The sequence below is a fragment of the Cetobacterium somerae genome (genome assembly GCF_022430525.1).
In the GTDB taxonomy this organism is placed as follows: Bacteria; Fusobacteriota; Fusobacteriia; order Fusobacteriales; family Fusobacteriaceae; genus Cetobacterium_A.
Genome location: NZ_CP092519.1, coordinates 1,672,472 through 1,730,142 on the forward strand (window position 1 = coordinate 1,672,472; position 57,671 = coordinate 1,730,142).

The following is a 57,671-nucleotide window of genomic DNA, read 5'->3' on the forward strand; positions in this document are numbered from 1 at the left end:
TTATATCTGTAGTTCTGAAGTAGAACTGTGGTCTGTATCCTGAGAAGAATGGAGTATGTCTTCCTCCCTCTTCCTTAGTTAATACGTATACCTCTGATTTGAATCCTGTATGTGGTAATATTGATCCTGGCTTACATAATACTTGTCCTCTTTCAACATCCTCTTTCTTGATTCCTCTTAATAATGCTCCGATGTTATCTCCTGCTTGACCTTGATCTAACAGCTTTCTGAACATCTCTACTCCTGTACAAGTTGATTTTGTAGTATCTTTGATTCCTACTATTTCAATCTCTTCTCCAACTTTTACAATTCCTCTTTCTACTCTTCCAGTTACAACTGTTCCTCTTCCTGTAATTGTGAATACATCCTCAATTGGCATTAGGAATGGTTGGTCTACTGCTCTTGCAGGTGTTGGAATGTAAGAATCTACAGCGTCCATTAGAGCTTTGATTTGGTTAACCCATTTCTCTTCTCCGTTCATTGCTCCTAAAGATGATCCCATTATTACTGGTAAATCGTCTCCTGGGAATCCGTACTCTGTTAATAACTCTCTTACTTCCATTTCAACTAACTCTAATAACTCTTCGTCGTCTACCATGTCAGCTTTGTTTAAGTATACTACGATGTATGGAACTCCAACCTGTCTTGATAATAGGATGTGCTCTCTTGTTTGTGGCATTGGACCATCTGCTGCTGATACAACTAAGATAGCTCCGTCCATTTGTGCTGCTCCAGTGATCATGTTCTTTACGTAATCCGCGTGACCTGGACAGTCAACGTGCGCGTAGTGTCTCTCTACTGTTTCGTACTCGATGTGAGCTGTATTGATTGTGATTCCTCTTTCTCTCTCTTCTGGTGCAGCGTCGATGTTAGCGAAATCTACTTTCTTAGCTAGTCCCATATCTGATAATACTTTTGATATTGCTGCTGTTGTTGTTGTTTTTCCGTGGTCAACGTGTCCGATTGTTCCAATGTTAACGTGCGGTTTGCTTCTTTCAAATTTTTCTTTAGCCATTTGAAATTTCCTCCTGTTTTTCTTTATATTTATTTTTTCTTTTCTTTTACAAAAAAAATCCGCTTAAAAAAAAATCCACACATATCCTTCAAACTGTTTCAGGTTAGTGTAGTATAAGTGGTGGTGAGAGAAGGATTCGAACCTTCGAAGGCAGAGCCGTCAGATTTACAGTCTGATCCCTTTGGCCGCTCGGGAACCTCACCATATCTTATTTAATTTTAATGGTACCCCGTAGGGGAATCGAACCCCTGTTTATAGAGTGAAAATCTATTGTCCTTACCACTGAACGAACGGGGCGTTTATGGTGCCGCTTATCGGAGTCGAACCAATCACCTACTGATTACAAGTCAGTTGCTCTACCAGATGAGCTAAAGCGGCATCCCTTCAGACATTTATAATTATACCCTATCATATAAAAAATGTCAACAATTTTTTTAAAAAAAAGAAGTAGAATAATTCTCTACTTCTAGTTTTATTTATGATATTATTTTTTCAATTGAATAAGTAGCTCTCTATATTGTTTAGCCATAACTTTTGTCATTGATTTTTTTATAAGTTGATACCATTTAAATTGAACAGTTTCCATACCTCTAACTGCATCTGCTACCATTTTCGTTAAGAACTCTTGCTCCTCATAAGATAATTTTAACTCCATTTTATCTTTTGAATCTGCTATCGATTTAACATAATCCAAAAACTGGCCAACATTTTGCATTCCACTATTCATTGCAAATTGTTTTTTTATCTCTTCTATAAATTTAGATAAAAACTTCTTTGTTCCTTTATCTAAAGATACTGAGTATTTTCTTTTCCCTTTACCTATTTTTTGAATTGAGTTCATCATACCCATCATTGATGACATTGCATTCATTTGCATAGGATTCATGTTATTTGCGTTTACCTTTTGTGCCTTCATTTTTTCCTCCAAAATTTTATATTTTTCCAATAACTTTCTCTATTGTTTCTTTTTTTATAGCTCCCTCTCTAAGAATTTTTGGAAGCGTTTTTGTTAAATCTAATATTGTTGACTCTATACCTAAAGGAGATTTTCCTCCATCAACTATAACCTCTACTCTTTCTTTGAATTTTTCATCTAATTCTTCAAAACTTCTAGGTGTTTTTTCTCCTGAGATATTAGCACTTGTTGTTGGTAAAACTCCTCCAACACTTTCTATTATATCTTGAGCTAACTTCAAAGCTGGTATCCTAACTCCCACTGTTTCTCCATTAGAAACCATTATACCTGGAACATTATCTTTCTTATTTAAAATAATTGTTAAAGCTCCTGGCCAAAATTCACCTGCTAGCTTTTCTATAATTATCTTTTTTTCCTCATCTATAATTGCGATTTTTTCAATGTATTCTACTTTACTAAGAAGTGCTATTAATGGAGAACTAAAATTTCTCTCTTTTGCCTCATAAATTTTTTGTAGGCCCTTTAGTGAGTCAATACTTGCACCTACTCCATATACTGTATCTGTAGGATAAATTATTATTCCATCATTATTTAATTTATTTTTTATAACTTCTAAATCAATATTGTTTTCTTTAAACACAATTCTTTTCATAATTAATCCTTTTCCTCACCTTTATCTATATAAATAATTCTAACATATTAAAAAAAAAAAAGCTAGTAGAATACTAGCTTTTCTATATGCTTTTACTTTTCAAATAACTCAGATACTGACTCATTGTTTACAATTCTTCTAACAGCTTCTGCAAGAATTTCATCAACAGAAACTACTTTTATTTTATCAATCTTTTTAGACTCTGGTAACGCTATTGAGTCTGTTATTATTACTTCTTTTAAACAAGAAGCTTGCAGTCTCTCAATAGCCGGATCTGAAAATACTCCATGTGTACAACACGCATAAGCTTCTAGAGCTCCTCTTGCCATAATAGCTTCTGCTCCATTTGTTATTGTTCCAGCAGTATCAATCATATCATCTATAAATATTGCTATTTTCCCTTCTACTTCTCCAATTAAATTCATAACCTCTGACATATTTGGTTTTGGTCTTCTTTTGTCAATAATTGCTATTTTACAATCTAGCCATTCAGCTAATTTTCTAGCTCTTTTTACTCCACCAATATCTGGAGATACAACAACAACCTTATCTCCTGACATTCCTCTAGCTATAAATGACTTTGCTAATAATGGTAAAGCTTGCATGTGATCCACTGGAATATCAAAGAAACCTTGAATCTGATCAGCATGTAAATCCATAGTTACAATTCTTGTAGCTCCTGCTGTTGTTAATAAATTTGCCACTAATTTCGATGTGATCGGTTCTCTTGGTCTTGATTTTCTATCTTGTCTAGCATATCCATAATAAGGAATAATAACATTTATTGATTTTGCTGAAGCTCTCTTTAAGGCGTCAATAAATATTAATAACTCCATTATGTTTTCATTTACAGGCTCAGATGTAGATTGAACAATAAATATATCTCTACCTCTTACTGTCTCTCCCACACAAACGTAAACCTCTCCATCTTTAAATCTAACAATTTCAACATCTCCTACTGAAGTTCCATATTTTTCAGCTATTTTTTTAGCTAACTCCATATTTGATGTTCCGGCAAAAATTTTTACCCCAGGTCTTTCCATTTTTTCTATTTCCTCCAATCAAATTTTATAACTTGTTTACTTCTTGATACTGCCAACGCATTTTCAGGTACATCCTTAGTTATTACTGACCCCGCTCCTACTAATGCATTTTCTCCTATAGTAATAGGAGCCACCAACATCGTATCACTTCCTATAAAAGCATTTTTTCCAATTGTGGTTTTGAATTTATTTTTACCATCATAATTACAAGTTATTGTTCCTGCACCTATGTTAGTTTTTTCTCCTACTGTAGCATCTCCTAAATATGTTAAATGTCCTGCTTTAACACCTTTTTCCAATACTGATTTTTTAACTTCTACAAAGTTTCCTATGTGAACTTCTTCTTTTAAATGTGATTTAGGTCTTAAATGTGCAAATGGACCTATTGTTACTTTGCATTCAACAATACTGTCCTCTAATACAGAGCTTTCTATTCTTACTTCATCACCTATTTGGCAATTAATAACTCTTGTATTTCCTAAAATTTCACAATTTTTTCCAATTTTAGTGCTACCTTGTAGTAGAACACCTGGATATACAACTGTATCTTGTCCAATCTCTACACTTTCTTCTATATAGGTATTATTTTTATCAATGAAAATAACACCATTTTCCATATGAGCTATATTTATTCTATCTCTCATTATTGAGTTAGCTTTTTCCAATTCAATTTTAGAGTTTATTCCTAATATTTCATCATTATCTTCTAATAAAAAAGCTTCAACTTTCTTGTTATCTTTAACATTTATTCCAATAACATCTGTTAAATAATATTCACCTTTTTCATTTTTATTATCAATTCTTTTTAATGCTGACAATAATTCTTGAGCTTCAAAGCAATAAACACCTGCATTTACCTCTTTTATAGCTTTTATTTCATCTGTTGCTTCTTTTTCTTCAACAATCCCTACAACTCTTCCATCTTCTTTTACAATTCTTCCATATCCAAACGGATTTTCATAAATAGATGTTAATATTGTTGTTGTCGCTTTTGAATTTTTATGATAGTCATATAATTTTTTTAAAGTTTCTTCTCTCAGTAAAGGAGTATCTCCACATAATATCATCACTGTTCCTTCAAAACTTTCAAGCTTATCTTTTGCTTGAATAACAGCATGTCCTGTTCCTAATTGCTCTTCTTGAACTACATACTCAATATTTGGAAGTACTTTTAAAACTTCTTCTTTTTTATGTCCTAATATTAATATATTTTCAGTTGAACCAATTTTACTACATGTATCTACAATTTTTTGTACCATTGGTACTCCACAAACTTTATGTAAAACTTTTGGCAGCTCTGATTTCATTCTTGTTCCTTTTCCAGCTGCTAAAATTAGTGTCTTTAAACTCATCATACCCTCCATTTTATTCAACTTTTACATTGTACCATAAGATTTAACATTTTTGCAAAATAATTTAATTATAATTTTATTGAAGTTTTTCGTAGGCTTCATTTATTTCTTTAAACTTTTTTTCGTGCATCTCTCTTATTTCAGGTTCAGCATTTGCATATCTATCTGGATGATGCTTTTTAGCCAATTCTCTATATGCTTTTTTTAACTCTTCTGGAGTTACACCTTCTTGAACCCCTAAAATTTTATAATATTTACTTTTATCTTCAAAAGTTCCAAAAGGATTGTTTTGATAACTACCTTGATAATTCCCTCCATATTGGTTACCTTGATTTCTAAACATATCTTCAAAATCTTTTTGAGTATATGTTCTATAGTAAAAATTTCCTTTCCTTGGATTTTTTTTATTCATAAAATATCTAATTACTAAAAATATTAGAATAACTGGAAAGAATTGTATTACTATAAATCCAAAAAAAGAAACTAGTAACATTATAAAAAAAAGTGCTGGTAAAGCTGAAATAGCTCTATTCATACCAAATAGTAGCGCTATTATTAAAAAAATAGCTACTGTTAAAACTAATGCTATTGATATCATTATTTTCTCCTTGATTCTTAACTGTATTATAAAATAAGGGAATAGATTTTCTATCCCCTATTTTTGAATTAACCTAAATTTTTTCTCTTAAATATTTAATTTTCTCTTTAATTTCTTTATCTCTCGGATCGATTTCATAAGCTGCAATATATTCATTTAAAGCTTTTTTATATCTTCCCAAAAACTCATACTCTCTAGCAAAATCTAAATGAGCACTATATATATCTAAATCCAAAAATATAGCAAAATCATAACTATTTATTGCTTCTACTATTTTCCCTGCTCTCGAGTAGGCATTTCCTAATAAAAAGTATACAAAAGCATCTCCAGGTTTATTATCTAAAAACATATTAAAATATTTTATACTCTTAGTATAATTACCTAATTCATAGTTTAAGTATCCTAAAAATCCTATTGTATCGCTATCCTTTTTCCCTAAAGCTCTAAGTTTTTCATAAATTTCTAGAGCACCTTCACAGTCTCTTTTATAAAAAAGAATTGTCCCTAATTTTTTTAAATTATCAATGTCATTTGCTTTTGTTAAAAGTTCAAATCTTATTTCTTGCTCTTGATTCAATAAATCTTCTTTACTTACGTCTATTCTCTTTAGTATTTTTTTTCTTAGCATTTTAATCCCCCTTAGGTTTTTTAAAACTACTCTCTTGAAAATTATATCATATTTTTCCTTTTTATTTAAGATTTTTTAAAATAAAAAAAAGAGCCTAAGCTCTTTTTGATATAATTATAATGCTGCTTTTGCAGTTTCTGCTAATTTAGCGAACTCAGCTGCATTGTTTAAAGCGATATCTGCTAAAACTTTTCTATCTAACTCGATTCCTGCTCTCTTTAATCCGTTCATTAAAGTTGAGTAAGTTAATCCGTTGATTCTTGCAGCAGCGTTTATTCTGATGATCCATAATTGTCTCATCTTTCTCTTTCTAACTTTTCTATCTCTTGTAGAGAAAGCTTCTGCTCTCATTACAGCTTGCTTAGCTTGCTTAAATACGTCACCTGACGCACCTCTAAATCCTTTAGCAGCTTTTAAAACTTTTTTATGTCTTCTTCTTCTAACTATTCCAGTCTTAACTCTCATTTACTTCTCCTCCTATAATTGGTCCTTTAACAATAATATTCCTAAGAATTATTATCTTCCTACTCCGTATGGTAATAATCCTTTTAAGTGCTTCTCTAATGTTGAAGTGATTACTGTATCCTTCTTTAATCTGTTCTTTCTTTTTCTTGTTTTCTTTGTTAAGATATGGCTCTTTCCTGGCTTTTTAACAACGAATTTCCCTGTTCCAGTAACTTTAATTCTCTTTTTAGCACCTCTATGAGTTTTCATTTTTGGCATTGTAATGTTCCTCCTCTCAAATCTTCACTATTTTTTTGGCGATAAGATTAAATACTTTTGCTTATCATTATATTTTTTATCAACATCTGCGATTTCTACAAATCTATCAGATATCTGATCTAGCATTCCAATTCCTTGATCAGCGTACATTCTTTCTCTTCCGTACTGAACAAGAGTTATCTTTACTTTGTTATCTTTTTCTAAAAACTTTTTAACTTGAGCTATTTTTGTATCCATATCGTGCTGATCTATTCTAGCTCTAAATTTTACCTCTTTAACAATAACTTGTTTTTGGTTCTTCTTAGCATCTTTAGCTTTTCTAGTCTGCTCATATTTGTACTTTCCATAATCCATTATTTTACATACTGGTGGCGTAGCATTTGGTGATATTTCAACTAAATCTAATTCTTTTTGTACAGCAATTTCTAATGCTTCCATCGCTGACATTATTCCTAACTGCTCTCCAGTTTCAGAGATAATTCTTAACTCTCTACCTCTTATCTTCTCATTAATTCTAACTTTGTCCGAAATAATAGACACCTCCTATTAACTATCAAATAAAAAAAACAGGACGTAAAATTCCTGTTTAACTCAAATAATTATTAGGGCTCGCCCTAAACAAAAATTTAATGTAACCTTTATGTAGGTCTTTGCCCCATAAGGTGAGAAACAGGAAGTCTCTTCTTAATAAATCTTTTTCATTGTCTTTAATTATTATAACACGATCTTACAAAAAGTCAACTGAATTTTTTATTGATTTTATTGAGGTCCTCTTATAATTAGAGGACCTTTTTAACTTTATTACTCTTCGCTTGAAGAAACTCCATACTTTTCAATTAACTCTTTGTTTTCATTTTTTTCTTTTTCTAATTGAACTTTTTTTATAGAAAGTTTTATTCTTTTCTTTTCAGAATCAATTTCAACAATCTCAGCTAAAACAACTTCTCCAAGCTTAAATGTATCTCTTAAATTCTTTATAAAATCTCTAGAAGCTAATTGAGTCGGAATAAATCCATCTACTCCCTCTTCTAATTTTACAAACATTCCGAAATCTTGAATATTTTTTATCTCTTTTTCCACTCTGTCTCCAACTTTATAATTCTCTAAAGCTGTTTCCCAAGGGCTCTTTGTTAGCTCCTTAATACTACCTTTTATCTTTTGATCCTCTAAGTTTAACTCAACTACTTTAAACTCTATCTTATCTCCCTTAGAATATCTTTTATTTCCTGACCATGTAAAGTCTGAATTATGAATAAATCCATCTACTCCCTCTTCAACTTGCACAAATATTCCAAATGGTTTAACCTCTACAACTGTACCAGTTAAAATTGTTCCCACTGCAAATTTATTTTCAGCATCTTCCCATGGATTAGAACTTAATTGCTTTATTCCTAACTTTAACTTTCTTTCTTTAGGTGATAAGTCTGTAATAACAACTTTAACTTCATCTCCTACTTTAACAAAGTTATTAACATTTACTTTTTTACTTGTCCAAGAAAAATCTGAACTATGAATTAATCCTTCAACACCCGGTAATAACTCTACAAAAGCTCCATAATTTACTATTCTTGTCACTTTACCAGTTACCTCTTGACCTATACTATTGTTTTCAGCAACTATATCCCAAGGATTTTTTGTTAAAGATTTTATAGATAACTTTACATTTCTTTTATCTCTTTCAATTTCTATAATTTTCGCTTCAATTACATCTCCTGCTTTATACAATTTGTGTAAATCTGAAGTTTTTTTCCAATCTACTTCTGAAATATGAATAAATCCTCTAGCTTCATCTAATTTTACTGTCAATCCAAAGTCTAACACTTCTAAAACAGTAGCTTTTACTACTTCTCCTAAAGTTAACTTATCAATTGCTTCTAATTCTTTCGCAACAACAATTTCTTTTCTTGATAAAAGAATTTTCTTTCCTTTTTTATCTTCTTTTACCTCTTTTACAGCAAGTGGTAATTCTTTTCCAATAAATGAATCTCCTTGATCTGCAGGAATTTCTGATAACGAGTTAGGTAAGAACCCTTGTTGATGATATACTTCAACAATATATCCACCTTTTACTCTTTTTAAAATTTTTCCAGTTATAATCTCATGATTTTGAAGTGCTTTTTCTAATTTTTCAGCTCCAATTTCCATATCAATTCTTTTTTTAGAACCAATTAAAACTAAAGAATCCTCTTCTTCAGCTTGAGACACTATTAGAACTTCAACTTCGTCTCCTACAGCATATCCTGTTAACTCTTCTGTTCTTACTCTTACAGCCTTTGGCTCTCCAGGTACTTCTAAATATGTAAAGTTTCTATCCATATTTACAATTGTTCCAGTCACTTTAGTTTTTATTTCTTCATCCTCTTTTACTGGCATGTACTCGTTTAATAATGCTTCAAAATCTTCGTAGTAATCAAAGTTAGACATTAAAGTTCCCCCTTATTTTATTTTCTATTTTTTTTATTATATCTTCTGGTGTTGATGCTCCAGCTGTTATACCTATTTTCATGCTTTCAGAAAATATAGACATATCTAATTCTTCATCATTTTGAACCAAATAACTATTTGGATTTTCAGCTTTTGCTACTTCCAGAAGTTTTTTGCTATTTGAGCTTTTTAAGTCACCAATTACAATTATTATATCGCAATTGTTTGCTAACTTTTTAGTAGCCTCTTGTCTTTCGCTAGTCGCTCCACATATCCTATCAAATATCTGAGCATTTGAATAGTATTTTTCTAAATATTCTTTTATCTCTAAAAATTTACTTTTATTTAGTGTTGTTTGAGTTAGTACCGAATATCTTTTACTCTTATCTAATGAACTTTCTTTTAATTCTTCTAAATTTTTTAAAACATTAACTTTTTTTCCAAAGGAAATAATCCCCTTAACTTCTGGGTGTTCTTTATCTCCTATAAAAATTATTTCATCCCCAAGATTTTCTCTTTCAATTAATATCTCTTTTATCTTATCTACAAAAATACATGTTGCATCATATATTTCCACTTCTTTTTTTTCTAATATATTTATAATTTGAGAAGTTGTTCCATGGGCTCTTATAACTATTGTATCCCCTTTTTTTAAAGGGTCTGTTCCTTCTAATATATCTTTTTCATCAACTATTATAAAACCTATATTCTCCATCTCTTTCACAACATCTTTATTGTGAACTACCATTCCGAGAATATATTTTTTAGATATATCTTTTCTAGATATCTTATAACAAGTTTCAACAGCTTTTTTGACACCGAAACAAAATCCCATTTTTTCAGCTCTTATTATCTCCACTTTTTATTTTTACTCCTCGTTAAATTTTTTTACTTCAATTAAGTCAATTAAATCAGCTATCATTTCTTCTTCGTCTTCTCCATCACACTCTAAAGTTAATACTCTTCCTTGTTCTGCTGCAAGAAGCATCAATCCCATAATACTTTTTCCATTTATAACCTCATCATCAAATATTACATTTATATCTGAATCATATTTACTTGCTGTTTGGACAAATAACGATGATGGTCTTGCGTGTAATCCAGCCTTATTTTTAATAGTTACTTCCACTTTTTTCATTTTTAATTTCTCCCTTCAATTATTTCTAAATACTCATTTAAGATATTCTTTACCTCTTGAGAATCTTTAGATTTTAATAATTTTATTTTAATTTCTTTCAATTCTGATATTTTTATTTTTCTAATTAAATTTCTTACTTTTGGAATATATGCTGGTGCCATACTTAAATCTCTTATTCCCAAACTTAGTAAAGCTATAACAGCTTGATTTTCACCAGCCATTTCTCCACATACTGAAACTTTTTTATTTTTTTTAATCCCTGCACTAGAAACCATATCAATCGCTCTTATCACTGCCGGGTCATAACAATCATAAAGTTTTTCAGCTATTGGACTATAACGATCTGTTGCAAGTATATATTGTGTCAAATCATTTGTTCCAATGGAAAAAAAATCTACATAATCAATAAAAACATCTGCTAGCATAACATTTGATGGTACCTCTACCATCATTCCAACTTCTATATTTTCTTTAAATTCTTTCCCTTCAAACGCAAGTTCTTTTTTACACTCTTCTACTAAATCTTTAGCTTCAATTATTTCTTTTAAATTTGTTATCATCGGATACATCATCTTTATATTATGATGTGTAGCAGCTCTTAAAATTCCTTTAATTTGATTTTTAAAAAGATTCTTATCTGCTAAAGTTAATCTCATTCCTCTACATCCTAAAGATGGATTTTCTTCATCAACCATTTTATAATAAGATAGTTTCTTATCTGCCCCAATATCCAAAGTTCTTATAACTATTGGTTTACTTGGTTGACTCTCTTCAAACTCTCTTGCTATATTTTCATATATTTTTTTTTGTTTTTCCTCATTTGGAAATTCAATAGCATCCATATATATAAGTTCTGTTCTTAGTAATCCAATACCATCAGGTCTTTTTCGACTGACTTGGGTTATATCCAACCTACCACCTATATTTAAATACAAATAAACTCTTTCTCCATCTAAAGTAATCGTTTCTTTATCAATAGATTCCTCTATCTCTTTCATCCTATTTCTATATCTATTTTTTTCTTCATCATATCTATTTAATGTTTTTACATCTGGATTAGTTACAACTTTACCTTCCATAGCTGTTGTATCTAAAATTATTTTATCTCCCCAATCTATAGAAAAAATATCATTTCCACCCATTAGTGTCGGTATTTCTAATGCCTTTGCTAATATTGCAGTATGAGAAGTCTCTCCCATATATTCCATTATTATTCCACTTAAATTTATTCCACTATAATAAATCTTTAAAAGTTCAGATGGTAGTAATTCTCTAATTACTAAAATTTTACCATTTAAATTCGAATCTATATCATCTTCATGTGTTAGATTCATTATTATTCTTTCGCTTATATCCTTTATATCTAATGCTCTTTGCTTATAAATTGGATCTGCTATTTTTTCAAACATCTCTATATATTTATTAGATACTTTCTTTACAACCGCTTCTGCATTATTCTCTTCTTTTTTTATACCTTTTTTTATATCACTTATAAATTGAGGATCATCTAACATCATTATATGTACTGTTAGAATTTGTAAGTCCTCCTTATTTATTTTACCCTCTAAATTTCCCTTAATTTGTTTTATATCATTTTTAGCTTTTTGTACACTTTCTAAAAATCGGCCTATTTCTTCTTCGACTTTTTCAGAAGAAATCTTATAATTTTCAATATCTAACTTTTTTTTTCTTTCTATATAGGGTTGACCTATAACTATTCCTGGGAAAATACTTTTACCTATAATAACTCCCATTTTACTCACCCCTTGACCATTAATTGATATAAAAAATTATACCGTATTTCTATTCATTTTTAAACTATTATTTGATTATAATTACTTTTTTAAAAAAAATAATTTTTTTCAAAAAAAGTATTGACATTTTTTTTTTTTTATATTATATTAATTGCAAGATTAGCACTCTACCATGATGAGTGCTAATAAAAAGTTAAAAAGGGTGATTTTATGGTTGTCAGTGATAGAGAAAAGCTCGTTCTTAGTGCCATTATAGATTTTTATCTTCTTTCAGGAGAAACAATCGGTTCTAGAACTCTTGTTAAAAAATATAATATAGATCTATCCTCTGCAACAATAAGAAATGTAATGTCTGATTTAGAGGATATGGGATTTATTTCAAAAACTCATACTTCTTCCGGAAGAATACCCACAGATAAAGGTTATAAATTTTATTTAGAAGAGCTTCTAAAAATTGAAAAACTTTCAAGAGAAGAACAAGCTAGAATAAATTCTGTTTATGATATTAAAATGAGAGAATTAGATTCTGTCTTGAAAAAAACTTCAATGCTTTTATCTAAATTAACTAATTATGTTGGAATTGTTATTGAACCTACGCATAAAAAGGAAAAAATAAAAAAAGTTGAACTAGTTCATATTGATGACTATATGGCTATGGCCGTTATCGTCATGGAAAATAAAAGTGTTCGAACTAAAAAAATTTTTTTCGAAGAGGTGTGTAGCCAGAGTGAGCTCTTAAAGTTATCACAACGAATTAATAACGAAATAAGAAATAGTTCTGTTGAATCACACGAAATTGAAAAAATTATTGATTTTGTTTATAGCGAAGTAGAAGGAAAGCTTTTTCTAGAAAATTCATCTGAAATATTTAGAGATAAACAAGTCAATGAAATTAGTGACGTTTTAGATATTTTTTCTAAAAGAGAAAAAATAAAAGAACTTTTCGAAGAGGCAATTAAATCTAGACCTTTTAAAGAGGGTGAAGTCAACGTTATTTTTGGCGAAGAATTAGCCGTAAAGGGATTAGAAGATTATAGCTTTGTATATTCTGTTTATAATATGGATAATTCTCCAGGTATAATTGGTGTTATGGGACCTAAACGAATGTCTTATTCGAAAACTATGGGTCTTATACAGCATGTTACAAAAGAGGTTAACAAAGTTATAAAAGAAATAAGTAATGAAGGAGATAGTGATGGCAGATAAAGAAATAAAAGAAGAAATAGTTGAAGAAATAATTAACGATACAGAAAATAAAAATGAAAATATAGAGACTATGTCTCAAGAAGATGAAATCAAAAAATTAAAGGGTGAAGTTGAAGATTGGAAAAATTCTTACTTAAGAAAACAAGCTGATTTCCAAAACTTTACAAAAAGAAAAGAGAAAGAATTTGATGATTTAAAAGCTTTTGCTTCTGAAAAGGTAGTAGTAAAAGTTTTAGATATAATTGATAATCTTGAAAGAGCTATCGCCGCTTCTTCTGAAACAAAAGATTTTGATTCTCTTGTTAAAGGTGTTGAATTAACTCTTTCTCAAATGAAAAGCACTGTCGCTAGTGAAGGTGTTGAAGCTATAGAAACTGAAAAAGCTACATTTGATCCTCATTTACATATGGCTGTTTCTGTTGAAGACTCAGCAGATTATGCTAATGACGAGATTATAGCAGAATTTCAAAAAGGTTATAAAATGAAGGGAAAAGTTATTAGACCCTCAATGGTTAAAGTTTGTAAAAAATAAAATTAAAAAATTCAGATATATTAGGAGGTTTTTTAAATGGCAAAAATTATAGGAATTGACTTAGGAACTACTAACTCATGTGTTGCAATAATGGAAGGGGGATCAACTACTGTTATCCCTAACGCTGAAGGAGCAAGAACAACTCCATCTGTTGTAAGTATTAAAGATAATGGTGAAATTATTGTTGGAGAGATTGCTAAAAGACAAGCTATCACAAATCCTACATCAACTATTCTATCAATCAAAACACATATGGGAAGCGATTATAAAGTTGATATTCACGGAAAACAATATACACCACAGGAAATTTCAGCTATGATATTAAAAAAATTAAAGTCTGATGCTGAAGCTTATTTAGGAGAAAAAGTTACTGAAGCTGTTATTACTGTTCCAGCTTACTTTACAGATGCTCAAAGACAAGCTACAAAAGATGCTGGTGTTATAGCTGGATTAGATGTTAAAAGAATTATAAACGAGCCTACTGCTGCCGCATTAGCTTACGGACTTGAAAAAGCTGGAAAAGAAGAGAAAGTTTTAGTATTTGACCTTGGAGGAGGAACATTTGACGTTTCTATCCTTGAAATTGCTGACGGAGTTATTGAAGTTATATCAACTTCAGGAAACAACCATTTAGGTGGAGATAACTTTGACGATGCTGTTATCAAATATTTAGTTGAAGAGTTTAAAAAAGAAAGTGGAATAGATTTAGCTAACGATAAAATGGCATACCAAAGACTTAAAGATGCTGCAGAAAAAGCTAAAAAAGAGTTATCTACATTAATGGAAGCTCATATTTCTCTACCATTCATAACAATGGATGCAACTGGACCAAAACACTTAGATATCAAATTAACTAGAGCTAAGTTCAATGATTTAACTAGAGATTTAGTTGAGGCTACTCAAGTACCTACAAAAGATGCATTAAAAGCTGCTGGATTAAATCCTTCAGATATCGATGAAATCTTATTAGTTGGAGGTTCTACAAGAATTCCTGCTGTTCAAGAGTGGGTTGAATCTTACTTTGGTAAAAAACCTAATAAAGGTATAAACCCAGATGAGGTTGTTGCTGAAGGAGCTGCTATTCAAGGTGGAGTATTAATGGGAGATGTTAAAGACGTATTACTTCTTGACGTTACTCCATTATCTTTAGGAATTGAAACTTTAGGTGGAGTATTTACAAAAATCATCGAAAGAAATACAACAATTCCTGTTAAAAAATCACAAGTATTCTCAACTGCTGTTGATAACCAACCAGCTGTTACAATTAATGTACTACAAGGTGAAAGAGCAAAAGCTGCTGATAACCACAAATTAGGAGAATTCAACTTAGAAGGAATTCCTGCTGCTCCAAGAGGAGTACCTCAAATTGAAGTTACATTTGATATTGATGCTAACGGAATTGTTCATGTTTCTGCAAAAGATTTAGGAACTGGAAAAGAAAGTACTGTAACTATCTCTGGTTCAACTAACCTTTCTGCTGATGAAATTGAAAGAATGAAAAAGGATGCTGAAGCTAACGAAGCTGAAGATAAAAAATTCAAAGAGTTAGTTGAAACAAGAAATAAAGCTGATATGTTAATTGCTTCTACTGAGAAATCTGTAAAAGATTATGCAGAAAAAGTTACTGAAGACGAGAAAAAAGCTATTGAAGCTGCTATCGAAGAACTTAAATCAGTTAAAGATGGAGAGGATAAAGAAGCTATAGATGCTGCAATTGAGAAATTATCTCAAGCTGCTCATAAGTTAGCTGAAGAAATCTACAAAGACGCTCAAGCTAAACAACAAGGTGGAGCTGCTCCAGAAAACAACGGAACTGATGACGTTGCTGACGCTGAGATAGTTGACTAATATTAGTAATTAATATATACTTTACTTAAGGGATAGAGATGACTCTATCCCTTATTTTAAGAAATGGAGGATTTTTGTAAATGGCTAAAAGAGACTTTTATGAAGTTTTAGGGGTTGCTAAGGGGGCATCTGATACTGAAATAAAAAAAGCATATAGAAAAGCTGCTATGAAGTATCACCCAGATAAATTTAGTGGTGCTAGTGATACTGAAAAAAAAGAAGCTGAGGATAAATTTAAAGAGGTTAATGAAGCATACCAAGTTCTTTCGGATGAAAATAAAAGAGCTCAATATGATAGATTTGGTCACGCTGCTTTTGAAAACGGTGGCGGTACTGGTGCCGGTGGCTTTGGTGGCTTCGGTGGTGGCTTTGAAGATTTAGGAGATATTTTCGGATCATTTTTTGGTGGAAGTGGTGGCTTCGGTGGTTTTGGTGGCTTCGGTGGTTCTCGTCAAAGAGGTCCAGAACCTGGTGAAGATTTAAGATATAATCTTGAACTAACTTTAGAGGAAGCAGCAAAAGGTGTAGAAAAAACATTAAAATATAAAAGAACTGGAACTTGTGAAACTTGTCATGGTACTGGAGCTCAAGATGGTTCTAAAATGACTAAATGTTCTAAATGTAATGGTACTGGAACTATAAACGTTACTCAAAGAACTGTTTTTGGAAATTTTCAAACAACACAAGAATGTGATGCTTGTCATGGTAAAGGCGAAGTTCCTGAAAAAAAATGTAAAAAATGTCATGGTACTGGAATTGATACAGAAACTGTTGAAAAAACAATTAAGATTCCTGCTGGTATTGATGATGGGCAAAAACTTAGACTTTCTGGAATGGGTAATGCTAGTACAGAAGGTGGTCCTAATGGTGATTTATATGTCTATATAACTGTTAAACATCACCCATTCTTCGAGAGAAATGGGGAGGATATAATTTGTAATGTACCAATTACTTTTGCTCAAGCAGCTCTTGGGGGAGATATCGAAATCCCTACACTAAATGGTAAGAAAACAATTAAGATTCCTGCTGGAACTCAGAATGATAAAATGTTCAGATTAAAAGGAGAAGGAATTAAAAATCCTAGAAGTCCTTACACTGGTGATCAAATTGTTAGAATTAAAATTGAAGTTCCTGTTAATTTAAATACTGACCAACAAGAGCTTTTAAAGAAATTCGACGAAAGTCTAAAAGATAAAAATCATAAAGATAATAAAAACTTCTTTGATAAACTAAAAGATTTCTTCGCTTAAAAATTATTGAAAAGTATACCACCTTGTGGTATACTTGTCTTAGAAAAATTATATTATCTAAGGGGGCTATAAGATGAACGAATTATTTGCTAAATATGGTGGAATGATACTTACTTTTGCTATTTGGGCGGCTGTATTCTATTTTCTACTTATTTTACCAAACAAAAAGAAGCAAAAGAAACATCAAGAAATGTTGGACTCATTAAAAGAGGGAGCTGAAGTTGTTACTAATGGTGGTATCAAAGGTACTATATCTAGTATTGGCCCTGAGTTCTTAACTATTAGAGTTGATAAAGGTGTTAACATCCAAGTGCTTAAGAATTCTATTTCAAGAGTTTTAAAATAAAAATATTTACAAAAGGATGGAATTGGTATACTTTTCCATCCTATTTTATTATTCTAGATCAATGGAGAAATTTATGAAAAAATACCTTATATTTTTTATCTTTTGTTTATTTTCATTAACTATATTTGCTAATAGCACAATAAAAAAAGTTAGACTTAATAATAATCCTCCACAATTAGTCTTTGATATTTCTAGCACTGTTAAACCTAAATATAATTCTAGTTATGATGAATATAATCGATTAATTTTTCTTGAAATTGAAAAAGTTAAAATGGGAACAAAACTAAATAGTTCAAGTCTTTCTGGTAAAAATATTGAAAAAATAGATATGATTGACTATGGTTCAAATGTTGGATTTTTTATAAAATTAAAAAAAGGATCAGGTCATAAAGTTTACTCTTTATCTAATCCACATAGAATTGTTATAGATTTAAAAGCTACTAACTCTTCTAAAAAAGAGTTTACTGTAGCTATTGATGCAGGACATGGTGGGAAAGATCCAGGAGCAATCGGATTTAATAAGTATAAAGAAAAAGAGATTGCTTTAGCTGTAGCAAAGAAATTACAAAGTAAACTCTCTAAAGATTTTAATGTTATCATGACTAGAAGTAACGATACTTTTATTAGTCTTTCTGAAAGAAGTCGAATTGCTAATCGAGGAAAGGCAGATATTTTTGTAAGTTTACATTTAAATGCATCTAAAAATTCATCAGCTCAAGGAATGGAAATATTTTATTTTTCAAAAAAATCATCTCCTTATGCTGAAAAAATTGCATCTTACGAAAATAGCTTTGGCGAAAAATATGGAGAAAAAACAACTAGTATAGCTCAAATTATGGGAGAACTTGCATATAACAAAAATATGGAAAAATCTATAACTATTGCTAGGCCATTAAATTCATCTCTTTCTAAAAGATTAGGTATGAGGGATAGAGGAATCTACGGAGCTAACTTTGCTGTTCTAAGAGGATTTAACGGCCCTGGTATCCTTGTTGAGCTTGGATTTATAACAAATAAATCTGACGTAACTAAGCTCTCTAGAGATGCAAATCAAAATATTATGGCAGATGAACTAGCAAATAAAATTAGATCATTTTTCTATTAGGAGGTTTTATGTCACATAAATTAAAAATTTTTTTAGTCATTTTAATAGCTCTTGCTATCACTACTGGAGTATATTCAAATAAAGTAAACAAAACAAGTGAAACAGTAACAAATATATCTACTCCTACTTTAGAGACTATTCAAAAGACAGAAATTACTACCCCAATTTTTTTCCCTAATTTAAAACAAGGAAAATTATCAAAAGAAGATATTATTTTAAATTCTAATCTATCTAATAAAGAAGATATTTTAAAAGATATCATATCTCAACTTTTAAAAAAGTTAGAAGAGAAAAACATCTTAAAAAAAGAAAATTTTAAATATGAAGTATACATAAAAAATAGAACTCTTTACTTAGATTTAGATTCTAAAATTTTATCTTCTGCAAAAACTCCACAGGAAGAATTACTTTTAATTTATTCTTTTGTAAATAGTTTATTAACTCCTGGTGGAGCAGATCATATAGTTTTACTTATTAATGGTTCGACTACTGAAAAAGTTAATTTTATTAATATAAGTAAAAGCTATAAACTAAACAGTAATATATAAAATTTTGGGGAGTTTCTATTTTCAGAAACTCCTTTTTAAAAATTTGGAGGAATATTATGAATATAGATTTTTTTAAAAAGGAATTAGACGGCATTCTTTCTAAAAAAAGATATGAACACTCTATAAGAGTTTTAGAAACAGCTCTATCTTTAGGAAAAATTTATAATGCCGATTTAAACAAAATAGCATTAGCTTCTCTTTTACATGATTATGCTAAGGAATTTACAAAAGAAGAACTCCTTAAAATATCTAATGATTATTTTAGAGATGAAACAAAAGATTACTTAACTAATGTTGAGATTTTACATAGTTATGTAGCTTCTTACATTGCAAAAGAAAAATTTAAAATTTATGACGATGAAATTTTAAATGCTATAAAATTTCATACAACTGGTCGAAAAAATATGAGTTTAATTGAAAAAATTGTTTATATAGCTGATGCTATTGAACCAAAGAGAAATTATCCTCATGTAGAAAAAATTAGAGATTTAGCTCTAGTAGACTTAAACAAAGCCATTCTACTAGAAGTTAATAAAAAAATAGAGTATCTTATAAAAGGAGATTACGTCATTCATGTAAACTCTATAGAGATGCGAAATTGGCTTTTAAAAATAAGCTAATAGGAGGATTTTATGAAAACAAGTACAAAATTAGATAAACAACTTGATAAATTAAAAAATATATTAAAAAATAGCAAAGCTTTAACTCTTGATGAAATAACTAAAGCTATGGGATGGTCTCCAAAATTTAAAAAAGAAAATAGAGAAATTCTTGAAATTTGGATTAATTCTGGAGAGATTATGAAAAATAAAAGAAACAAATATAATATTCCTGAAAATTTAGGTTTTATCAAAGGAAAATTTTCCAATATTAAAGGAAAGTTCGGTTTTGTTGATACTGATACTGAGGGATACTTTATCCCTAGAAGTAAATTTGGAACAGCTTTAGATGGAGATACTGTTTTAATAAATGTTACAACACCTGAAGGAAAAGGAAAAAAAGAAGGAGAAATTGTTGAAGTTCTTGTAAGAGAAAAAAACACAATTATAGGAATCTTTGAAAAAAAAGAAAATTTTGGTTTTGTAAGACCAACACAATCTTTTGGTAGAGATATATATATTCCTAAAAACTTTTTCAATAAAGCTAAGGATGGAGAATTAGTTGTTGTTGACGTAACTTTTTGGGGAAGCGATGAAAAAAAACCTGAAGGAAAAATTCTCGAATCAATTGGTAACCCTTTCGATACAGACAACATGATTAAAGCTTTAATTCTTAGAGAAGGGTTATCAGAAGAATTTCCAGATGATGTTATTGCAGAGGCTCGTCAAATCCCAACTGTAATATCTGAGGATGAAATAAAGAAAAGAAAAGATTTAAGACACCTTCCAATAATAACAATTGATGGTGACGATGCTAAAGACTTAGATGATGCTGTTTATGTTGAGAAATTAGATAATGGATATTATAAACTTATTGTAGCTATTGCTGATGTTTCTCACTATATCCCAACTGGATCTAAATTAGATAAAGAAGCTGAAAAAAGAGGAAATTCTGTTTATTTAGTTGACAGAGTTTTACCAATGTTCCCTAAAGAAATTTCAAATGGAATATGCTCTTTAAATCCACATGAAGATAAACTTACATTCTCTGTTGAACTTCTTATTGATCCTCATGGAAGAGCTATCGATGTTCAAACATATAAATCAGTTATTAAAACTGCTCACAGAATGACTTATGGAAATGTTAATAAAATTATTGCTAAGGATCCTGAAACTACTGAAAAATATAGTGATATCGCAGATATGCTATTTACTATGTTAGAACTTTCTAAGATTATAAGAGCTATCAAATATAACAGAGGTTCTATTGATTTTGATCTTCCTGAAGTTAAAGTTATTTTAGATGAAAATAAAAAAGTTAAATACTTAAAAAATATTGAAAGAGGAGAATCAGAAAGAATCATCGAAGACTTTATGATTATGGCTAATGAAGCTGTTGCAGAAAAACTTTTCTGGTTAGAAATACCTTCTGTTTACAGAGTTCATGAAACTCCTGACCCAGAAAGAGTAAAAACTTTAAGTGAAACTCTTTCTAGATTTGGATATAGACTTCACTCTTTTGAAGATATTCATCCTAAAAAATTCCAATCAATTATTGAAGATTCTGAAGCCAGAGGTATCAATATGATTGTACACAAAATGATTTTAATGTCTCTTAAACAAGCTAGATACGGTGTTGAAAACTTAGGACATTTTGGCCTATCATCTAATTATTATACACATTTTACATCTCCTATTAGAAGATACGCTGATTTACTAATACATAGAATTTTAAATATTGCTATACATGGTTATCCAACTAAAAAGCAATTTGGAACTCTTATAAACTATTTACCAGAGGTTACACAACATATCTCTCAAACAGAAAGAAAAGCTATGAAAGTAGAAGATGAAAGTATTAAAATTAAAATAGTTGAATATATGCTTGATAAAATTGGAGATGAATTTAAAGCTACTATAGTTGGATTTAACAATAAAAAAATATTCTTTGAAACAGAAGAACATGTAGAATGTTTCTGGGATGTAACTACAGCTAAAAACTTCTATGAATTTGATGAAAATAATTATGTTATGAAAGATTTAGATACAAATAGAGAGTTTCATTTGGGAGATAAAATGGATATTTTAATAGTTAGATCTGATTTACAAATGCTTGAAATAGAAGTTGTCCCAACTGAATTTTGTAATGAATATACAGGGAGAAGAAAAGAGGGGAGATTTTAATGATATTAGCTAATAACAAAAAAGCTTTTTTTGACTACTTTATTGAAGACAGATTTGAGGCTGGAATTGAACTAGTTGGTAGTGAGGTTAAATCTATAAAAGCTGGGAAAACCAGTATTAAAGAGTCTTTTATTAGAATAATAAACAATGAAATTTTTATCATGGGTATGACTGTTGTTCCATGGTCTTTTGGTAGTGTTTATAATCCCGATGAAAGAAGAGTTAGAAAATTGCTTTTACATAAAGGAGAGATTAAAAAATTACACGAAAAAGTTATGCAAAAAGGATATACAATAGTCCCACTAAATATACATTTATCTAAGGGATTTGTCAAAGTAGAAATTGCTTTAGCTAGAGGTAAGAAAAATTATGATAAACGTGACTCTTTAGCAAAAAAAGATCAACAAAGAAGTATTGAGAGAGAAGTAAAAGAAAGATATTAATAAAAAAAGCAGATAAATTATCTGCTTTTTTTGTTCTATTAAAATTTATAAATCAATCCTAATCCAAAGGCGTCTACATGCTTACTATATCTTATATTTTTAATATTTTTATCATTTATATAATCTACATATGAGTATGTTGCCATTAATTCAAGTTGAGAGCTATATTTGTATTTAACTCCTGCTGAATACATATTTGCATCTAAAACATAATCAGTGTCCGTGTATGTTTTTTCATTAGCTCCTGTATCTGTATACTGGTAACCTGTCATTAAAGTCCACTTTTCATTTAATTGATAATCTAAACCAACTGCTACCTCATATCCATTATCATAATGATCAAAGTTTCCTAAGTCATCGCTTGCTTCTTTTATGAAATAATAGTTTCCAGAAGCTAATAGCGTCAATTTATCTGTTGCTCTGTAAGAAGCTCCAATCGCTGCCATTGCTGGCAAGTTTCTTTTTCCACTTCCCTCTGACATCCATTGTTTAATTGAAGGATCTTTTATAATAGTATTATAAAATGCATTTCCTATAAGATTACTTCCTGTTGAATTTACAAATCCTTTTTTTAAATTATGTTCTTTATTATCAAAATCAAGAACCGTTTCGGTTTCATATCTCATTCCTAAATTAAATCTATCATTTGGATGATAGTTTAATCCAAATATTCCAGCCACTCCAAAAGCTGTTCTTTCTGAATCTATATCAAATTTGGCTTTTCCAGATCCTAATTTTCCTCCCAAATTATTATATTCAAAATTTCCTTCACCTTTAAATTTTCTTTCAGCATCAATTAATCTAAGCCCAACTGCTCCACTCCAAGCTTCATTAAATTTTCTAGCTATTCCACCTTGAAAAGCTACATAATATGATTTCCCATGGATTGTAGATCCGCCTACATATTTTGCTCCAATCACTTCAAACATTGGATTGCTAGTTATTATTTGTGGAAAAGTTGCTATTCCTCCACTATATGCTACACTTCCTCCACCTGCTATCGCTCCAGCGTGAAAGAAAAATGCTGTATCTCCTTTTTTCTTTACAATTTGTAAACTTGGAACTACTGGTGATGGTTTATCACTTTTAAATTTATAATCTCCATGTTCCATGCTATATTCTTTCAAATGTGTTTGATTATTTACTTGTATATAAGTTCCATCTTCTAACCATACCGTTCCAGCTGGATTATAGTATGCTCCCGATACTCCAATTTTTCCAACCATAGCTGGATGTGCTAAATACTCTGCATCTTGTTGTGAAAGATAGTCTATACTTCCCCCCATAGCATTAGCCGATAAAACTATCCCTAATAACATTAATTGTTGCTTAAACTTCATTATCCCTCTCCTTTGTCATTTCTAAAGCTTTTTCTATCAATACATTTCCCATTTCAATAACTTCCTTTTTAAAAGTTTCAAACTCTATATCAATATAAAATCCTGTGCATATTAAAGTTGCATATCCATGAGAAAAATACCATCCTTTTTTTATAACCCATTCTATTATATCTTCTGGAAATTGATTATACTCTCTCTTATTATTAAATCCACTATATATTAAATTTCTAAAATCATCCATAATCTGATCCATAAATTCTCTAGGTAAGCCTTCTCTTAAAAAAATTGTTCTAAATAATGCTTTTTCTTCTTTTGCAAAAAGACATATTCCTATCCCTATATTTAAAATTGATAAATCAGTATAATCACGCTTTGTATATTCAAAAAGTTTTGTTTTAGCTTTTTTAGCTAATTCATTTTTTAGTTCATCCATTGATTTAAAAGCTGAATATATAGCTATTGTCGATACCCCCAACTTTTTTGCTATATTTCTTGCTGTTACATCTTTTAAGCTTTCATTATTTAAAATTTCAAATGCACTATTCAAAATTTCTTCTCTAGTAAAATTAGGTTTTCTTCCCATTTTTTCTCCTATATGTTATGTTATTTTTTAAACATGTTTTATATTATATCTCACTATACATACAAATTCAACATTTTTATTGTATACCACTGTTATGAAATTATCGTTTTTTTACACAACAGCGTTATGAAATTATTTATATAAATAGAAAAAGAGGCTATTGAATAGCCTCTTTCTATGAGAAAATTATTAAAAATAAGTTATTATTAAGCTTTTATAACTTTATCATTTGACTCCATAAAAGTTAAATACTCTTCCTTAGTCATAACTGGTTTAAAATTATCTAAAATTTCTTTTGCTTTTTTTCCTTGAGCAAATAATAAATCAACAACTGTTAATGCCAAAGCTTTTGCTGGCATTAATATTGCAATTTCATCATCTACAGTTTTGAAATCTCTTGTATGAAGAGCTCCATTTATTCCACCAAACATTGGATGAAGAGTAGGCATTATATGAGATACATCTCCAAAATCAAAAGACCCTGTAAAATCCCCACCTTTAATCATATCATCTTTTAACCCTAAATACTCTAAGTTTCCTTCTAAAACATCTTCCATAGAATCATGTTTTAAAATTGGTAAATATCCTGGAATCTCAGTTATTTCTATTTCAGCACCAACTGCATAAGCACCTGCCGTTAAACCTCTATTTACTTTTTTATTAGCATCAATCATACCTTCAATTGTTCTAGCTCTTACATAAGCTTCCATTCTTACATCAGCTGGAACTGAATTTACAATATCTCCACCTTTTGTTATAATCGGATGGAATCTTACTCTATCACTATCTTTAAATGTTTCTCTTTGAGCATGCACATTATTTATTCCTAACATTGCTGCATTTAAAGCATTTATCCCTTCGTGCGGTGCCGAACCAGCATGAGCTTCTTTTCCTATAAACTTAACAGTTTTTCCTATAAATCCATTACTTACAGGCCCTGTTAAAACTTTTTTATCACCTAAATCCAAAGCATGGAACATAACTGCCATATCAACATCATCAAACGTTCCATTGTATATCATCTCTTGTTTTCCACCAAAGTATTTAATTTTTCCATCAGCTCTTAATTGAGTTCTGTATCCTAATTCAACAAACTCTTCTGCTGGAGTAGCCATAAAATCTACTTTTCCTCCAAGCTCACTTAATATTCCTGATTTTACTAATCCTGTAGCTGCTCCTAACATACCTGCAATTTGTATATGGTGTCCACATGCATGAACTGCTCCTAATTCATTAGAATCTAAATGATCACTACAAGAGATTGCATCTAGCTCACCTAATATTGCAACTTTAGGTCCTTCAGCATTCTCATTTGCTCTTGCTCTACAACCTGTATATGCAATTCCTTCTTCTACATCTAGTCCTAATTCATTTTTAAAATAGTTCGAAACAATTTCTGTTCCTTTAAACTCTTTATATCCAAATTCAGGATTATCATACATTGCTTGTCCTGCTTTTAATATTAACTCTCTATTTTCATCAATAGCTTTTATTACTCTCTCTTTAATTTCATTTATATTCATAGTTCTCTCCTTGAATCTATTTAAGTATTAATTAAATTGCTCCTTGTAATCTCAATACTCCTTGAGCTATTAAAGCACATGCAAAGAAAATTGTTGTAAATACAACTAATGCTATTATTACTATTTTCCAAGACATTGCCTTCAGTTGTTCAATTTTATCCCCTACAGATATTCCTGCAAAAGCAAGTAACGGTGTACATAATGGCATAAATTCAACTGTTCCTATCTCTGGTGCAAAGAATTTAGATATTGATAATGCTGGTATACTTACTATCATTCCAACTATAGTTGATAATGCATATGCAGGTAATGGAAATTTTGGAAAAGCATCCTTAACAGCAAAACATCCTAGTGCTAAAACAATTATTAAAAACATTCCTGGAATAGCTCCTATAAATTGTTTTTGTAATCCAATAGCTTGTCCTGCTAAAACCATAACTCCTGTCATTGACATTAATATAAAATACAATACATATTTTTTCATATCTAAACTACGCATTTTGCTTCACTTCCTTTTTTGAAAACTTTGGAGATAATTTCTTATAATACCATTCTGTAAATGGCAGTGATATAAATACAAGAATATTTACTCCCGTCAATCCTGATAACATATTACTTGTTGATGCATAAGCAAAAACTTGATCTGCATATTGTGGTCCTACAACTTCTGCTAAAGATGAAGCTGCTGCTGTCATCATACTTCCACTTCCAACTCCACATGCCATTCCTAATGCTAATGGGTGAATCCCTGTGTATATAGCTAATGATCCTAATACTCCAAAATAAATTGTTCCCACAATTGTTCCAGCTAAATAAACTCCAAGTACTCCACTTCCTTCTAAAGATGAAATACCATATTTTTCTCCTATTACTCCTAGAGAAGCTTCTCTACTTATACTTGATCCAGCTCCTATAGCCTCTCTTGTTAACCCTAACTTAAGTGCTAAAGGAACAGCCACTACTGGTGCTAGCACATGCCCAAATTCCTGTGCTAAAAATGCTGGACCAGCTTGAATAATTTTATCTAGATTAGGTCCTACAAATGTTCCTAATTTTATTCCAAGCATTAAAAGAATTAACATAACCATGTCACTGGCTATTTTCATCTCTTTTTCTCCAATAATCTCTCTTAATTTCTGAATTTTTTTTCCTAATAAATCCGGTGTTAATATCATTCCAATAACTACAGCAAATAACATCGGGAATAATGCTACTTTTCCCAATTGAATTTTTCCAACTTTTTCACAAGCTAGCGAAATAATTGTTACAACTAAAAATACATTAATTGTGTTTTTGTTCATAGTGCTCACTCTTCCTTAATATAATTTTTTACATACGCCCTCTTGTCTCAAATAGGACTTTAATTTACATTAGAAATAATACTATTTTTTTACTATTATGTCAAGGTTTTTTTCGAATTTTTTATTTCTTTTTAAATTGTATTGTTCTATTTAAGAACTGTTAACATAGATTATACAAAAAATATAAAAAGAGATGAATTTTTTCATCTCTTTAATATTTAAAAGTTAAATTTTATAACTCTTCTTGGACGACCTGCGCTTGTACAAACTTCATACTCTATTATTTCTGCATAACCACTTGAAATAATAGGCTTAATTATTCGATTCACACTTCTTTCAGTTATTTCTAAAATCTCAGAAAGTTCTTTACTTGTAAACTCTCTTTTCCCAAAAGTTTCATGTAACGCTCTCAATTTAGATAAATATTTTGGTGTTATTCCTATTTTTTTAGCTTCTTTTTCAAAATTTTCACTTATTTTGGTTGAATAATCAAATCTAGTTTTTTTATAAAGAGGTCCTCTTATTTTATTATCTGAAAATAGAAAAATTTCTCCCTTATCATTTACTAAACTTATATTCAAAGCTTTTTTAGCATTTATTGTGGCTCCTTGAATATTTTCTGCATATCCAATTCCAACTGCTACCTTAGCTCCTAAAGAATATATTTCATTTACTACTTTTAAAAAATTAATTTCATTTTCTTTAGTTTCTAATATTTTCTGAGTTGTAAAAAATATATATTCATCTTCTGAAAACTCTTGATAATTACCATGTATATTTTTAGAATATCTTAAAAATATTTCATTCAAACTCTTCTCAAAGACTATTCTATCTTTTTCACTCTCTTCTTTTTTATTCTTTTTAATAATTTTTATTATTTTTATCCCAATTCTATTTTTAGAATTTTCATTAATTTTTATATCTTTTAGTAATACTTTCATTTGATTACTAATTTCGTTTTTTGTTGACTGTAATCTATAAACTGGTTTTTTCTTACTTTTAAAATAATCATAAACATATCCAAAAGCTGTTAATATACAATGGACTTCACCTTTAGACAAATTTTTAATATGTTCATCTAAAAAATCTAATTCTGTTTTATCTTCTTTATATTCTTGAACATCAACTTTATCTAATGCTATTCCGAATTCATCAAGAGTATCCAACAAAACTTCTTTTTCGACTATATCAAAACCAATTTTTAAATCATTTATATTCGAATAATTTTCTCTTACTTCCCAGAGAGCTTTTAAAATACTACCAGCTTCTCTATTTGAATAAACCATCGGTACATTTAACCCCAATTTGCTCACTATTTCTGAATGAACACCTATTCCCGTAGAAAACACTCCATCTACTCTCCCCTTTAAATCTTTTAGATTTTCTACAGAGTCCCTCAATTGTTTTATTTCATAAGGTAAAAATACTATGTGAGAATATTGTGGTTCTAGAGTTTTTAAAATTTTTTTTACTGAGTCTGGATAACCAATAATAGCAATTTTCATTCTCTACTCTCCCTAAATAATTTTTTTTATTTCCCACAACATTTTTTATATTTTTTTCCCGACCCGCAAGTACAAGGATCATTTCTTCCTATTTTTTCCTCTTTTACGATTGTTCCCTGAAGAGGTAACCAACCATAATATAGCCATTCATTATTTACTTTTATAAATTTACTTTTTTCATGATGAACAACTTCTTGTCCGTTCTCTTTATATAAAGCTTTAAATTCAACAATTCCCTCTAAGTCAGACTCAGTTCCAGCTTCAGTAGAAACTATCTCTAATCCTAACCATTCTGAATTTAATGCCCATTTTCTCGTTTCTTCAATATCCATATCCCCTTTAGTTTCTGGATGATGAGTTTCCACTATAAATTCTATATCACCATTTTCAAAAGCGTTATATCTTGCTCTCATTAATTCTTCAGCAGTTTTAAAATTATTTATCATCTTCTTTAAACTCCTCTATTTTTTTTAAGTTTTCTAACTCTTTTTCTATTTTTTTTACTTTTTTATAAATTTCATTTATCCTGAACTCTAAAGAGTTTAAAATCCAAAATTGAAAATGACTAGCCTTTTGTGATTCGTAAAACATCCATATTAATTTTATCACACTAAATAAAATAGCTACTTGAACTGCTAGGGTTGAAGTTATTCTATTAAATACTCCACCAAAAATTAATAATGCTGCTATTATTACTATTAAAAGTGTATTTATAATTTTATTTTGCTTACTATTTGCTCCACCTATTTGACCTACAATATTTCTAATTCTTTCTTTTTCTTTTTGAAATTCCTGTAACTCTTCTCTTAATTGCTCTTCCCCTCTCAAATCTAACCCTCCTTTATGTTTATACTCCCCAATCTCTTGGATATCTAAACTCTCTTCCTATTGTTCTAGTAGATATCTTTGCTATTAAAGGAAGTTTTCTTTTATATTGAGACATTTTAATTTTCCAAATAACTTTATTAACAATATCTTCTGGATAACCATTTTTCACAATATCTTCTTTTTTCTCTCTTTTATCTACTAAATCATATAAAATTTCATCTGCTAATTTATATGAAAATCCTAGTTCACTCTCGTCAGTTTGACCTTCCCATAAGTCAGCACTTGGCTTTTTATCTATTAATGGTTGTGGTATTCCCATATGTTTTGATAATTCCCATACTTGAGTTTTATATAAATCTCCTATAGCATTAATAGCTGATGCTGCATCTCCAAATTGTGTACTATATCCTAATAACATCTCCGTTTTATTTGATGTTCCTAAAACTAAAGCTTTCTCTTTAGCAGAGTAATCAAATAAAATACACATTCTTTCTCTTGCCATTCTATTTCCTTTTCTTAATCCATCCATATCTGGATTCATTTGAAAATATGGTTCAACCATTGGAGTTATCTCTATTAACTTTGACTTTATTCCTAAATCTTCTACTACTAGTTTAGCATGCTCAACACTTTCCTTACTTGAAGATTTATAAGGCATAAGTATACCTAAAACATTTTCTGGTCCAAAAGCTTTTGCAGCTAAATATGCTACTAATGCAGAATCTATACCTCCTGATAATCCAAGAACAACTTTAGAAAATCCAACTTTATTAGCTTCCTCTTTTAAAAAATTAACTAATATCTGTTCAACCAAATTTAAATCTAAATCTAATTTGCAACTCATCTTTTTTCTCCTACTTATATAAGTTTTTAATCTCTTCCGCTATATCCATATCCAAGCCAAACTTACCTAATTTACAAGCTCTATAATCTCTTAAAAGTGTATATGTTGCCTGTTGAACATTTAAGTGTCCCCCTTTTTGTAACATATTCATTCTAAGAGCTATTGACTCTATTATTGCACCACTAACTTGATCAAAATCTTCATCTAAAAGTTTATATTTTTCTTTTAAAATATGCTTCTTTCCCATTTTTAACATCTTTTCTATTAATACACAAGCAACTTCATCTATTGGAAGTATTTCATCTCTAATAGCTCCAGTTATTGCTAAATTATATCCAACCTCTTGGTTTTCAAATTTTGGCCATAAAATTCCTGGAGTATCCAATAACTCTAATCCCTCTTTTATTCTAATCCATTGTTTTCCTCGAGTAAATCCAGGTTTATTTCCTACTCCAGCACTATTCTTTCCTACTATTCTATTGATTAATCTAGATTTTCCAACATTTGGTATTCCAGCTACCATTAATCTTGTATTAACTTTTCTTAATCCTTTTTTTAATAATCTTTCTTTTTTTTCTTTAGAAACTTTTTCTATAATTGTATAAAGAGTCTTCATATTAAAACCAGTTTCTGCTGATAATTCTAATACCTCATCTGCAAAATTATTTTCTTTAAAAAACTTTTTCCAGAAATTAATCTCTTCTTTTGTAACCAAATCTGATTTATTTATTACAATTACTCTTTTTTTATTTTTTGCAAAACCAGCTATATCAGGATTTTTACTTGATAAAGGAATTCTTGCATCTACAACTTCAAGAACAATATCTATCAATGGCATATTTTCCTTAATTAAATCTTTCGTTTTTTTCATATGCCCTGGATACCAGTTAATTTTTGTCATTGACATTATCTCTCACCTCTATTTTTCATTACCCTTTATTAAAAGAACTATTTCTCCTTTTACAGGATTTTTTGAAAGTTTCTCTATTAATTCAGTGGTTGTTCCTCTTAATATTTCTTCATAAATCTTTGTAATCTCTCTTACTATTACAACTTCTCTTATACCAATAAAAGTCTCTATATCTCTCAGTGTTTTTTCAATTCTATGAGGAGACTCAAATATTACAATAGTTCTCTCCTCAGTTGCTAAAGACTTTAAAAGAGTTTGTCTACCTTTTTTCTTCGGTAAAAACCCTTCAAAACAAAATCTTCTAGTTGAAATTCCAGCAACTGAAGCTGCTGCTGTCATTGCACTCGGTCCTGGAATTGGTATAACCTTTATTCCTCTTTTTAAAGCTTCATCAACTACTTCAAATCCAGGATCTGATATACAAGGAGTTCCTGCATCTGTTACTAGCGCAATTTTATTGCCATTTTCTAACATATTTGCAATATTTGAGACTTGATGCATTTTTGTATGCTCATCATATCTATAAACGATTTTTTCTATTCCTAAATGATTTAATAACTTTTTTGTTACTCTCGTATCTTCTGCAAAAACAAAATCTACCTCTTCAAAAGTTTTTATAGCTCTTAAAGTTATATCATCTAAATTTCCTATAGGTGTTGCTACTATATACAGCATTTTCTACCTCATTTCTTCCTATTTTTTCTCCAAAAGTTTATTCATCTCTTCAACTGCTTTATCTAGTTGAATATCTCCTTTTGAAATTATTTTTTTAGCTTCTTCTTCTCCTTTAACCTCTTTTATTATCTCATTTCTATTCTCTTTTGTTTCATCTTCATTTATATTTGTAACGAAACCATTAAAGAATAAGAAATCATCTTTTTCTTCTACTAAGATATCAGGCTCTATTCCTTTTCCATGAATAGATACTCCACTAGGAGTATAGTATTTAGCTATTGTTAATTTTATTCCATCTCCATCTGGTAAAGGTAATAATGTTTGAACACTTCCTTTTCCAAATGATTTCTCTCCTATTAAAATACCTCTTTTATAATCTTTTATAGCACCTGAAACAATTTCAGACGCCGAGGCACTTCCTTCATTTATTAAAACTATTAGAGGAAAATCACCAAAATATTTCCCTTCCCTATATGCTATCTCTTCATCTCCTGTTTTTCCTTTTGTACTAACTATTTTTCCCTCTGGAATAAACATTGAAGATATCTTTACTGCTTGACCTAAAGATCCTCCTGGGTTACTTCTTAAATCGAGAATAATACCTTTAGCGCCTTTTTTGATTAAACCTTCCAAGTCTTTACGTACGTCTTTATATACATCTTCACCAAATTGTGTTAATCTTAAATAACCAATATCTTTTCCAATCATTTTACTTTTTACATACTTTAACTGAATAATTGATCTTTTTAACTCAACATCTTTAGTTTCTTTTGCTTCCTCTCTATAAACTGTAAGTTTTACTGAAGTTCCTGGTTCTCCTTTTAACTTTTTAACACTTTGTTCACTTGTTAATTTATATGTACTTTCTCCATCAATTGCTATAATTTTATCTTTAGCTCTTATTCCAGCTAAATATGCTGGTGTATCTTCTATTGGTGAAACTACAATTAAAGGTTCATCTGCTTTTTTTTGAATTACCATTCCCACACCTGCATATTTACCTTCAATATCTTCTTTAAAACTTTCTAACTCCTCTTTTGTAAAATAATTAGAATGAGGATCATCTAGTGATTCCATCATTCCCTTTAATGCACCTTGCATAAGAGTTGTATTAGTTGGATCTTTTTCAGTTCCTACATGATTTTCTTTTATTATATTCATAATATCTGAAAGCTCTTTTAATTCTTTTATATTTGAAATAAATCCATTATCTACAGAATATGATGGAACTGTATTCACAATCATAATTCCAGATAAAAGTAGTGCTACTCCAGTATTTCTTAACAGTTTTATCATATGGCTCCTCCCAAGTTCTTTCCTAGCTTTACAACTGATTCTATGTTGATATGCGACTCTTCATCTCCTATTTCAAATATAGAAATATATTCAACATTTCCTTTTGTACCTGTTATTGGTGAAAAATCTAGTGCTTTTAACCTAAGTCCAGATTTTTTAGCTTCTTCTATAACCATTTCTATTGCCATTATGTGTTTCTTACTATCTTTTACTATTCCACCTTTTTCAATATTTTCTTTTCCTACTTCAAATTGTGGTTTTATTAATGCCATAAGTTTTGTATCATTTTTAAAAAATTTCACAAGATGTTCTATTACTTTTGTAATAGATATAAATGATACATCCATAACAATATAATCTACTTTTTCGTTATCTAATTCATCTAAAGTTAAATCTTTAATATGAGTATTTTCTAACGATTTTACTCTGTTATCTGTTCTTAATTTCCAATCCAATTGATTTGTTCCTACATCTACAGCATATACAAAAGATGCTCCATTTTGTAGTGAACAATCTGTAAATCCACCTGTTGAAGATCCTACATCAAGAACTCTTTTACCTTGTAAGTCTAGGTTAAAAACATTTATTGCTTTTTCAAGTTTTAATCCACCACGACTAACATACTTACAAGCATCACCTTTAACTCTTATTATAGGTTCTTCATCTATTTTTATAGATGTTCCAGGTTTATCTATTTTTTTATCATTTATTATAACTAACCCAGCCATAATTGCTCTTTTTGCTTTTTCTCTAGTTTCATAAAATCCTTTTTCAACTAGTAGAACATCTACTCTTTCTTTCATTAATTTCCTTCCTTTTCAAAAATCTTATCATCCTCTAAATAATTTAGTAATGGATTTTCTAAAATAAGATTTTCAAACCCTAATCTATCAACAGCTTTTATTAATTTTTCAGTTTCTCTAACTCTTTTGGTAAAAAAATCATCTCCTATAGGGATTTTCTTTTTACTTTTATAATAACCTAATAACTGCTTTGTATTTTTAAGTCTAAGTTCATGCTTTGCTCTTTTTAAACGATCTTTTATAACTCCAGTAGTACAGTTAAATTTTTTAGCTACCTCGTCAATATTTACACCTTCACTCATAAGCTTTAAAATTTTATCTGCACCAATTGGATTTATTCTATGATATTTAGCTGAATACATATCAGCTCTATGAACTATATGAGCTTCCTTTGTGTTTGGTTGGATTTTTCCCCATTTACCATGATGTGAGATTACAATATGAGTTATATTTTTCTTTATTTTATCTACAATTTTTAAATTTAAAATCTCTTCTATTTCTGATAAAACTCTTTCAGCTTCTTTGATAATATATTCAGGTTTCTTTATCATCATTTGAGAATGAGAAAGTTTTTCATCAGCTTTTCTTATACTTCCCTTACTCAAATCATGAATTATTACACCAACTACAATAGAGAAAAAGTCTACTTTTTCTCTTGCTTCTTTTAAATCTCTATAATCTCTTCTGATCTCTTCAAAAGATATTTTTAGTACATCATAAGTGTGAGTTGTTACTTTTACTCCTTGATCATCATGATGATCTAAATCTAAAACCATTTCATGGTTTAATAGAAGTTTTATAAACTTCAGTGCATTACTATTTTTCGCCATTAATGCTACCCTCAATTCTCTCTATTAGTTTTTTACCTCTTAGACCATAATCCTCTAACAGTACATTTCTTGACCCATGAGGTATTGCCACGCTATCTAAAGCTATTATATTTATATTAATTTTCATTTTTTTCTCATTTAAAAATCTCAATACTTCATTACCGAATCCACCTCTTTCATAACCATCTTCAAATGTGAATATATTTTCATATTTTGAAAATTCATTAAGAATAAAGTTTTCATCTAAAGGTCTTATAGATGAACAATTTACTATAGTTCCATCTAGTCCTTTTCTTAAAAGTTCTGCTTCTATATCAACAATTTCTTTTAACATTGCACCGGTTACTAAATAAAGATTTTTCTTTCCTTTTCTAACTTCTTTCCATATACCTAATTCAAATTTATCTCTTAAAATTCCATCCAACTCAAAAGCCTTTCCTCTTGGAAATCTAATAGCTAGAGGTCCATCTTTAAAATCCTTTGAAAATTCAAGTATCTCTTCTAATTCTGTTCCTGTTGTTGGAGCAAGTACTCGATAGTTTGGCATACTTAAAAACATATTTATATCATGTATACCTTGATGTGTTTTTCCATCTTCTCCAACTATTCCAGCTCTATCTATTATAAATTTGACTGGCAAATTTTGTAACCCTACATCATGTATCAATTGATCTAAAGCTCTTTGAAAAAATGTTGAATATATCGCTACATAAGGTTTTTTATTTGATATTGCTAGTCCTGCTGAAAATGTTACTCCATGTCCTTCTGCTATACCCACATCTATACATCTATCTTCAAATTTATTCTGAAACTCTCCTAATCCTGTTCCTTTTACCATTGCTGCTGAAATAGCGTAAATATTTTTATCAACTTCAGCTAATTCAACTAATTTTGATCCAAAAATATTAGAATATGTTCTTCCACCTGATTCAACCTCTCCTGTTTCTGGATTAAACGGAGATATTCCATGAAATTTCTCTTTATTTTCTTCAGCTAATTGATAACCTTTACCTTTTTCTGTTTTTACATGCATAAAAACAGGTCCTTCCATTTCTTTTGCTACTATTAAAGTTTTTATTAATTCCTCTAAATTATGGCCATCTATTACGCCTAAAAATTGATATCCTAAAACTTCTGATATGCTTGAAGGTAAAAAAAACTGTTTTACAGAGTGTTCTATTCTTTCTAACACACTTTTTACTTGATTTCCAACTTTTCCTTTACTTATAGCACTTCTTACATCTTTTCTTATATTCATATATGCATTACTAACCATTAATTTACCAAAAAATTTAGATAATGAACCTACATTTTTTCCTATAGACATTTCATTATCGTTCAATATAACTATCAAATTTTTAAGGTTTTCTCCAATATTATTTAATGCTTCTAAAGAATGTCCATTTGCTATTGATGCATCACCTATAACTACAATAACTTTATTTTCAGGATTTGCTTTAGCAATTCCTGCTCCAGCAGATAGAGCACTCCCTGCATGTCCTGCTATAAAAAAATCAAAATTACTTTCTTTTGGATCTGAAAAAGGACCTATTCCGCCCTTCGTTCGTAGTGTTTTAAATTTATCTTTTCTTCCTGTTAATAACTTATAAACATATGATTGATGTCCAACATCAAATAAAAGTTTATCTTTTGGTATATCAAAAACTTCAACTATTGATTGTGTTAATTCAACTACCCCTAAGTTTGGTGCTAAATGTCCACCATTTTTACTTGTAATTTCTACAAGAGTATCTCTAATTTCTTGGCTTTCCTTTTGTAACTTATTAATATATTCTTTATCTACCCTCATCTTTTTCCATCCTTAAGCTTGAATATAACCTTTAAACACAAAAGCTACAACCACTCCTAATATAGCCCCTACTAATACTTCTAACGGACTGTGTCCTAAAAGCTCTTTTAATTTCTCATCATGTAACTTTTCTCCAACTTTTGCTGCAAATCTATCTAATAGAGTATTTAAAAGTCCTGCATGTTTTCCTGCTGCTCTTCTAATTCCAGCAGCATCATACATTACTACTCCAGCTAAAACAAATGAAATAGCAAATATTGTGCTTTGTGTTCCATGAGCTAATCCTATAGCCGTACTTAATGATGCCATAGTTGAAGAGTGGGAACTTGGCATTCCTCCAGTTTCAAAAATTCTTTTTATATTTAGCTTTCTATCAATAAATATTGTAGTTATAACTTTATAAAACTGGGCTATAAACCAAGCTATAAATACTACATCTAGAATTCTATTTCCTAAAATTATTCCTTTTTCCATAGTTTCCCCACTCTCTTTTAATTTTTTATTTAACTGCTTTTAATTCTAGTGATATTGTTGGTTTATCTTGATTTTCTTTGTAGAATATTATTGTTCTTCCAATTATTCCTACAACTTCTGCTTCGATTATTTCAGCTATTTGGTAAGCTACTTCATTTTTATCCGCTTCCGAATTTTGAAGTATTTTTACTTTAATAAGTTCTCTTGGAATTAATGCCTCTAAAACTCCTTGTGCTAATGTTTCAGAGAATCCCTCTTTCCCTATTCTAAATATTGGCTCCAAATTGTGAGCTCTCTTTCTTAAAAATGCTCTTTTTTTACTTGTTAAACTCATTTTATCTCCTCTTTATCTTTAATTATATTTTTTATTATACATCCATAATTATTGGTAGAATAACTGGTGTTCTTTTAATTCTATTATAGAAGAACTTTCCTGCTACATCTCTAACGCTATTTTTTATTACTGTCCAATCTTTTATTGCACTATTTTCAAACTCTTTTAGTTTTACTTTTATCTGTTCATTAGCTTCGTTTAATATTTCATCAGAATCTCTTGAGTATACAAATCCTCTAGTAACGATATCAGGACCACTTAATACTTTTCCTGTTTCCTTATCTAAAGCAAATACTACAATTACTACTCCATCTTGTGATAGCTGTTGTCTATCTTTTAGAACTATATGTCCAATATCTCCAACACCAAGACCATCAACCAATGTAGCTCCTGCATTAACTTTTCCTTTTATCTTTGCACTAGTTTTTGTTACTTCTACTTTACTTCCATTAGTTGCTATTACTATATTACTTTTAGGAATTCCAGTTTCTATAGCCGTTTCCTTATGAGCTTTTAGCATTTTAAACTCTCCATGAACAGGCATAAAATGTTTAGGTTTTATTAAGTTTAGCATTAATTTTTGTTCTTCTTTACTTGCGTGTCCTGAAACGTGTATTCCAGCTATTTTTTTAAATACAACTTCTGCTTCATATTTTAAAAGACTATTTATGTTATTTGAAACAGCTCTCTCGTTTCCTGGAATTGGAGTTGCTGAGATTATAACAGTATCTCCCTCTTTTACTTTTGTATGTTTATGCATATTCTTAGCTATTCTTGATAGTGCTGCCATCGGCTCACCCTGAGTTCCTGTACATAGAATAACAACTTTGTTATCTCTCATTTTATCAACATCTGATAAATTTATCATAATATTTTCAGGAAGTTTTAAATAACCTAAAGTAGCTGCTATATCAAAAACTTTAATTAAACTTCTTCCATCTATCGCAATTTTTCTTCCATGTTCATGAGCTATATTTACAATCTGTTGAAGTCTATGTACGTGAGATGCAAATGCAGCTATTATAATTCTTCCTTTTGCTTTTGCAAATTCAACTTTAAAAGCTTCTCCTACACTTCTTTCAGATGGAGTAAATCCATCTATTTCTGAGTTTGTTGAATCTGAAAGTAATAAATCTACTCCCTCTTCACCAATTTGAGCAAGCCTTAAAAAATCTACGCCATCTCCATCAACTGGTGTTAAATCAATTTTAAAATCTCCTGTATACATTACTCTTCCTGCTGGAGTTGTAACAACAACCGCATAAGCATCTGCTATCGAATGTGTAACACCTACAAATTCAATCTCAAAATATTTTCCGACTCTTATTTTATCTCTTCCCTTTACCTCTCTCATTTTAGGAAGAATTTTTGAAACTTCTCCACTTTCAAATTTAGCCTTTATTAATGCTAATGTTAACTTTCCTCCATGAAGAGGTACATTTTTATCTATTTTCTGATATAAATAAGGAACTGATCCAATATGATCTTCATGACCATGAGTTATAAATAACCCCTTTATTTTATCTTTATTACTTTCAATATAGCTAAAATCTGGGATAACTAAATCTATTCCTAATAATCCATCATCTGGAAAAGTAACTCCAGAATCAATAATAATAATTTCATCTCTATATTGAACTAAAGTCATATTTTTTCCAATTTCATCTAATCCACCTAAAGGAATAACATACATTTTTTCCTCTTTTTCAGTTTTTAAAATCGGCTTTTTAACCTCTTCTTCAGTTTCAACTTTTTTTACTGGAACTCTTTTTTTAGGTGTTTGAGGTCTTTGTTGCTGAGTTGTTTTAACCTCAACAGTTTTCACATCATTAATTTTTTTAGTTTCATTTAAAACCTCAGTGTTTGGAGTCTTTTCTCCTTGCTTTGGTTTATTATAATATTTTCTTCGTCTTGTTTTTTTCTTTGTTGCTTCTTTCTCCTTTTCAACAATATTTTCTAAATTCATTTCATCTCCTCATTGTAATATTCCAAATATTTGTCCACAAATTTTTTAGCAACTCCTCCAGCAACACGACCTCCTCCTCCAGCTCCTTCTAACAGAACTGTAAAGACAATCTTAGGTTGCTTGTCTGCTGGAAAATATCCTGCAACAAGAGCATGAGTCTCATCAAATCTCGAATTTTGAGATGATCCACTTTTTGCTCCTATAACCAATCCAGGGGTTCTTAATGCTTTTGTTGTTCCATTATCCTTTTCAACGGTATTTATTAATGCTTTATTTAAAACATCATAATACCAACTTGGATAATTTGTTTCATACAAAACCTCCGGTTTTATTTCTACTTTTTCATTACCATTTTCCATATAATCTACAACATGAGGCACATAAGCTTTTCCTCTATTTGCAAGCCCCATATATGATACTGCAACTTGCATAGGTGTAGCCAAAAGATATCCTTGCCCTATTGATAAAATTATCGTATCTCCTTTAAACCAACCTTGTTTAAATCTTTTCTTTTTCCATTTTTCACTTGGTAATATTCCTGCTCTCTCACCAAAAACATCTATTTTAGATAACTTTCCATACCCAAAACTTCCTGCCACATCAATAATCGGTTCATGCCCAAATTGATCAGCATATTTATAATAATATGGATTTACAGATTCCACTATAGATTTTTCAAAATCAACTGTTCCATGTCCACCTTTTTTCCAAGCTCTCCAACTCCATTTTCCAATACTATAAACACCATTATCAAAGATTTTTGTTTTTGGATCTAGCCCATTATTAAAAAATGCAAATGCAGAAAATGGTTTAAATACAGATCCAGGTGGGTATTCTCCAGATATACTTTTATTTGTTAAAGGTTTTCTTGGATCGTTTGTTATTTGATTCCAATCTTCTTGAGAAATTTTAGAACTAAATGTTGTCAGTGAATATGTTGGGTAGCTTACTAATGTTAACACTTTTCCAGTTTGAGCTTCTATTGCTACTAAAGCTCCTGATAAGTTCTCCTCTTGAAAAACTTGTTCCATATACTTTTGCAATCTCATATCTAGAGATAAGTGTAAATTATATCCTGGGTCTGGATCTTTACTTTTCTCAATTTTTTGTGCTTTGTTTAAAGCATTAACCTCAATATAATCATATCCTGGTTTTCCTTTCATTTGAGAATCGTAAATTTTTTCAATTCCAGTTTTTCCAACAATATCTCTTGGAGAATATCCATCCTCCTTCAAACTTTCATACTCTTTTTCTGTTATTTTTTTTACATATCCAATTGTATGTGCTGCTAATGAGTCGTATATATATTTTCTTTTAGAGTAACTTTGAACTTCTAAATATGGATAATCTCCAATTTTTTCCATTAATTTGTGAGCTAGATCTAAATCTAAATCTTCCACTAAAATATTTTCTTTAGTATATGGTACTATTTCTCCATACTTTATCCTCTTTTGTAAATATTCTTCACTGTAACCAGTTACTTCACTCATCTCTTTTAATTGGTCATTACTTACTACTCTTTGATTCAAATATACTAACCTGTATCCTAATGTATTAGTAACTATTAATTCTCCATTAGAATCGTATATATTTCCTCTTTCTGCATCAATTTTTCTTAATTTAACTCTATTTTTTTGAGCTAAATAATTATATTTATCTTTTTGTAAAATCTGTAAGTATGCCATTCTACTTCCTAATAATACAAATACTAAAAAAATAAATACTTTATATATTTCCCCTCTAAATTCGAAACTTTTCCCTAACTTTATTCCAAGATCTTTTTTCACTTAGTTGCTCTCCTCATATATAATAAATTAATTATAAAATAAAATACTGAAAGAAATAAAATATTAACTATTACAAATGGACTTTTTATAAAAAATTTCCATACTATTATTTGTAAAAGTGAAAGTATATAAAGATTTCCAATATTATAATCAAAATTTATAAAATATAGGTGGTAAAAAATTATATTTATTCCTATGAACAAAAAAGCAAATGCAGGTTCTCTCGAATGAAGAGCTAATATAATTGCCAATAATGGAAATAAAAATGCTATTTTTTTATCTTTTCTATAAGATAAATAAGCCAAATATGGCATTATTAAAAATCCTTTTGATGTTGTTTGAGGAATGTTATCCAATATAAAAATAAATAAAATTGAGATAAAATCTAGCATTTCCACTCCTTTTAATTCTAATCTATTAAAATATTTATCTTATTGCTTAAACTGTTATTTTCTAACATATTACTAATATTTAATTTTTTTGCAATTTTTAATGCTGTATAATAATCTTCACCATTATACTCTATTACAGATTTATCTAACTTTTTAGAATCTTCTTTTAATATAACATTCTTATATCCAGAACTTTCTAACTCTTTTAAAGCTGATTTAGCTTCTGCACTAGTACCTTTAATTTCAATTTTAAAATCAATATCCTTTTCTTTTCCAAGTATTAGAACAACACTTGCTAACGTTGGTATATCACTATCTTCTTTTATTTTAAAGTATTTTTCATTGACATTAGCCAATATATTTTCAACATTTTCTTTACTAATTTCATTAATTTTAATCAAGCTATAGTTTGTATTTTTTTCATAGTTAGCTGCCGTATAAGTTAAAGCTAATTTATTCTTTAAATTCTCTCCGGTTTTTCTAGCATAACCTCCAACTCCATTTGCATTTAATATATCCACAACTAAATTTGTTGAACCTTTTAGTTCTCCACCATATAAATCAGCAAATAAAGATTGTGTTCCTGAAGTTAAAATATATTTTTTATCATCTATCACCATTTCAGGTATATTTCTTGCATTTTTTACATTTAAAGCTATCTCACTATATTTTATAACCTTATAATTTTGAACTTTTTCAGGTAAAAAATTATTTATTGAGTCTATAACCATTTTATAGTTTTTAGAATCCACTAATTTTTTTATTGTTGTTTCCTTATCTACTTGAACATCAAAGGGTATTTTCACTGCTAGCTTATCTTCGTATACTACAATAATATTATTTTTACCTATTATTGCATATCTTTCCCAATTCTCTAAATTTTTATTAGTCTTATTTAAATTATATGTTAAAAATACACCTAATATACCTATAACTATTATCGCTAATAGTAAGCCTCCTAGAGCTTTTCCTGCTTTTCTTGTTGTCTTCTTTTGTCTACTAAACCCTTTTTCCCTTCTCATTTCCAATTAGTAACTCCTTTTCTAAATTTGAAATTTCTACTTTTACTAATTCATTAACGCCAGCTGTTGCTTCTGAAGTTTTTACTCTTAAATAGTTTTGACTATATCCATATGAACATCCATCTTCTTTTATCTCTTCAACTAAAACTTCTAAATCTTTTCCTATATATTTTTCTCTTCTCTCTTTTCCCATCTCTTTTCTTAAAGTTTCTAAAACTTCTGCTCTTTTCTTTTTTACATTTCCATCAATTTTATCTGTAAATGTATTTGCTAAAGTTTTTTCTCTATCTGAGTATTGGAAAACATGTAAATCTGAAAATCCTATATTCTTTATTACTTTATACGTGTTATTAAACATCTCATCTGTTTCTCCTGGGAATCCCACGATAACATCTGCTGTATATTCCATATTTTCAACATTTTCTCTAAGCTTTAATAATCTTTCTTGAATAAGTTCTGCACCATAATTTCTTCTCATTCTTTCTAAAACTGTGTTATCACAAGATTGTAATGATATATGTAAATGCGGCATTAATTTATCACTATTTTCTCTCATAATCTCTATAAACCTATCAGATATCTTATCTGGATACATAGAACCTATTCTAACTCTTTCAACACCTTCTAACTTAACTACTGTTTCTAAAAGCGTTTCTAAATTAACATCAGAATCTAAATCTTCACCATAAGCACCTAAGTTTATTCCGATGATAATAAACTCTTTAAATCCCTCTTTTGTCAATACCTCTATCTCTTTGCAGATACTTTCTAAAGAACGAGATCTACTTTTCCCTCTACCAAATGGTATCTTACAATATGAACAAAAATTATTACATCCATCTTGTATTTTTATATATGCTCTTGACATCTCTCTTAAAGTAGCAAACTCATATTCTTCATAAGCTCTCTCTTCAAAAATATTTTCTGTTAATACCTTTGATTTTTTATTTTCAATGTCTTGAATGAAATCTACTAAACCACTTTTATTACTATTTCCAACAACAAAATCAATCTCTTCAATTTCTAATAATTCCTTTGAGTTTGTTTGAGCATAACAACCTGTAACAATAACAATTGATTCAGGATTCATTTTCTTAGCTCTTCTTAATACATTTCTTGTTTTTTTATCAGCTATACTTGTTACCGTACATGAATTAACAATATAAATATCCGATTTATTTTCAAAATTTTCTTCTTCGTATCCTATTTTAATTAATTGATTCTTTATACTTTCACTTTCATATTGATTAACTTTACATCCTAGTGTATAGAAAGCTACTTTTTTATTATCAAAATTCATTTACTAATATTCCTCCTACTATAATTGAGGCAGTTTCAGCTCTTAATATTCTCTTCCCCAAAGATACAGGCATAACACCTTTCTCAGTTAAGAACTCAATCTCCTCCTTATCAAATCCCCCCTCTGGACCAATTATATACAAAACTTTCTTAGGTTTATTTTCAAATCTATTTAAAGTGTTTCTCAGCGAATTTTTATCCTCACACTCATATGGAACAAACATTAAATCATACTCTTCATAATTTAATTCTGTTAACTTTTTTGGTTCTCCAATTTCCACTAGCTTAACTGCTTGACACTGTTTTGTAGCCTCTTTTACTATCAAATCCCATTTATCTTTTTTCTCAGTAATTTTAGCCACACCTCTTTTTGTTAATAGTGGTGTTATTTTACTTATTCCAATCTCTGTTAATTTTTGAATTGTTAAATCCATTTTATCATTTTTTAAAATTCCTATAGCTGCTTCTATATAAACTTCAGAAGAAAATCTATCTCCATTTCTTTCTAAAATTTTAGCTTCAATTATTTTTTTCTCTATACTTAAAACTTCACATATATACTCATATTCGCCATCTACAGCTCTTATTATTTCTCCAACTTTTATTCTAAAAGCATTTTTTAAATGATTTATATCATTTTTATCAACTATTTCTATTATTTCATTTGCTATATTGTCTTTAGATATTATAACACTTATCACTATAAACTCCTATATCATATCCTTATTTTTTATCAATTCTGCTAAAGTTGTATCCTCTAAAATTTTGGTCATAGCTATATCTAACTTACTCCAAATACAAGTTGTTGAGCACTCATCGTCTACACAAGAACAATTTTTACTTTTATTATTCTCATTACAATCAATAACTTTAACTTCATCATCTAATATTTTATACAATTCATGTAATGTTATATCCTCTGGCTCCATTGAAAGTTTATATCCTCCATTTGGTCCTCTCTTACCTTGAATTATATTTTCATTTTTTAATTTAAATAAAATTTGTTCTAAATATTGAACTGAAATATCTTCTGATTCTGATATCTCTTTTATTCGAGCTAAATTCCCTTTTTGAGAAGCTTCAGCTATATATACTAACGCTTTTACACCATATCTAACTTTTGTACTTATTTTCATCCTCTTACTCCTTTATCTCAAAATGATTATAAGCCTTTTCTGTAACCATTCTACCACGACTAGTTCTTTTAATATAACCAATTTTAACTAAATAGGGTTCATACACTTCTTCAATTGTTCTTCTGTCTTCTCCCAACATTAAGGCTAACGTTTCAACGCCTACCGGACCACCACCATAATTTTCTATTATAGCTTTTATAATATCTCTGTCTAATTCGTCTAATCCTTGCTTATCTACCCCTAAAATGCTCAGCGCCTTTATTGCACTATTTAAATCAACAACTCCATTTCCTTTAATTTCACAATAATCTCTAACTCTTTTTAATAATCTATTTGCAATTCTAGGAGTTCCTCTACTTCTTAGTGCAATCTCTTTTGCTCCGTCCTCTTCAACCTTAACCCCTAAAATAGCTCCACCTCTTTTTACTATTCCTTCAAGTTCATCTTCTTTATAATAATCCATTCTATGAACCACACCAAATCTGTCTCTAAGAGGTGAACTTAAAAGTCCAGCTCTTGTTGTAGCTCCAATCAATGTAAATGGCGGTAACTCTATTCTTATTGATCTTGCTGAAGGTCCCTTTCCAATAATAATATCTAACTCTCCATCTTCCATAGCTGGATATAAAATCTCCTCTACCGACGTATTCAATCTATGAATTTCATCAATAAATAATATATCATTCTCTTCTAATGATGTTAAAATAGCTGCTAAATCTCCAGCTTTATCTAATATTGGGCCTGAAGTTATTTTTAAGTTAACTCCCATCTCTGTAGCTATTACTCCTGCTAAAGTTGTTTTTCCTAATCCCGGTGGTCCATATAAAAGAATATGGTCTATACATCCACCTCTTTTTTTTGCAGCTTCTATAAAAATACTCATTTTTTCTTTTAGTGATTCTTGACCGATATATTCAGCTAATCTTTTTGGTCTAAGATTTTTTTGAACTTCTCCTTCAAATTCCAACTCTTCATTAGAAACTATCCTATCCATTTTTTCTCCTTAAATAAAAACTGTTATTACAAATTGTACAACTCCAATAAGTCCACCTAAAATAGCTCCAATTATTTCTATATGTTTCAATTCTTTCTTTGCTAAAGAAAAAGTTATTCTCTCTAGCTCTTCCAAAGAAAATCCATCTACTTTTTCAACTATAATCTCTTTAAAATCAACATTTTTTTCTAAAGTTTCAAATAACATTCCAATTATTTGATCTTTATTTTCCATTATCGATCCTTTTATAGCATCTTTTATTTTATTTAAAGCTGATTCATTTAAAAACATAGCTATCATTGGAAATCTCGTTGTTATCTCTGATGCTAACTTTTTTTCTAATATACTATCAATTACTCTTTCCATTTCAACGTCTAAATTTGCATTTTCTAATTTTTTTGTTATATCATCTAATGATATTAGTTCATTTTGAATTGTATCTGCTAAAGTTATTCCTATTTCATGTCTTCTTTTAGGAATTAAACCTTGGATTTTAAAAAACCCTAAATTTATCTCTTTATATGGTCTAAATAACATCTTTATTGCAATATAGTTTGTAACCCATCCAATCATTGATCCAATAACAATTAAAAGTAACGCTTTTACTAACATCTTCTCACCTTTTCAATTCCTTATCAGTTTTATAAATTATTATTTATTATACCATTTTATACCTATATATCCAATACATTTTTTGGGCTTTTACTTCTAAAAAAATCACTAACCTTGATTTTTTTCTTGTATTATTTTTTATTTGTGTTATAATACTTCAAATAATTATGAGGAGGAAAGTAATGAAACAAAAAATAGTTTTTAATACAAATGCATATTACTACTATTATTTAACCTAGGATTGGTATTTTTGTTTCATGAAAAAATACGAATCCATTTTGCGTTACTTTAATAGTAGTGAGTGGATTTGTTACATAGAACTGGTAAATTACAGCCTGTGGATAAAATCCACAGGCTTTTTTGTTTTTTTAAAAAATTTTTAGGAGGAGTTTATTATGTTTATTTTAGAAAGTATCGTTAATTTTTTAAATTCAATTCTTTGGGGAAAAAATATACTAGTTGTTTTACTTATTTTTTCAGGTGTTTTCTTTACAGTAAAAACCAATTTTGTTCAACTTCGTTTTTTAAAGCATATGGTCAAGCTTTTAACGGATAAATCAAATAGTGATTCTGAAAATCTTTCACCTTTTCAAGCCTTTTGTATAAGTACTGCAACTAGAGTTGGAGCTGGTAATTTAGCGGGTGTTGTCAGTGCAATTTCTATTGGTGGTGCAGGTTCAATTTTCTGGATGTGGGTTGTTGCTTTTTTAGGTTCTGCTACAGCATTTGTAGAAACTACTTTAGCTATGATATTTAGAGAAAAAGATAAAACTGGTCATTTTTATGGTGGTCCTTGCTTTTTTTTAAAAAATGGTCTTGGTAAAAAAAGTTGGGGTATTGCTTTTGTAATAACTGGTATTATTTGTTGGGCAGGAGTTTTACAAGTTGTTTCAAACTCTGTTACCGAATCATTTAATGTAGCTTTTAATATTAGTCCAATGGTTATTTCTGCTCTTTTAACACTATTAGCAGCTATTGTAATCTTTGGAAAAACAGATAAAACAGCTAAAGTTTTAGATAAAGTAGTTCCTATTATGGCTGTAATGTACCTTGTTATTGTCTTTTTTATAATCATTAAAAACTTCGCTCTTTTACCTCAAGTTTTTTCTCAAATATTCTCAGAAGCTTTTGGAATTAGACAAGGAGTTGGAGGAACTATTGGAGCTATTATTATGCAAGGAGTTAAAAGAGGGTTGTTTTCTAACGAGGCTGGAACAGGTAGTGCCCCTTGTGCTGCGGCTAGTGCTACAGTTTCTCATCCAGTTCAGCAAGGATTAATTCAAAGCTTAGGAGTTTTCGTAGATACTTTTATAATCTGTACAGCTACAGCTTTAGTTATGCTACTTACTAAAGCCTCTGTTATAGATGGATTAAATGGTATGGAGTTATTACAAAAATCATTCAATTACCATCTGGGTTCAACTTTCGGTGAAATATTTGTAGCTATAATACTTTTTCTTTTCTGTTTCTCTACTCTTTTAGGAATCTGCTTCTACGGAAAAGTTAATGTTAAATTTTTAACTGATAAAGAGTTTGGACAAATACTTTTTAAAATCTTTGCTCTTTCAATGATCTTTATAGGAGGAATACAACAAAATTTCTTTATGTGGAATCTTGCTGATCTTGGTTTAGCTCTTATGACTATTATTAATTTATCTGGTGTATTCCCTCTATCAAAATTTGCATTTGATTCATTAAAGGATTACCAGTCTAGATTTAATCCTATAAAGGCATAATAAAAAAGGAGAAAAACATTGTTTTTCTCCTTTTTTTATTTTATTTAGCGTACTCTACAGCTCTAGTTTCTCTTAATATTGTTACTTTTATTTGTCCTGGATACTGCATAGTCTCTTCTATTCTCTTAGCTATGTCTCTAGCCATTTTTGTAGCTGCATCATCTGATACAATTTCTGGATTTATTATAATTCTTATCTCTCTACCAGCTTGAATTGCATAAGAAGATTCCACTCCATCAAATGAAGTTGCTATCTCTTCTAATCCTTCTAATCTTTTTAGATATGTTGATAATGTTTCTCTTCTTGCTCCTGGTCTTGAAGCTGATATTGCATCTGATGCTTGAACTAAAATAGCCTCTACACTTTCAAATTCAACTTCGTTATGATGAGCCATAACAGCATTTATAACTGCTGGTTTTTCACCAAATTTTTTCAAGAACTCTCCTCCAATTATTGCATGAGAAGCTTCTATATCATGATCTAAAACTTTTCCTACGTCATGTAGAAGTCCAGCTCTTTTTGCTAACTTAGTATCTGCACCTAACTCAGCTGCTAGATTTGCAGCTAATTTAGCTACCTCTATCGAGTGAGTTAAAACATTTTGACCATAACTTGTTCTATATTTCAACTTACCTAATGTTTTAATAATTTCCATATGCATTCCTGGAATTCCTAACTCTAAAAGAGCCTGTTCTCCAGCTTCGATAATATCTTTATCAATTTCTTTTCTAGATTTATTAACAACCTCTTCTATCTTACCTGGATGAATTCTTCCATCATTTATAAGTTTTTCAATTGCTCTTCTAGCAACTTCTCTTTTTACACCATCAAAACTTGATAAAACAACAGCTTCTGGAGTATCATCTATTATTATATCTACACCTGTTAAAGCCTCTATCGTTCTTATGTTTCTTCCTTCTCTACCTATAATTCTACCTTTCATTTCATCATTTGGTAAATTTACAACTGATACAGTAGCATCTGCAACGAATTCTGAAGAAGCCTTTCCTATTGCTGTTGATAGAATTCTTTTTGACAATCTATCTTTTTCATCTTCTAATTTATTCTCATATTCTCTTATTGCTAAAGCAGTCTCATGAACTAAATCATCTTTTAATTTAGAAATTAACATCTCTTTAGCTTCATTTCTTGTCATTTCTGAAATTCTTTCTAAAGTTTCCTCTTGAACCTTTTTTAAGTCTTCTATTTCAGTTTTCTTATTTTCTAAGTGTTGGTTAATCTCTTCTAACTCTACAGCTCTGCTTTCAACTTTTTCTATTTTAGACTCTAAAGTTTCCTCTTTTTTAGCTAATCTTCCCTCTTTTTGTAACAACTCATTTTTCGCTATCTTTATCTCTTTTTCAGCTTCCTCTTTCATTTGGTAAACTGTTTCTTTCGCTTTTATTTCTATCTCTTTACTTTTTGCTAAAGATTCTTTTTCTGCTCTTTCTAATATTTCTTTAGCTTTTATTTTAGCTTTTAACTTTTCATCTTCTAAGTTATTAAGCTCCTCTATCTTCTTATCTATAGTAGATTTTTTATACATAATACTAAATATTATTGCAAACCCAACTATAGCTAATCCAACTCCTAACATTAAGTTCATAGTCTCTCCTTTTTGTAAATATTATCTAAAACTAGCTATTGCTTCCTCTTCTGTTGCATAAATATCAAATAACTCATCTAATCCAATCATTTCAAATATAGTTTTTATATGATCATTTAATCCCACTAATTTTATATCTCCACCTAAATCTCTTACAACTCTTAACTTTCCTCTTAATATACCCATAGCTAAGCTGTTTATATGAACTAAATCACTAAAATCTATTACAAATTTATTTATATCAAGCTCTATTTGCTTTGCTATTCTCTCTTTTAATTTTGGTGCTACTAATGCATCTAATTCTCCACATACCTTTATTACTCTTACATCATCCACTGTTTTTTCAATTATTTCAAAATTTGTAGTCATGTTAAATTTCCTCCTTAACTCTCTTTTCAACTTTTATTTTTGTTCCATTAATCTTCTTTTCTACTTTAAAATTATCTGCCATAGCTTTTGCTAAAAAAAGCCCCATTCCGCCTTCATCTTTACTAATTTTAGACTCATCAAATCCAACTCCATTATCCTCAACTACTAAATGAATAATATCATTATTTTTTTGAAGCTCTATAATTATATCACCAGATTTATATTCATAGCCATGTTCTATAACATTTGTTGCTAGTTCATCAACAATAGATAAAATTTTCATTATATCCTTCTGTTCAACCTTTTGATGTTCTAAATATGTTTTAGTCATTGCTCTAATGATAGAAAGATTTTTTAAAGAGGATGGAACATACAGCTTTATTTCATTCTGCATTTTTTCACCTTCTCTCTGTAAATTTGGTTATTTTCCAATCACCATTTAAATATTTATACTCTACATTAAAGTAAAGAACTTCTTCACCAAGCCTAATTCCTATAGTATTTTCTCCCAAATTTCTAGTAATTTTTGGTTTTGTAAAGTACAACTTTACTTTAGACAAGTCATATTCTGAAAGTTTATTTATAGCATATCTCTCTCTAAATGAGACATCTAAGCTTTCTTTTAATCTTGTCACATTGTTCACCTGTAAATCTTTTTGAATAAGCTCTAATTTAGATACTAACTTTTCGTCAACATTTGATAAATTTTCATTATATCCTTTATCTAAATTTGAACAAGAAGCAGTCAAAATCATTAAAAATATAACATAAATCTTCTTTATCATCCAACACTTCCTTTTAAAGCTTTTCTGTACAATAATACCATACGAATACTTTTTTATCAAGACTATTATTTTCGGTAATTTTATGAAATAGTAGAGTAATTAAACCTTTATAAGGCATTAAACCTTTGTAAAATATCTGAAAAAATTTCATCTTGGGTCATTTTATCTAAATCGTACCAAATATACTCATGATCATTTTTAAACCATGTAAATTGTCTTTTAGCATAATTTCTTGAATTTTTCTTTATTAACTCTTTAGCATCTTCTAAAGTTATCTCTTCATTTATATACGAAATTAACTCTGAATAACCTATGATATTTATTTTTTTTAATATATCTCCATACTTTTTATAAAGATATTTCACCTCTTCCAAAAGTCCATTTTCCATCATTATCTCTACTCTTAAATTTATTCTATCATATAGATGTTCTCTATCTCTTTCTAAAGCAACTTTTAAAAATTTAAAATTATTTCCTTTTATATTCTTTTTAGATAAAATCGAAAATTTCTCTCCAGTTTGATAGAAAACTTCTACTGCTCTTTCAACTCTTCTTTTGTTATTAGGATGAATACTCTCAGCACTTTCTGGATCAATTTCTTTTAAAATTTCAAAAAGTTTATCTCCATCTTCATTCATTAATTTCTCTCTTATAGCTAAATCACTTTCTGGTAAAGCAGATAGTCCTCTTACTACTGAATCTATATAAAGTCCAGTTCCTCCTACTAATAGAATATTTTTTTCTTCATTAGAATTTAATATTTCATCAACTTTTCTCTGATAATCACCAACACTATATTTTTTTACAGGTTCAACAACATCAATCATGTGATGTATAATCCCTTGCATCTCATTCTCTTCTATTTTAGCTGTTCCTATATTCATCTCTTCATACACTTGTGCAGAATCTGCCGAGATAATTTCAGCATTTAAAGCTTTTGCTAATTTTATTGATAATTCTGTTTTTCCTACTCCTGTAGGTCCGGCTATAACTATCCCTTTCAATTTTTCACCTCTAAAATTTTTAAATAGATAAAAAAGCTGAACCTAATGGCTCAGCTTAATAAACAATTCTTCATTACTCAACGAAATCAAATTCTGTATCAGCAATTCTTACTGTATCTCCATCTTCAACACCAGCATCTTTTAAAGCGTCTTCTAGTCCTAAATTTCTAAGCATATGTAAGAATGTAACAACCGATTCATCATCATGAGTTATGATATATTTAGCTAGCACGCCATCAACAATTGATCCGTCAACAACAAATACTCCATCTTCATCTTGTGTTACAACAAATGGTTCTTTTCTAGTTTTATTAGCTTTCAATACATCGATAATGTCAGCCTCTTCCTCTAGTTCTTCTCTCTCTGTTTCTTGTAAAACATGCCAAGTTCTATTTAAAACCTCTTTTAATCCATCACCTAAAATAACAGATACTGGGAACACTTCATTTCCTTGTGCTTCCACATGAGATTTAAACTCTTCATATTTATCCATATCCCAAATTAAATCCATTTTATTTGCCAAAACAATTTGTTTCTTATTTGCTAATTTTTCACTAAACTTTACTAACTCATTATTTATTCTCTCATAATCTTCAATTGGATCTCTTCCTTCAATTCCAGCCACATCTACTATATGATATATCATTTTACATCTTTCTATATGCTTTAAGAATTTATCTCCTAATCCTACTCCTTCATGAGCCCCTTCAATTAGTCCTGGTATATCTGCCACAACAAATGATCTACCTTCACCAAGTCTAACCACTCCTAATTTAGGCTCTAAAGTAGTAAAGTGATAGTTTCCAACTTTAGATTTAGCTGCTGATATTTTATTTATTAAACTTGATTTTCCAACAGAAGGGTATCCTACTAACGCAACATCTGCTAAAAGCTTTAATTCTAACTTAACTCTTAACTCTACACCCTCTTTTCCTTTTCCAGCCATTGTTGGTGTTCTTCTAACTGAGTTTTTGAAGTTTGTATTTCCTAAACCTCCTCTACCTCCTCTTAAAAGAACTCTTTCTTCACCAGGTATACTCATATCTAAAAGTAATTTTCCTGTTTCCATGTCTCTTACTTGAGTTCCAATTGGAACTTTTATTACTAAATTTTCTCCAAATTTTCCAAACATGTTTTTCTTTGCACCATTTTCACCATTTTCTGCTTGGAATAATTTTTTGTATTTGAAGTCTATTAGTGTATTTATATTAGAGTCAGCTACGAAAACTACGTCTCCTCCTCTACCTCCATCTCCACCATCTGGACCTCCAAATTGTATGCATTTTTCTCTTCTAAAAGTAGCGGCTCCATCTCCACCGTTACCTGCTTTTACCGTTATAATTACCTCATCTATAAACACAGTTATCTCCTCCAAATATATTCAATCTATAATATTAAATTCTAATTCATTTCAATGCGTTAATTGTTATATTCTACACCTTTTTCTAATATTTTGCAATTAAATTTACTATGTTTTTATTTAATATTTCTCATGTTTTGTGCTAAAATTAAATTATACACATTATTTTAATTTAGGAGGATTTTATGAATAGTTTTGGTTCTCTTTTTAGAGTACACATTTATGGAGAATCTCACGGTTCTGGTATCGGAGTTTTAATTGATGGTGTTCCATCTGGAATAAAGCTTACTCTTGAAGATTTTACTAAAGATCTTTCTAAAAGAAAATCTGGAAAAATAGGTACTACTCCTAGGAAAGAGGATGATATTCCTAATATTATTTCAGGAGTTTTTAATGATTTTACAACTGGAGCTCCTATTAATATTTTTTTTGAGAATAAAAACACTGATTCTAAAGTTTATACTGACTTTAAATCGCACCCTAGACCTGGTCATGCTGACTTTTCTGCTACTAAAAAATATTCAGGTTTTAATGATATTCGCGGTGGTGGTCATTTTTCAGGTAGATTAACGCTTGCTCTTGTTGCCGCTGGGGTCATTGCAAAAAAAATATTAAATGATTTTATTTTTTTTAGTGAAATTGAATCGATTGGTATTTTAAATAAGTTAGAGTTTGATAAAAAACTAGAAAATTACTTGCTTGAAACTACACATTCTGGTGATTCTTTAGGAGGAATAATCTCTTTAACTATTAAAAATGTTCCTATCGGTTTGGGAGAACCTTTTTTTGATTCTGTAGAATCTGTTCTTTCATCTATAATTTTTTCAATTCCAGGGATTAAAGGAGTTGAATTTGGTGCTGGATTTAAAGGAACGGAATTTTTAGGTAGTAAATTTAATGACTGTTTTATTGATAAAAGTGGAAAAACTTCGTCTAACAATAACGGAGGTATTAATGGTGGAATTACAAATGGAAACGATATATTTTTAAAAGTTGCTGTTAAGCCAACCTCTAGCATTTTCAAATCTCAAGAAACCTTTAATTTTAAAGATAACAATATTCAATCTTTAAAAATTAATGGAAGGCATGATGTCGCATTTCTTCTTAGAGTTCCTATTGTTTTAGAAAATGCTGTGGCTATTGCCCTTGCGGATTTATATTTACAAAATAAAAAAATATTTTTTTAATTTAGGAGGATAAAATGTCAAAAAGAGCTAATTATATTGATTGGGATGAATACTTCATGGGAGTTGCAATTCTCTCTGCTAAACGTAGTAAAGATCCTGGAACACAAGTTGGAGCATGTATTGTAACTCCTGATAAAAGAATTGTAGGTGTTGGATACAATGGCCTTCCCGCAGGATGTTCTGATGATGAATTTCCTTGGGATAGAGACGGGGATTTTTTAAATAGTAAATACGCATATGTTTGTCATGCTGAATTAAATGCTATTTTAAATAGTACTAAAACTTTAAAAGGATGTACTATTTATGTTGATCTTTTCCCATGTAACGAATGTGCTAAAAGTATTATCCAAAGCGGAATAAGTGAAATAGTTTATCTTTCAGATAAGTATGATAATACGGATTCTAATATAGCATCTAAAAAGCTTTTAAATGCTGCCAATATAAAATTAAGACAATTAGATCCTAAGTTTGATGAACTTGTTTTAAACTTTAGAAAGAACGGATAGGAGGTATCTATATGAATAATACACTTACTAGATTAGAAGAATGGGTTAACTCTATGACTCACTACTTTGGCGCTGTTTTAGCACTTATTGGAACTGGAGCTCTTTTAGTTCACTCTTTAAAAACAGGTAATATTGGTTATGTCATTGGATCTATGGTATTTTGTTTCTCACTTGTTTTACTTTACACTATGTCAGGAACTTACCATATACTTTATGTTGGAAAAATTAAAAAACTTTTTAAAATACTTGACCACTCAGCTATTTATATTTTAATTTCTGGGTCATATACTCCATATCTTCTAGGAGTTTTTGATGGGACAACAAAATGGGTTCTTTTCTTTGTCCAATGGGGAATGACTCTTTTAGGAATTCTTTTTAAAGTTTTCTTTGTAGGTAGATTCAATTTTGTTTCTACTTTAATTTACCTTTTCATGGGATGGATGGTTATGTTTGTATTTAAAGATTTACAAATGCTTGCTTCACCACTATCTTTAAAATTACTAATTTGGGGTGGTGTTAGCTATTCTGTTGGAACTATTTTCTATCTAATGAAAAATAAAAAATTTGCTCATGGTATTTGGCACCTTTTTGTTTTAGCAGGTAGTGTTTTTAATTATTTTTCAGTATATTTCTTAATATAATATTTTTACAGGGGGAGTATTTTGCAAGATTTAAGTTTAAAGTTTGAAAAACAGAGTACCTTAACCACCATTTTAAAATTTAGTATTCCATCTTCATTTGGTGCTATTATAGGTATGCTTTGTGTTTTAACTGACAGGTATTTCATCGGTCAGGTAGCAGGAAGAGAGGGCATGGCAGCTATTGCCCTCGTTTTTCCTTACGCTATGATTATAAATAGTTTTAATTTTGCCTTTTCTGGAATAGCTATTATAATTGGAGTTAAGTTAGGATCTAAAGATAGGGAAGGTGCTGAAAAAGTTTTATGCACTGGATTTTTATGGATTTTTATTATAGGTATTCTTTTAACTATTTTTCTTTTTCTTTTTAATATTCCAATTTTAAAAATTTTGGGAGCTAGTTCTTCTAACATTAAATCAGCTATAGAATATACAAATTTTCTAATTCCAATTGCAACTTTTCAAATTATTTTAGGACAAAGTACTCTTGTTAGAGGAATTGGAGACTCTGTTACAGCAATGGCCGTAAATATTTTTACAGGTGTTTTCAATGTTATTTTAGATTATCTTTTTATTATTAAATTTGATATGGGAATTGGTGGAGCTGCATTGGCTACTTTAATTGCTACAGCTTTAAGTGCTTTTTATATTCTTTTTTATTTTTTCAAATCAGATATTATTACCTTTTCTAAAAAGTATTTTTCTCTTGATTTAAAAATCTTAAAAGAAATCTTTAAAATAGGGAGTCCTCGTTTTTACAATCAACTTTTACAATCCTCAGTTATTACTGTTACTAATAGACAAGCAGGAGTTTATGGAGGAGATATTGCTACTGCTGCAATCGGAATTATCTCAATTTGTAGAAGTGTTATGAATACAAGTTTACAAGGTTTTAACCAAGGAACGGCAGCTATAATCTCATATACGTTCGGATCTAAAAACTACGAACGTGTAAAAGAAGTTCTAAAGATACAACTTTATACAGTTATTAGTGTTTCAACTATTTTAGTTCTTCTTATGCTTTTTAACACTGAAAAGATAGTTTCGTTTTTTATAAAAAATGATCCTCCTCTAGTTGAATTTACAGTTTCAGCTATGAGATTAAATCTTTTTTTAATGCCTTTTACTGCAATGTTTTTAGCATGTAATAACTTTTTTCAATCTATTAAAGATAGTATTATTGCCACACGATTTTTTATGTTAAGAATTGTTATTTTAAATATTCCTCTTGTTTATATTTTAGGATATTTTTTCAAAGAGATTGGTGTTTGGCTAGCATTTCCAATATCTGATACAATAGTAGCCATAGTTATGTTTTTCCTAACAATAAAAAAAATGAGAAAGATCTCGTTAGATAATTGAGTTTAAGAAAAATTTGTGTTATAATAATCTATAATTTAATAATTGGGGATGCAAAGGTTTCGACAGGGTTGTGAGGTTATAGGTAGCAGGCCAGGTTGATCGCTGTGAGAGATCAACTCATCGTTTAGATGGAAACAGAAATTACGCTTTAGCTGCATAATGTCAGCTCACCTCTGAACATTCTCTTCTGTAGGAGCGTTCAATCAAGGTGTCACTTAAATACAGATTACCCTAAACAATTTCTCTAAGTTATAGGGGACATTTTAGAGGATAGCTTTAGTTAGCCCTGTTTGCGGGAGTAATTATTGCGAATTCAAATAGCAAACTAAGCTTGTAGAAGCTTATGGCGCTTGCAATTTTGGACACGGGTTCGATTCCCGTCATCTCCACCAATGAATCCACCAACTAAAATTTAGTTGTTGAAATAGTAAGACCGTATTGAAAAATTCAATACGGTCTTTTTATTTTAATATCTAAAATGTTATTTCATCAGGATCAGGACCTATTCTCTCCTCTTTATTTAATGAATCAATATATTTCATATCATCTT

Annotated in this window: 62 protein-coding genes, 3 tRNA genes and 1 other RNA gene (2 of these 66 running past the window's edge); 16 read left to right on the top strand and 50 right to left on the bottom strand. The window is 29.6% G+C overall.

Features of this window, described 5'->3' with window-relative positions; all coding sequences use genetic code 11:
- From tuf to ptsP, 17 genes are all read right to left on the bottom strand, one after another.
- On the bottom strand, nucleotides 1-1,015 hold the 5' portion of the coding sequence (tuf, locus tag MKD34_RS07750) for an elongation factor Tu (protein WP_040406695.1). 170 nt of this gene lie to the left of the window's left edge; only the first 1,015 of its 1,185 coding nucleotides appear in the window; it begins with the start codon at nucleotides 1,013-1,015; its stop codon lies off the left edge, out of view.
- Nucleotides 1,016-1,133: 118 nt separating this feature from the next.
- A tRNA-Tyr gene (locus MKD34_RS07755) sits at nucleotides 1,134-1,218 on the bottom strand.
- Between the two features lie 19 nt (nucleotides 1,219-1,237).
- Nucleotides 1,238-1,312, bottom strand: a tRNA-Glu gene (locus MKD34_RS07760).
- A gap of 5 nt (nucleotides 1,313-1,317) precedes the next feature.
- Nucleotides 1,318-1,393, bottom strand: a tRNA-Thr gene (locus MKD34_RS07765).
- Nucleotides 1,394-1,499: 106 nt separating this feature from the next.
- Entirely contained in the window at nucleotides 1,500-1,931 is a 432-nt protein-coding gene (locus tag MKD34_RS07770; protein ID WP_240218951.1) for a hypothetical protein, read from the bottom strand.
- Between the two features lie 16 nt (nucleotides 1,932-1,947).
- Nucleotides 1,948-2,583, bottom strand: a complete 636-nt coding sequence (locus tag MKD34_RS07775) for an L-threonylcarbamoyladenylate synthase (protein WP_240218952.1) — start codon at nucleotides 2,581-2,583, stop codon at nucleotides 1,948-1,950.
- A gap of 92 nt (nucleotides 2,584-2,675) precedes the next feature.
- Nucleotides 2,676-3,626 carry a ribose-phosphate diphosphokinase gene (locus MKD34_RS07780; RefSeq protein ID WP_240218953.1) on the bottom strand — a complete coding sequence of 317 codons (951 nt, stop codon included), beginning with the start codon at nucleotides 3,624-3,626 and terminating at the stop codon, nucleotides 2,676-2,678.
- A 5-nt stretch (nucleotides 3,627-3,631) separates the two neighbouring features.
- Complete coding sequence (glmU, locus tag MKD34_RS07785; RefSeq protein WP_240218954.1) at nucleotides 3,632-4,978, bottom strand: bifunctional UDP-N-acetylglucosamine diphosphorylase/glucosamine-1-phosphate N-acetyltransferase GlmU; 1,347 nt, start codon at nucleotides 4,976-4,978, stop codon at nucleotides 3,632-3,634.
- Nucleotides 4,979-5,054: 76 nt separating this feature from the next.
- Nucleotides 5,055-5,576 carry a DnaJ domain-containing protein gene (locus MKD34_RS14090; RefSeq protein WP_274722693.1) on the bottom strand — a complete coding sequence of 174 codons (522 nt, stop codon included), beginning with the start codon at nucleotides 5,574-5,576 and terminating at the stop codon, nucleotides 5,055-5,057.
- Nucleotides 5,577-5,649: 73 nt separating this feature from the next.
- Nucleotides 5,650-6,204 carry a tetratricopeptide repeat protein gene (locus tag MKD34_RS07795; RefSeq protein ID WP_240218955.1) on the bottom strand — a complete coding sequence of 185 codons (555 nt, stop codon included), beginning with the start codon at nucleotides 6,202-6,204 and terminating at the stop codon, nucleotides 5,650-5,652.
- Nucleotides 6,205-6,318: 114 nt separating this feature from the next.
- A complete protein-coding gene (rplT, locus tag MKD34_RS07800) occupies nucleotides 6,319-6,669 on the bottom strand; it encodes a 50S ribosomal protein L20 (protein WP_023050246.1) in 351 nt (116 codons plus the stop codon).
- Between the two features lie 51 nt (nucleotides 6,670-6,720).
- Nucleotides 6,721-6,927, bottom strand: a complete 207-nt coding sequence (rpmI, locus tag MKD34_RS07805) for a 50S ribosomal protein L35 (RefSeq protein WP_023050247.1) — start codon at nucleotides 6,925-6,927, stop codon at nucleotides 6,721-6,723.
- A gap of 27 nt (nucleotides 6,928-6,954) precedes the next feature.
- Nucleotides 6,955-7,467: a translation initiation factor IF-3 gene (gene infC, locus MKD34_RS07810; RefSeq protein ID WP_240218956.1), complete on the bottom strand. Its 513-nt coding sequence runs from the start codon at nucleotides 7,465-7,467 to the stop codon at nucleotides 6,955-6,957.
- Nucleotides 7,468-7,728: 261 nt separating this feature from the next.
- Nucleotides 7,729-9,351, bottom strand: a complete 1,623-nt coding sequence (locus tag MKD34_RS07815; RefSeq protein WP_240218957.1) for a S1 RNA-binding domain-containing protein — start codon at nucleotides 9,349-9,351, stop codon at nucleotides 7,729-7,731.
- A complete protein-coding gene (ispH, locus tag MKD34_RS07820; RefSeq protein WP_240218958.1) occupies nucleotides 9,344-10,210 on the bottom strand; it encodes a 4-hydroxy-3-methylbut-2-enyl diphosphate reductase in 867 nt (288 codons plus the stop codon). Before ispH ends, MKD34_RS07815 begins: the two co-directional genes overlap by 8 nt.
- A gap of 9 nt (nucleotides 10,211-10,219) precedes the next feature.
- The gene (locus tag MKD34_RS07825) at nucleotides 10,220-10,489 is read right to left on the bottom strand and encodes an HPr family phosphocarrier protein (RefSeq protein ID WP_023050251.1); all 270 of its coding nucleotides are present in this window, start codon (nucleotides 10,487-10,489) and stop codon (nucleotides 10,220-10,222) included.
- A gap of 2 nt (nucleotides 10,490-10,491) precedes the next feature.
- Nucleotides 10,492-12,243 carry a phosphoenolpyruvate--protein phosphotransferase gene (ptsP, locus tag MKD34_RS07830; protein WP_240218959.1) on the bottom strand — a complete coding sequence of 584 codons (1,752 nt, stop codon included), beginning with the start codon at nucleotides 12,241-12,243 and terminating at the stop codon, nucleotides 10,492-10,494.
- 210 nt (nucleotides 12,244-12,453) lie between these two features.
- On the opposite strand from ptsP, the gene hrcA reads away from it, so the two are divergent.
- From hrcA to smpB, 10 genes are all read left to right on the top strand, one after another.
- Nucleotides 12,454-13,449 (top strand): heat-inducible transcriptional repressor HrcA, encoded by a 996-nt coding sequence (gene hrcA / locus MKD34_RS07835; protein WP_240218960.1) that lies wholly within the window; start codon nucleotides 12,454-12,456, stop codon nucleotides 13,447-13,449.
- Nucleotides 13,439-13,981: a nucleotide exchange factor GrpE gene (gene grpE / locus MKD34_RS07840; RefSeq protein WP_240218961.1), complete on the top strand. Its 543-nt coding sequence runs from the start codon at nucleotides 13,439-13,441 to the stop codon at nucleotides 13,979-13,981. The genes hrcA and grpE overlap by 11 nt, the downstream gene beginning before the upstream one ends.
- Nucleotides 13,982-14,017: 36 nt before the next feature.
- The gene (dnaK, locus tag MKD34_RS07845; protein ID WP_023050255.1) at nucleotides 14,018-15,829 is read left to right on the top strand and encodes a molecular chaperone DnaK; all 1,812 of its coding nucleotides are present in this window, start codon (nucleotides 14,018-14,020) and stop codon (nucleotides 15,827-15,829) included.
- 80 nt (nucleotides 15,830-15,909) lie between these two features.
- Nucleotides 15,910-17,079 carry a molecular chaperone DnaJ gene (gene dnaJ, locus MKD34_RS07850; protein WP_240218962.1) on the top strand — a complete coding sequence of 390 codons (1,170 nt, stop codon included), beginning with the start codon at nucleotides 15,910-15,912 and terminating at the stop codon, nucleotides 17,077-17,079.
- A 73-nt stretch (nucleotides 17,080-17,152) separates the two neighbouring features.
- Nucleotides 17,153-17,425 (top strand): preprotein translocase subunit YajC, encoded by a 273-nt coding sequence (gene yajC / locus MKD34_RS07855; RefSeq protein ID WP_023050257.1) that lies wholly within the window; start codon nucleotides 17,153-17,155, stop codon nucleotides 17,423-17,425.
- A 73-nt stretch (nucleotides 17,426-17,498) separates the two neighbouring features.
- The gene (locus MKD34_RS07860; RefSeq protein ID WP_240218963.1) at nucleotides 17,499-18,530 is read left to right on the top strand and encodes an N-acetylmuramoyl-L-alanine amidase family protein; all 1,032 of its coding nucleotides are present in this window, start codon (nucleotides 17,499-17,501) and stop codon (nucleotides 18,528-18,530) included.
- Nucleotides 18,531-18,538: 8 nt separating this feature from the next.
- Nucleotides 18,539-19,078, top strand: coding sequence for a GerMN domain-containing protein (locus MKD34_RS07865; RefSeq protein WP_240218964.1), 540 nt, complete (start codon nucleotides 18,539-18,541; stop codon nucleotides 19,076-19,078).
- 56 nt (nucleotides 19,079-19,134) lie between these two features.
- Entirely contained in the window at nucleotides 19,135-19,698 is a 564-nt protein-coding gene (gene yqeK, locus MKD34_RS07870) for a bis(5'-nucleosyl)-tetraphosphatase (symmetrical) YqeK (protein ID WP_240218965.1), read from the top strand.
- A 12-nt stretch (nucleotides 19,699-19,710) separates the two neighbouring features.
- Complete coding sequence (rnr, locus tag MKD34_RS07875; RefSeq protein WP_240218966.1) at nucleotides 19,711-21,861, top strand: ribonuclease R; 2,151 nt, start codon at nucleotides 19,711-19,713, stop codon at nucleotides 21,859-21,861.
- On the top strand, nucleotides 21,861-22,304 hold the full coding sequence (gene smpB / locus MKD34_RS07880; RefSeq protein ID WP_240218967.1) for an SsrA-binding protein SmpB: 444 nt from the start codon (nucleotides 21,861-21,863) through the stop codon (nucleotides 22,302-22,304). Before rnr ends, smpB begins: the two co-directional genes overlap by 1 nt.
- A 38-nt stretch (nucleotides 22,305-22,342) precedes the next feature.
- On the opposite strand, the gene MKD34_RS07885 is transcribed toward smpB, so the two are convergent.
- The 26 genes from MKD34_RS07885 to MKD34_RS08010 all read right to left on the bottom strand — a co-directional run bounded on the left by MKD34_RS07885 (nucleotide 22,343) and on the right by MKD34_RS08010 (nucleotide 46,568).
- The gene (locus MKD34_RS07885) at nucleotides 22,343-23,644 is read right to left on the bottom strand and encodes an OmpP1/FadL family transporter (RefSeq protein ID WP_240218968.1); all 1,302 of its coding nucleotides are present in this window, start codon (nucleotides 23,642-23,644) and stop codon (nucleotides 22,343-22,345) included.
- A complete protein-coding gene (locus MKD34_RS07890; protein WP_240218969.1) occupies nucleotides 23,634-24,227 on the bottom strand; it encodes a TetR/AcrR family transcriptional regulator in 594 nt (197 codons plus the stop codon). The genes MKD34_RS07885 and MKD34_RS07890 overlap by 11 nt, the downstream gene beginning before the upstream one ends.
- A 206-nt stretch (nucleotides 24,228-24,433) precedes the next feature.
- The gene (locus MKD34_RS07895; protein ID WP_240218970.1) at nucleotides 24,434-25,750 is read right to left on the bottom strand and encodes an amidohydrolase; all 1,317 of its coding nucleotides are present in this window, start codon (nucleotides 25,748-25,750) and stop codon (nucleotides 24,434-24,436) included.
- Between the two features lie 31 nt (nucleotides 25,751-25,781).
- Nucleotides 25,782-26,249 carry a hypothetical protein gene (locus tag MKD34_RS07900; RefSeq protein WP_023050266.1) on the bottom strand — a complete coding sequence of 156 codons (468 nt, stop codon included), beginning with the start codon at nucleotides 26,247-26,249 and terminating at the stop codon, nucleotides 25,782-25,784.
- Complete coding sequence (locus MKD34_RS07905; RefSeq protein ID WP_023050267.1) at nucleotides 26,242-27,051, bottom strand: DUF3100 domain-containing protein; 810 nt, start codon at nucleotides 27,049-27,051, stop codon at nucleotides 26,242-26,244. The genes MKD34_RS07900 and MKD34_RS07905 overlap by 8 nt, the downstream gene beginning before the upstream one ends.
- Nucleotides 27,052-27,269: 218 nt before the next feature.
- Entirely contained in the window at nucleotides 27,270-28,556 is a 1,287-nt protein-coding gene (locus MKD34_RS07910; RefSeq protein ID WP_240218971.1) for a hypothetical protein, read from the bottom strand.
- A gap of 26 nt (nucleotides 28,557-28,582) precedes the next feature.
- Nucleotides 28,583-29,002 (bottom strand): YchJ family protein, encoded by a 420-nt coding sequence (locus tag MKD34_RS07915; RefSeq protein WP_240218972.1) that lies wholly within the window; start codon nucleotides 29,000-29,002, stop codon nucleotides 28,583-28,585.
- On the bottom strand, nucleotides 28,992-29,384 hold the full coding sequence (locus MKD34_RS07920; RefSeq protein WP_240218973.1) for a hypothetical protein: 393 nt from the start codon (nucleotides 29,382-29,384) through the stop codon (nucleotides 28,992-28,994). The genes MKD34_RS07915 and MKD34_RS07920 overlap by 11 nt, the downstream gene beginning before the upstream one ends.
- Nucleotides 29,385-29,403: 19 nt before the next feature.
- Entirely contained in the window at nucleotides 29,404-30,228 is an 825-nt protein-coding gene (locus tag MKD34_RS07925; RefSeq protein WP_240218974.1) for an NAD+ synthase, read from the bottom strand.
- Between the two features lie 10 nt (nucleotides 30,229-30,238).
- Entirely contained in the window at nucleotides 30,239-31,135 is an 897-nt protein-coding gene (gene ylqF, locus MKD34_RS07930) for a ribosome biogenesis GTPase YlqF (protein ID WP_240218975.1), read from the bottom strand.
- Between the two features lie 12 nt (nucleotides 31,136-31,147).
- On the bottom strand, nucleotides 31,148-31,813 hold the full coding sequence (gene rsmI / locus MKD34_RS07935) for a 16S rRNA (cytidine(1402)-2'-O)-methyltransferase (RefSeq protein ID WP_240218976.1): 666 nt from the start codon (nucleotides 31,811-31,813) through the stop codon (nucleotides 31,148-31,150).
- Between the two features lie 18 nt (nucleotides 31,814-31,831).
- Nucleotides 31,832-33,109, bottom strand: a complete 1,278-nt coding sequence (locus MKD34_RS07940) for a S41 family peptidase (protein WP_240218977.1) — start codon at nucleotides 33,107-33,109, stop codon at nucleotides 31,832-31,834.
- Nucleotides 33,106-33,912 (bottom strand): TlyA family RNA methyltransferase, encoded by an 807-nt coding sequence (locus MKD34_RS07945; RefSeq protein ID WP_240218978.1) that lies wholly within the window; start codon nucleotides 33,910-33,912, stop codon nucleotides 33,106-33,108. Before MKD34_RS07945 ends, MKD34_RS07940 begins: the two co-directional genes overlap by 4 nt.
- The gene (locus MKD34_RS07950) at nucleotides 33,912-34,742 is read right to left on the bottom strand and encodes an HD domain-containing protein (RefSeq protein WP_240218979.1); all 831 of its coding nucleotides are present in this window, start codon (nucleotides 34,740-34,742) and stop codon (nucleotides 33,912-33,914) included. Before MKD34_RS07950 ends, MKD34_RS07945 begins: the two co-directional genes overlap by 1 nt.
- A complete protein-coding gene (dxs, locus tag MKD34_RS07955) occupies nucleotides 34,729-36,552 on the bottom strand; it encodes a 1-deoxy-D-xylulose-5-phosphate synthase (protein WP_240218980.1) in 1,824 nt (607 codons plus the stop codon). Before dxs ends, MKD34_RS07950 begins: the two co-directional genes overlap by 14 nt.
- A 12-nt stretch (nucleotides 36,553-36,564) precedes the next feature.
- The gene (locus tag MKD34_RS07960) at nucleotides 36,565-37,026 is read right to left on the bottom strand and encodes a divergent PAP2 family protein (protein WP_240218981.1); all 462 of its coding nucleotides are present in this window, start codon (nucleotides 37,024-37,026) and stop codon (nucleotides 36,565-36,567) included.
- A gap of 25 nt (nucleotides 37,027-37,051) precedes the next feature.
- Nucleotides 37,052-37,360 carry a ribosome assembly RNA-binding protein YhbY gene (gene yhbY / locus MKD34_RS07965; RefSeq protein ID WP_240218982.1) on the bottom strand — a complete coding sequence of 103 codons (309 nt, stop codon included), beginning with the start codon at nucleotides 37,358-37,360 and terminating at the stop codon, nucleotides 37,052-37,054.
- 34 nt (nucleotides 37,361-37,394) lie between these two features.
- Entirely contained in the window at nucleotides 37,395-39,326 is a 1,932-nt protein-coding gene (locus MKD34_RS07970) for a ribonuclease J (protein WP_240218983.1), read from the bottom strand.
- Nucleotides 39,323-41,113, bottom strand: coding sequence for a penicillin-binding protein 2 (gene mrdA / locus MKD34_RS07975; RefSeq protein WP_240218984.1), 1,791 nt, complete (start codon nucleotides 41,111-41,113; stop codon nucleotides 39,323-39,325). The genes MKD34_RS07970 and mrdA overlap by 4 nt, the downstream gene beginning before the upstream one ends.
- The gene (locus MKD34_RS07980; protein ID WP_240218985.1) at nucleotides 41,110-41,505 is read right to left on the bottom strand and encodes a hypothetical protein; all 396 of its coding nucleotides are present in this window, start codon (nucleotides 41,503-41,505) and stop codon (nucleotides 41,110-41,112) included. Before MKD34_RS07980 ends, mrdA begins: the two co-directional genes overlap by 4 nt.
- Nucleotides 41,506-41,522: 17 nt before the next feature.
- The gene (locus MKD34_RS07985; RefSeq protein WP_240220101.1) at nucleotides 41,523-42,527 is read right to left on the bottom strand and encodes a LytR family transcriptional regulator; all 1,005 of its coding nucleotides are present in this window, start codon (nucleotides 42,525-42,527) and stop codon (nucleotides 41,523-41,525) included.
- On the bottom strand, nucleotides 42,505-43,827 hold the full coding sequence (gene mtaB / locus MKD34_RS07990) for a tRNA (N(6)-L-threonylcarbamoyladenosine(37)-C(2))-methylthiotransferase MtaB (protein ID WP_240218986.1): 1,323 nt from the start codon (nucleotides 43,825-43,827) through the stop codon (nucleotides 42,505-42,507). The genes MKD34_RS07985 and mtaB overlap by 23 nt, the downstream gene beginning before the upstream one ends.
- On the bottom strand, nucleotides 43,817-44,527 hold the full coding sequence (locus tag MKD34_RS07995; protein WP_240218987.1) for an RsmE family RNA methyltransferase: 711 nt from the start codon (nucleotides 44,525-44,527) through the stop codon (nucleotides 43,817-43,819). Before MKD34_RS07995 ends, mtaB begins: the two co-directional genes overlap by 11 nt.
- Nucleotides 44,528-44,536: 9 nt before the next feature.
- Nucleotides 44,537-44,962: an RrF2 family transcriptional regulator gene (locus tag MKD34_RS08000; protein WP_240218988.1), complete on the bottom strand. Its 426-nt coding sequence runs from the start codon at nucleotides 44,960-44,962 to the stop codon at nucleotides 44,537-44,539.
- A 4-nt stretch (nucleotides 44,963-44,966) separates the two neighbouring features.
- Nucleotides 44,967-45,956 (bottom strand): Holliday junction branch migration DNA helicase RuvB, encoded by a 990-nt coding sequence (gene ruvB / locus MKD34_RS08005; protein ID WP_240218989.1) that lies wholly within the window; start codon nucleotides 45,954-45,956, stop codon nucleotides 44,967-44,969.
- Between the two features lie 9 nt (nucleotides 45,957-45,965).
- The gene (locus tag MKD34_RS08010; RefSeq protein ID WP_023050288.1) at nucleotides 45,966-46,568 is read right to left on the bottom strand and encodes a DUF445 domain-containing protein; all 603 of its coding nucleotides are present in this window, start codon (nucleotides 46,566-46,568) and stop codon (nucleotides 45,966-45,968) included.
- A gap of 395 nt (nucleotides 46,569-46,963) precedes the next feature.
- Between MKD34_RS08010 and MKD34_RS08015 the strand changes: the two genes are divergently transcribed.
- Nucleotides 46,964-48,304, top strand: a complete 1,341-nt coding sequence (locus MKD34_RS08015) for an alanine/glycine:cation symporter family protein (RefSeq protein ID WP_240218991.1) — start codon at nucleotides 46,964-46,966, stop codon at nucleotides 48,302-48,304.
- 40 nt (nucleotides 48,305-48,344) lie between these two features.
- On the opposite strand, the gene rny is transcribed toward MKD34_RS08015, so the two are convergent.
- From rny to obgE, 6 genes are all read right to left on the bottom strand, one after another.
- Complete coding sequence (gene rny / locus MKD34_RS08020; RefSeq protein ID WP_240218992.1) at nucleotides 48,345-49,910, bottom strand: ribonuclease Y; 1,566 nt, start codon at nucleotides 49,908-49,910, stop codon at nucleotides 48,345-48,347.
- A gap of 21 nt (nucleotides 49,911-49,931) precedes the next feature.
- A complete protein-coding gene (locus MKD34_RS08025) occupies nucleotides 49,932-50,279 on the bottom strand; it encodes an STAS domain-containing protein (RefSeq protein WP_240218993.1) in 348 nt (115 codons plus the stop codon).
- 1 nt (nucleotide 50,280) lies between these two features.
- Nucleotides 50,281-50,673: an ATP-binding protein gene (locus MKD34_RS08030; RefSeq protein ID WP_023050292.1), complete on the bottom strand. Its 393-nt coding sequence runs from the start codon at nucleotides 50,671-50,673 to the stop codon at nucleotides 50,281-50,283.
- Between the two features lie 4 nt (nucleotides 50,674-50,677).
- Nucleotides 50,678-51,064, bottom strand: coding sequence for a hypothetical protein (locus MKD34_RS08035; RefSeq protein ID WP_240218994.1), 387 nt, complete (start codon nucleotides 51,062-51,064; stop codon nucleotides 50,678-50,680).
- 107 nt (nucleotides 51,065-51,171) lie between these two features.
- The gene (gene miaA, locus MKD34_RS08040) at nucleotides 51,172-52,068 is read right to left on the bottom strand and encodes a tRNA (adenosine(37)-N6)-dimethylallyltransferase MiaA (RefSeq protein ID WP_240218995.1); all 897 of its coding nucleotides are present in this window, start codon (nucleotides 52,066-52,068) and stop codon (nucleotides 51,172-51,174) included.
- Nucleotides 52,069-52,141: 73 nt separating this feature from the next.
- Complete coding sequence (gene obgE, locus MKD34_RS08045) at nucleotides 52,142-53,428, bottom strand: GTPase ObgE (protein WP_240218996.1); 1,287 nt, start codon at nucleotides 53,426-53,428, stop codon at nucleotides 52,142-52,144.
- Nucleotides 53,429-53,613: 185 nt separating this feature from the next.
- Here obgE and MKD34_RS08050 point away from each other — a divergent pair, with 185 nt between their 5' ends.
- The 5 genes from MKD34_RS08050 to ssrA all read left to right on the top strand — a co-directional run bounded on the left by MKD34_RS08050 (nucleotide 53,614) and on the right by ssrA (nucleotide 57,513).
- Nucleotides 53,614-54,615: a chorismate synthase gene (locus MKD34_RS08050; protein ID WP_240218998.1), complete on the top strand. Its 1,002-nt coding sequence runs from the start codon at nucleotides 53,614-53,616 to the stop codon at nucleotides 54,613-54,615.
- 14 nt (nucleotides 54,616-54,629) lie between these two features.
- Nucleotides 54,630-55,121: a deoxycytidylate deaminase gene (locus MKD34_RS08055; protein ID WP_240218999.1), complete on the top strand. Its 492-nt coding sequence runs from the start codon at nucleotides 54,630-54,632 to the stop codon at nucleotides 55,119-55,121.
- A gap of 11 nt (nucleotides 55,122-55,132) precedes the next feature.
- Complete coding sequence (gene trhA / locus MKD34_RS08060) at nucleotides 55,133-55,762, top strand: PAQR family membrane homeostasis protein TrhA (protein WP_240219000.1); 630 nt, start codon at nucleotides 55,133-55,135, stop codon at nucleotides 55,760-55,762.
- Nucleotides 55,763-55,783: 21 nt separating this feature from the next.
- The gene (locus MKD34_RS08065; RefSeq protein WP_240219001.1) at nucleotides 55,784-57,121 is read left to right on the top strand and encodes an MATE family efflux transporter; all 1,338 of its coding nucleotides are present in this window, start codon (nucleotides 55,784-55,786) and stop codon (nucleotides 57,119-57,121) included.
- A 44-nt stretch (nucleotides 57,122-57,165) separates the two neighbouring features.
- Nucleotides 57,166-57,513, top strand: a transfer-messenger RNA (tmRNA) gene (ssrA, locus tag MKD34_RS08070).
- A gap of 81 nt (nucleotides 57,514-57,594) precedes the next feature.
- Here ssrA and MKD34_RS08075 read toward each other — a convergent pair.
- Nucleotides 57,595-57,671: the 3' portion of an aldo/keto reductase gene (locus MKD34_RS08075; protein WP_240219002.1), read on the bottom strand. The gene runs 748 nt beyond the window's last position; the window shows 77 of its 825 coding nt (coding positions 749-825); its start codon lies off the right edge, out of view; the stop codon is at nucleotides 57,595-57,597.

Coding starts and splice junctions, on each gene's coding strand:
- MKD34_RS07770 (WP_240218951.1), bottom strand. CDS start 1,931: ATGAAGGCACAAAAGGTAAACGCAAATAACATGAATCCTATGCAAATG.
- MKD34_RS07775 (WP_240218952.1), bottom strand. CDS start 2,583: ATGAAAAGAATTGTGTTTAAAGAAAACAATATTGATTTAGAAGTTATA.
- MKD34_RS07780 (WP_240218953.1), bottom strand. CDS start 3,626: ATGGAAAGACCTGGGGTAAAAATTTTTGCCGGAACATCAAATATGGAG.
- glmU (WP_240218954.1), bottom strand. CDS start 4,978: ATGAGTTTAAAGACACTAATTTTAGCAGCTGGAAAAGGAACAAGAATG.
- MKD34_RS14090 (WP_274722693.1), bottom strand. CDS start 5,576: ATGATATCAATAGCATTAGTTTTAACAGTAGCTATTTTTTTAATAATA.
- MKD34_RS07795 (WP_240218955.1), bottom strand. CDS start 6,204: ATGCTAAGAAAAAAAATACTAAAGAGAATAGACGTAAGTAAAGAAGAT.
- rplT (WP_023050246.1), bottom strand. CDS start 6,669: ATGAGAGTTAAGACTGGAATAGTTAGAAGAAGAAGACATAAAAAAGTT.
- rpmI (WP_023050247.1), bottom strand. CDS start 6,927: ATGCCAAAAATGAAAACTCATAGAGGTGCTAAAAAGAGAATTAAAGTT.
- MKD34_RS07815 (WP_240218957.1), bottom strand. CDS start 9,351: ATGTCTAACTTTGATTACTACGAAGATTTTGAAGCATTATTAAACGAG.
- MKD34_RS07825 (WP_023050251.1), bottom strand. CDS start 10,489: ATGAAAAAAGTGGAAGTAACTATTAAAAATAAGGCTGGATTACACGCA.
- ptsP (WP_240218959.1), bottom strand. CDS start 12,243: ATGGGAGTTATTATAGGTAAAAGTATTTTCCCAGGAATAGTTATAGGT.
- hrcA (WP_240218960.1), top strand. CDS start 12,454: ATGGTTGTCAGTGATAGAGAAAAGCTCGTTCTTAGTGCCATTATAGAT.
- grpE (WP_240218961.1), top strand. CDS start 13,439: ATGGCAGATAAAGAAATAAAAGAAGAAATAGTTGAAGAAATAATTAAC.
- dnaK (WP_023050255.1), top strand. CDS start 14,018: ATGGCAAAAATTATAGGAATTGACTTAGGAACTACTAACTCATGTGTT.
- dnaJ (WP_240218962.1), top strand. CDS start 15,910: ATGGCTAAAAGAGACTTTTATGAAGTTTTAGGGGTTGCTAAGGGGGCA.
- yajC (WP_023050257.1), top strand. CDS start 17,153: ATGAACGAATTATTTGCTAAATATGGTGGAATGATACTTACTTTTGCT.
- MKD34_RS07860 (WP_240218963.1), top strand. CDS start 17,499: ATGAAAAAATACCTTATATTTTTTATCTTTTGTTTATTTTCATTAACT.
- MKD34_RS07865 (WP_240218964.1), top strand. CDS start 18,539: ATGTCACATAAATTAAAAATTTTTTTAGTCATTTTAATAGCTCTTGCT.
- yqeK (WP_240218965.1), top strand. CDS start 19,135: ATGAATATAGATTTTTTTAAAAAGGAATTAGACGGCATTCTTTCTAAA.
- rnr (WP_240218966.1), top strand. CDS start 19,711: ATGAAAACAAGTACAAAATTAGATAAACAACTTGATAAATTAAAAAAT.
- smpB (WP_240218967.1), top strand. CDS start 21,861: ATGATATTAGCTAATAACAAAAAAGCTTTTTTTGACTACTTTATTGAA.
- MKD34_RS07885 (WP_240218968.1), bottom strand. CDS start 23,644: ATGAAGTTTAAGCAACAATTAATGTTATTAGGGATAGTTTTATCGGCT.
- MKD34_RS07890 (WP_240218969.1), bottom strand. CDS start 24,227: ATGGGAAGAAAACCTAATTTTACTAGAGAAGAAATTTTGAATAGTGCA.
- MKD34_RS07895 (WP_240218970.1), bottom strand. CDS start 25,750: ATGAATATAAATGAAATTAAAGAGAGAGTAATAAAAGCTATTGATGAA.
- MKD34_RS07900 (WP_023050266.1), bottom strand. CDS start 26,249: ATGCGTAGTTTAGATATGAAAAAATATGTATTGTATTTTATATTAATG.
- MKD34_RS07905 (WP_023050267.1), bottom strand. CDS start 27,051: ATGAACAAAAACACAATTAATGTATTTTTAGTTGTAACAATTATTTCG.
- MKD34_RS07910 (WP_240218971.1), bottom strand. CDS start 28,556: ATGAAAATTGCTATTATTGGTTATCCAGACTCAGTAAAAAAAATTTTA.
- MKD34_RS07915 (WP_240218972.1), bottom strand. CDS start 29,002: ATGATAAATAATTTTAAAACTGCTGAAGAATTAATGAGAGCAAGATAT.
- MKD34_RS07925 (WP_240218974.1), bottom strand. CDS start 30,228: ATGAGTTGCAAATTAGATTTAGATTTAAATTTGGTTGAACAGATATTA.
- ylqF (WP_240218975.1), bottom strand. CDS start 31,135: ATGTCAATGACAAAAATTAACTGGTATCCAGGGCATATGAAAAAAACG.
- rsmI (WP_240218976.1), bottom strand. CDS start 31,813: ATGCTGTATATAGTAGCAACACCTATAGGAAATTTAGATGATATAACT.
- MKD34_RS07940 (WP_240218977.1), bottom strand. CDS start 33,109: ATGATAAAACTGTTAAGAAATACTGGAGTAGCACTACTTTTATCTGGA.
- MKD34_RS07945 (WP_240218978.1), bottom strand. CDS start 33,912: ATGAAAGAAAGAGTAGATGTTCTACTAGTTGAAAAAGGATTTTATGAA.
- MKD34_RS07950 (WP_240218979.1), bottom strand. CDS start 34,742: ATGGCGAAAAATAGTAATGCACTGAAGTTTATAAAACTTCTATTAAAC.
- dxs (WP_240218980.1), bottom strand. CDS start 36,552: ATGAGGGTAGATAAAGAATATATTAATAAGTTACAAAAGGAAAGCCAA.
- MKD34_RS07960 (WP_240218981.1), bottom strand. CDS start 37,026: ATGGAAAAAGGAATAATTTTAGGAAATAGAATTCTAGATGTAGTATTT.
- yhbY (WP_240218982.1), bottom strand. CDS start 37,360: ATGAGTTTAACAAGTAAAAAAAGAGCATTTTTAAGAAAGAGAGCTCAC.
- MKD34_RS07970 (WP_240218983.1), bottom strand. CDS start 39,326: ATGAATTTAGAAAATATTGTTGAAAAGGAGAAAGAAGCAACAAAGAAA.
- MKD34_RS07980 (WP_240218985.1), bottom strand. CDS start 41,505: ATGCTAGATTTTATCTCAATTTTATTTATTTTTATATTGGATAACATT.
- MKD34_RS07985 (WP_240220101.1), bottom strand. CDS start 42,527: ATGAGAAGGGAAAAAGGGTTTAGTAGACAAAAGAAGACAACAAGAAAA.
- mtaB (WP_240218986.1), bottom strand. CDS start 43,827: ATGAATTTTGATAATAAAAAAGTAGCTTTCTATACACTAGGATGTAAA.
- MKD34_RS08000 (WP_240218988.1), bottom strand. CDS start 44,962: ATGAAAATAAGTACAAAAGTTAGATATGGTGTAAAAGCGTTAGTATAT.
- ruvB (WP_240218989.1), bottom strand. CDS start 45,956: ATGGATAGGATAGTTTCTAATGAAGAGTTGGAATTTGAAGGAGAAGTT.
- MKD34_RS08010 (WP_023050288.1), bottom strand. CDS start 46,568: ATGTTAGTAAAAGCGTTACTTTTAATTGTTATTGGATCAATGATTGGA.
- MKD34_RS08015 (WP_240218991.1), top strand. CDS start 46,964: ATGTTTATTTTAGAAAGTATCGTTAATTTTTTAAATTCAATTCTTTGG.
- rny (WP_240218992.1), bottom strand. CDS start 49,910: ATGAACTTAATGTTAGGAGTTGGATTAGCTATAGTTGGGTTTGCAATA.
- MKD34_RS08025 (WP_240218993.1), bottom strand. CDS start 50,279: ATGACTACAAATTTTGAAATAATTGAAAAAACAGTGGATGATGTAAGA.
- MKD34_RS08030 (WP_023050292.1), bottom strand. CDS start 50,673: ATGCAGAATGAAATAAAGCTGTATGTTCCATCCTCTTTAAAAAATCTT.
- MKD34_RS08035 (WP_240218994.1), bottom strand. CDS start 51,064: ATGATAAAGAAGATTTATGTTATATTTTTAATGATTTTGACTGCTTCT.
- MKD34_RS08050 (WP_240218998.1), top strand. CDS start 53,614: ATGAATAGTTTTGGTTCTCTTTTTAGAGTACACATTTATGGAGAATCT.
- MKD34_RS08055 (WP_240218999.1), top strand. CDS start 54,630: ATGTCAAAAAGAGCTAATTATATTGATTGGGATGAATACTTCATGGGA.
- trhA (WP_240219000.1), top strand. CDS start 55,133: ATGAATAATACACTTACTAGATTAGAAGAATGGGTTAACTCTATGACT.